The sequence below is a fragment of the Halopseudomonas sp. L-58 genome (genome assembly GCF_056859475.1).
Window position 1 is genome coordinate 1 of the sequence record NZ_JBSXON010000062.1, and the last position, 57,671, is coordinate 57,671.

A 57,671-nucleotide genomic window follows, 5' to 3' on the forward strand; every position below is an offset into this window, starting at 1 on the left:
TCAGGAACAACTCCTTGCGGGTTTGCTTGCGCTTGCCAGCGTACTCGGCGTCGGCGAAGGTCATCTGCTTCATCGGGAAACTCGGTGGGTGGGGTCGCGGTATTTTGCCAAATCAGAAAGTCTTTTTCAGAGTTTCCCTAAGCAAAATACAGGCACCTGCGCCGACGTTGGCAAACATCATCGCGGGCGTGACCCGAATTACCGAGGTGAGGTGGGCGCCGCGCAGCAAAGCCATTTCGCGCTCGTTACTGCTGTACATTTGCGCGATGTCGTCGCGCAGTGATTTAAAGGTCTGTGAATATGGTTTCAAACGACACCCACCGATGGCGTGACTGCACCCTGTCTCAACACTAGCAGAATGCAATCACGCCTGACGATAGGCTTTAGGTCGCAGCCGCGTTATTCCCAATCAACCGGACAGGCTTGGCAACCATGCATTGTCACGTCCAGAAAGGTGCCGTAGTGCAGGCGTGCGCCTTCCAGGTTGGCGTCGGTCAAATTGGCGTGATTGAGTTTGGCTTCCTGCAGGTTGGCGTCGCGCAGATCGGCGCCGGCCATGTCGGCCTTTGGCAGCCAGGCCATCTCCAGATTGGCGGCGCGCAGCACGGTACCGTGCATGGTTGCACCGCTGAAACGCGCGAAGTCCAGGCTGGCGCCAGTAAAGTCTGCGCCCTTGAAGCTGGCTCCCTGCGCAGTGAGGTTCCAGCCACTGATGGCCACAAACTGTGCTTCGTCGGCCTGGGCGCCGCGCATGGCGGTTTGCTGCAAGCTGGCACGGGTAAAGTTGGCTCCTTCGAGCCGGGCGTTGTCGAGTCTGGCTTGGTCAAGTACTGCATGGCGCAGGTCTGCATCGCGCAGGTCGGCGCCGGTCAGGTCCGCCTTGCGCAGATCCAGGTGGCGGAGATCAGCGCCGCGCAGATCAACGCCCTGGCACTGGGTGCCGGGGATCAGGGCGCAGCCGTTTAGGGTTCGGATATCCTCTTCGGCAATGTCAGCGCTCTGCGCCAGCAACGCGGGGCTGCTCAGTGCCAGCAGGCTGGCAGTCAGACGAACAAGCAGTTTCATGCTCTTCTCCATAGCCCTGCCCACCCGGGTGGGCAGGGCGTTTCAGGTGATTACTCGTTGGCCCAGCTGGGCAGCTTGAATACCCAGAACGAACCGCCCTGAGCCACCGGCTTGGTCAGCTCGGCCATGTCGCCACCCCACAGCGGCACCGCGCCGCCGTAACCGGTGGTCACGCCGATGTACTGCTCGCCGTCCTGTTCCCAGGTAATCGGCGGGGAGATGATCCCGGTGCCGGTCTGGAACTGCCACAGCTGCTCGCCGGTCTCGGCGTTGAAGGCCTTGAAGTAGCCATCGCCGGTGCCGGTGAACACCAGATTGCCACCGGTGGCCAGTACGCCAGCCCACAGTGGCAGTGGCTCCTTGTGCTCCCAGGCCACGCGACCGGTCTGCGGGTCCATCGCCCGCAGGATGCCGACGTGATCGTCATACATGCGCTTGATGCGGAAGCCCATGCCCAGATAAGCGGAGCCCTTGGTGTAGCTGACTTCCTCGGTCCAGTAGTCTTCCTTCCAGTGATTGGCCGGAACGTAGAACAGACCGGTGTCGCGGCTGTAGGCCATCGGGTTCCAGTTCTTGCCGCCCAGGAACGGGGGCGAGACTTCGATGGCTTCGCTGCGCTCCTGACCTTCTTCCAGGCGCGGCGGACGCTGACCTTCGTTCTCGATCGGGCGACCGGTTTCCAGGTCAATGCCGCTTGCCCAGGTGATGTTGTCGACAAACGGGAAGGCGTTCATCAGCTTGCCGTCTTCGCGGTTAACCACATAGAAGAAGCCGTTGCGGTCGGCGTGGGCCGTCGCGGGTACTTTCTCGCCGTCCTGCTCGTAGTCGAACAGCACCAGCTCGTTGTTGCCGGAGAAGTCCCAGGTGTCGTTCGGGGTGTGCTGGTAGAACCATTTGACCTCGCCCGTGGTGGCGTCGACGCCGACCTGCCCGGAGGTGTAGAGGCTGTCGTAGTCGTTCGGGTTGCCATCTTCCGGAGTGCGTGCCCAGCCGTTCCAGGGGGCCGGGTTGCCTGCACCGATAATGATGGTATTGGTTGCCGCATCGAAGCTGGCGCTCTGCCATGGCGCGCCGCCGCCGTGGCTCCAGGCCTCGACCTTGCCGGTCGGCGAGTTCGGATCATCCGGCCAGGAGGGCGCTTTTACGTCGCCGGTGGGGGTGCTGTCTTCGCCGTTCAAACGGCCCATGTGACCTTCGACGAACGGGCGCATCCATACCTCTTCGCCGGTTTCCGGGTCGCGGGCAAACAGCTGGCCGACCACACCGAACTCATCGCCGGAGGAGCCGTGGATCAGCAGCGCGCGGCCGGTGGCCTGGTCCTGCACGATGGTTGGTGCGCCGGTCATGGTGTAGCCCGCCTTGTGGTCGGCGAACTTCTTGCGCCAGACCACCTTGCCGGTGTCCTTGTTGAGCGCAACGATGCCGGCATCCAGGGTGCCGAAGAACACCTTGTCGCCGTAGATGGCGGCGCCGCGGTTGACCACGTCACAGCATGGGCGAATGTCGTCGGGCAGGCGGTGCGAGTAGCTCCACAGGCGCTGACCGGTCTTGGCATCCAGGGCGAACATGCGCGAGTAGGAACCGGTGACGTAGATCACGCCCTCGTGGACGATGGCCTGGGATTCCTGACCGCGCTGCTTTTCATCACCGAAGGAGAAGGACCACGCCGGCGTCAGTTTGAACACGTTCTCGTCGTTGACCATGTTCAGCGGGCTGTAGCGCTGGGCGTTCGTGCCCAGGCCGTACATCAGCACGTTGTTGGTGGTCATGTGGTCGTTGGCGATGTCCTCCCAGGTAACCGGGGTGGCCGCTGCAGGGCCCGCGACGAGGCCGAGGCCAGCGGCGAATACCAGGCCCCTGATGGCCTGGCTGACGGGCTTCAGTGCGGGAAGTCTTGTTGTTTTCATGGCAGTTTTCCTGTTGATCGTTGGCGTGTTCAGCGAGGGCTGATCCACGGCTCATGGTGGGCGTGGTGTCAGGGCGCGGATACGGAAAACAGCCCGGGTACGGCGGGAAAATTGCCCGTACCGGTGGCGCTTGGTAGCGGGTGAAAGGGAGCAGGACTTAGGGCGGAATGAATTTGGCCCAATGAGTATGCGGTGTTCGGTCGCAGCCGTCCTGGCCGCTCTAGAACAAGGGTTTCTGGTTGGGTTCGATGCGGTTTCTACTACCAACGAACTAGATCGCGGCCACCAAAGCAGCATTGGGCCGATTGCGGCTGCTTCCTACCATGGCCATCGACAGCAATGCACTTGCGCAATCGATTCGGCCACGAGGTGAGCAGTATGAACCATTACAAGAACGCACTGAAGATGACCGCACTCGGCCTGGCACTGGCCGCCGGTCAGGCGCTGGCCCACGGCAATGTCACCCCTCAGGCAGTAGATACCAAGGGGCTGGAAGAGCTGGGCACGGAATGGCGCGAAACCAACCCCTACCGCGAAGGCCACCCGCAGCACGAGCTGGCCATCAAGGTGGGCGCTTCTGCCTACAACCAGAACTGCGCCGCCTGTCACGGTCTGGAAGGTATTTCCGGCGGCATCACGCCCGATCTGCGCTACCTGGAAGTGGGTGACTACGGCGATGAGTGGTTTAAAGAGCGCGTGATCAACGGCGCGGTACGTGACGGCCGCGTTTACATGCCGAAGATGGCTGACTTCCTGAGTCAGGAAGCCCTGTGGGCCATCCGCACCTGGCTGGAAAGCGTAGCAGTGGAGCAATAAGGTCATGGCCCGCGCCTGGCTGTTTTGTCTCTGCCTGCTGCTGGGACTGCCAGCACAGGCGTACAACATCACGCACATCCGCGACTACGACGAAATTGTCGCCTCCGGTGAGTTGCGTGTGGCGCTGTATCAGGACTTTCCGCCCTACAGCTTTATGCAGGGCGGCGAGCCTGCCGGGGTTGATGTGGCACTGGCCCAGGCGCTGGCCGACGGACTCGGCGTCCGCCTGAGTATCCAGTGGATGCAGGCGGACGAAACCATTGACGGTGACCTGCGTAACCACCTGTGGAAAGGGCATTACCTGCGTCCGGGCGAAGTCGCCGATGTGATGTTGCGGGTGCCCTACGATCAGGACTTCAGCAACCGCCGCGATGAGCTTGGTCTGCCGAAGAACGAGCTGGTGCACATGTTCGGGCCCTACCAGCGCGAACGCTGGCAGGCGGCGTTTGACCCAGGCAAGATCGACGCCGTACCGAGCATCGCGATCTTCCAGTATTACCCGGTCGGGGTAGAAGAAGACTCGGTGCCATCGTTCTATCTGGGCTCGGTGATGAACGGTCGGCTGGCGGGCATGACCCATCACTACCGCACCCTCAGCCTCGCCTTCGATGCGATGCTCAAGGGCGAGGTCAACGCGGTGATGGGCACCCAGGCGGAAATCGACTGGCTGCTGGCGCAGCATCCGCAGGCGGGGATGCAACTGACCGAGAACGCCTACCCGAACATCGGCAAGCAGGTGTGGGAGCTGGGTATGGCGGTCCACGACTCCAACCGTCAACTGGCCTACGCGCTGGGTGATGAGGTGGAAAGCATGATTCTAGATGGCCGGATGGCGGCCATCTATGCGGCGCAAGGGTTGCGGTATCTGGCGCCTGACCGCTACGCGCAGTAATAGACTGATCTCCTTTGCCGGCCTCTGGGCCGGCTTTTTTCTTCTATGAAAGCCGGAATGACAGTAGGGCGGGCTAAGCCAAAGGCGTGTCCGCGTTTTTACTAAATGTGGCCTGTTTCCACGTAGCCGGGTGTCGGAGTTCCTGTTTTGGGCATTGCGCCGTTGCCGAATCAGCGTTTCGCCTTCACGGCGAGCCAAGGGGGGGCGCTTGCTCGGCCCCCCTTGGCGATCCCCCCGGCACCCGGCTACGCGGCCCTGCGGGTTCGCTGAGTTGCTCGGTTTGGCAGGGGCCGGCAGAACTCGGCTCTACGAGCCTCAAACAGGCTGCCGTCCTTTTTCATGCCAACCCTGCGCTACTCGCCCACGTAAACGGGACGAACTCCGGTGCGCACTCCACCATCTATGTCTTTCTGATGGTGCCCACGCTCCGCGTGGGTACCGGACTGCTCGGCCGCTCTGCGGCCGGCTGTTCAAATCGGCCGCCGCTCTATGCGGATGCGCAGCGTCCATCCCAGTGCTCCTGCGCAGAGCGTACTTTCTCACCACGGACTTGCAATCTGATAATGGTTTTTGCTTTAAATGTTACGTTATAACAATTATAGTCTGCCCCGCGGTGTGCCAGCCACGCCGTTGCCAATACCAAATCGAAAGGGAGCAGCCATGTTTTCAAGCAAGACGCCATTGACTCTGGCGCTGGCGGCGGTGGCCGCTGGTGTCTCTTCCGTGCAGGCAGCGGATGCGCCGCTGATGCTGCCGACGCTGACGGTCAGCGCCAGTGCGTTGAATCAGACGCCGGAGCAAATGATTCAGCCGGCGGCGGTGCTGCAGGGTGAGGACTGGTTTGCGCTGCGTGAGACCGGGTTGGCCGACAGTCTGGAGTCGCTGCCGGGGGTGCGCGCCGCCGGGTTTGGGCCGGGCAGCAGCCGGCCGGTCATTCGCGGTCTGGATGGTGCGCGGGTGCGGGTGCTCAGCGACGGTGCTGATGTGCTGGATGCTTCGACCATCAGCCCGGACCACGCGATCAGCGCCGATACCGCATTGATCGAGCGGGTGGAGGTACTCAAGGGCCCGGCCACGCTGTTGTACGGTGGCGGCGCGATTGGCGGGGTGGTCAACCTGATCGACCGCCGGGTGCCGACCTACGTACCCGAGCGCGGTTATGAGGGTGAGATTGATCTGCGCGCCAATACGGTTGCCGATGAGCGCGCGGGTTCTGCGGGTCTGACGTTGGGTACCGGTGCCTTTGCCATGCGTATCGAGGGCGGCAGGAGTGAGGCTGATCCCTACCGCATTCCGGGCCATCCGTCCCGCCAGGAAGGCGCCTACAACGATACCGATACCGGTTCTCTGGGGCTGAGCTGGATCGGTGAGCAGGGCTATCTGGGCCTGGCCTACAGCCGTCAGGATCGCGAATACGGTTTGCTGGCGCACGAGCACGCCGACTGTCACACCCACGGCCCTGATTGGCACTGCGGTGGCCATGACGATCAAGACCACGACGATGATCACGACGACCATGATCATGACCACGAACACGCCGATGCCTGGATCGATATGGAGCAGCGCCGCTGGGATCTGCGTGGCGAGTACCAGAATTCCTTTGCCGGGGTAGAACGTGTACGTCTGCGCGTTGCCGATACCGACTACCGCCACGTCGAGATGGAAGGTGATGAAGTCGGAACCCGCTTCACCAACCGCGGTACCGATGGCCGGCTTGAGGTTACGCATGCCCCGGTTGCCGGCTGGCGCGGGGTGATCGGCACCCAGCTGACCCGCCGTGACTTTGCTGCTGAAGGGGAGGAGGCTTACGTTCCGGCGACGCTGACCCACAACCGCGCGCTGTTCCTGCTGGAAAGCTATGAGGCGGGCGACTGGCTGTATGAAGTCGGTCTGCGCCAGGAATGGCAGTCGGTCGATGTGAAGCAGGGCAGTGACGACGCTGACCATCGCGGCACCTCGCTGTCGTTCGGCGCGACCTGGCAGTTTCAGCCGGACCTGGCGCTGTACGGCTCGCTGTCGCGCTCACAGCGTCTGCCGACCGCCGAAGAGCTGTATGCCAACGGCCCGCACGCGGCCACGCGCACAGTGGAACTCGGCGATCCGGATCTGGATCGGGAAACTGCGATCAACGCTGAACTCGGTCTGCGTCGCACCCGTGGCGCGGTCACCTTTGATGTCAGTGTCTACCGCAACGAGGTGGATGACTTCATCTACGCCGCTGATACCGGGGCTGATCCCGGCGCGGGCTATCGCGTCGTTGAGTACCGCCAGGCCGATGCCGTGCTGCAGGGGCTGGAAGGCAGCGTGGGCTGGCAGGTAACCGCGGCAACCGGGCTGACCCTATTCGGCGATAGTGTGCGTGGCCGTCTGAAGGACGGCGGTGATCTGCCGCGTATCCCGGCTGATCGGGTTGGCGTGCGGCTGGATCAGCGTCTGACCGGGTCAGTGTCTGCGCAGATGGAAGCGAGTCAGGTGATGCGTCAGGACAACACCGCCGACTACGAGACCGAAACCGGCGACTACACGTTGCTGGGGGCGGGGCTGAACTGGCGTGGGCAGCTGGGTGAAAGCGACCTGCTGCTGTATCTGCGCGGCAACAACCTGCTCAACGAGAAGGCGCGTCAGCACAGCTCGTTCATCAAGGACGAGGTGCTGTTGCCGGGCCGCAACCTCACGGTTGGCGCGCGTTTGGTGTTCTGAGGCGGGCGGGTACTGCTACCAAGGGAGTAAGGAAATCACCCCTGCGAGCAATTGTTGGTATTGGGCTCTGAGCCAAGAATCGTGGCCAGAAGCAGGAAATTTTCCCGTTTCATCGTGTGGGACGTGCCGAGCGGCACCGAGTATCGCTCGGCACAACCCGACTGCGCCAATACAACAACATCTCAGAGGTAGCAGCAATGACCAAACATGCCCGCTCTTCCTTTCTGTTGACCACGCTGGTTGCCGCCATGAGCGTCGCCGGCGTGGCCGCAGCCAATGTCACCAACGACGATATCCGTGCCGATGCCACCAACAACAGCCAGGTGGTCACCAACGGCATGGGCCTGCAGGGTCAGCGTTACAGCACCCTGGACATGCTCAATACCGAAAACGTCAGCAGCCTGCAGCCGGTCTGGGCTTTCTCGCTGGGTGGCGAAAAGCAGCGCGGTCAGCAGTCCCAGCCGATGATCAAGGACGGCGTGATGTATGTCACCGGTTCCTACTCGCGGGTCTTCGCGGTTGACGCCCGCACCGGTGCCAAACTCTGGCAATACGACGCCCGCCTGCCCGACGGCATCATGCCGTGCTGCGACGTAATCAACCGCGGCGTTGCTCTGTGGGACAACCTGGTGATCTTCGGCACCCTGGACGCCAAGCTGGTCGCTCTGGACAAGGACACCGGCAAGGTTGTCTGGCGCAAGACTGTTGCTGACTACAAGGCCGGCTACTCGATCACCGCCGCGCCGCTGGTGGTTGACGGCAAGCTGATCACCGGCGTCTCCGGTGGTGAATTCGGCGTGGTTGGCAAGATCGAAGCCTACAACCCCTCCAACGGCGAACTGCTGTGGACCCGTCCGACCATCGAAGGTCACATGGGTTACACCTACGAAGACGGCAAGGCCGTCGAGGCCGGTATCTCCGGTGGCGAAGCCAATCAGAGCTGGCCGGGCGACCTGTGGAAGACCGGTGGCGGCGCGCCGTGGCTGGGCGGCTATTACGATCCGGAAACCAACCTGCTGTTCTTCGGCACCGGTAACCCGGCACCCTGGAACTCGCACCTGCGCCCCGGCGACAACCTGTACTCGTCTTCGCGTCTGGCTTTGAACCCCGACAACGGTCAGATCGTCTGGCACTTCCAGACCACCCCGCATGACGGCTGGGACTTTGACGGTGTGAACGAGTTGATCTCCTTCAATTACGAGGAAGACGGCAAGGAAGTGAAGGCGGCCGGTACCGCCGACCGCAACGGCTTCTTCTACGTGCTGGATCGCACCAACGGCGACTTTATCCGTGGCTTCCCGTTCGTCGACAAGATCACTTGGGCCACCGGTCTGGATGAGAATGGCCGTCCGATCTACGCCGATGACTACCGTCCGGGCGCACCGACCGAATCCGGCGACGCCGGCCGTCAGGTGTTCACCGCGCCGGCCTTCCTCGGCGGCAAGAACTGGATGCCGATGTCCTACGGTCAGAACACCGGTCTGTTCTACGTCCCGTCGAACGAGTGGGGCATGGACATCTGGAACGAATCCACCACCTACAAGAAGGGCGCCGCCTACCTGGGTGCCGGCTTCACCATCAAGCCGCTGAACGAGGAGTACATCGGCGTCCTGCGCGCGATGGACCCGAAAACCGGTGAGGAAATCTGGCGCTACCAGAACGAGGCTCCGCTGTGGGGCGGCGTGCTGAGCACCAAGGGCAACCTGGTGTTCACCGGTAACCCCGAGGGCTACCTGATGGCGTTTGACTCGCGTAACGGTGAGAAACTGTGGCAGTTCAATACCGGTTCCGGCGTGATCGGCTCACCGATTACCTGGGAGATGGACGGCGAGCAGTATGTCTCCGTCATGTCCGGCTGGGGTGGTGCGGTACCGCTGTGGGGTGGCCACGTTGCCGAGCGGGTGAAGAACTTCACCCAGGGCGGCACTCTCTGGACCTTCAAGCTGCCGAGCAGCGCGGCAGTCAGCCAGCGCTGAGCAGTCGGGAGTGCGCCTCGGCGCACTCCCTTCTCCTGCCACCGGGCGTATCCTGCGCCCGGTTCTTCGCCGCCGGTCGCGGCAATTTACTACTTTGGTGCCGGTTTCCCGGGCGGCCTGCCTGGCTGCGTTAACCTGAGCACTGGCTTCTACCCTGCGTGACCTGCCGTGCACCCGATACCGCTTGCCTCCCTGCCTGCCGACCAGCGCGACTACCAGCTGTACCGCACCAGTAACGGTCTGCTTTGTCTGCTGATTCACGACGCCCACGCCAGTCAGGCGACGGCGGTTTATCAGGTTGCCGCCGGCAGCCATGCCGAGCCCGACGACCTGCCGGGGCTCGCGCATCTGCTCGAACACATGCTGTTCATGGGCTCACGAGGCTGGCCTGAGCCGGGCTCGTTTCCTGCCCGGGTGGCGGAGTGGGGTGGGCGCTTCAACGCCAGCACCGCACCTTATGCCACCCGGTTTTTCTGCTCGGTCAGCCCGCAGGGGCTGCAGCCCTGTCTGGCCGAGCTGACCGACATGCTGGCGGCTCCGCTGTTTGCGCCCCAGCAGGTCGAGCAGGAACGGCGGGTGATTGACGCCGAGTTCAAGACTCGACTGGCCGACGACGACATCCACGCCCAGGCGGTGCTCGCCACGCAGGTGCAATCGCAGCATCCACTCAGCCGCTTTACCGCCGGCAATGCGCAAACACTGGCGGGGGACGCGGCTAGGGTATCCGAGCGGCTGAGCCAGTGGCACGCCATCCACTACCGTGCGGGCAGCATGGCGCTGGTACTGCACGGGCCGCAGGCGCCAGAGCAGCTGCTGGCGCTGGCGCGGGACAGCGCGGAGCAACTGCCTGCGGGGCGCGCGCCTGAACCTTTCGTCCTGCCGCTGTTTGCGCCAGGCCAGTTGCCGCGTCAGGTGGAATGGCAAGGTCGCAGCAGTCAGCCGCAGACGGTGTTGCTGTATCCCCTGCGCGAGTGCGATCTGCACGGCGCTGCAGCGCACTGGCTGGATGAATGGCTGAACAGTCCCTCGCCCGCAGGCGCACTGGGATATCTGCGCGATCGCGGTTTGCTCGATGAGTTGCGCGCCTCGCTGGAGCCGGACGTCGGCGGTCAGGCGCTGCTGCGCATCGAGTTGTACAGTGCTGACGCCGAGCCCGAACAGGTGCTGGCCGGGCTGGACGGCTGGCTGCAGGCCATGCGCAGCAAGGACCCGGCCGAGTGGCCGCAGGCGGCGCGTCGGGCTCTGGCGCAGACAGCCTTTGATCTTGGCCCGCAGGGTGACATGCTCGACAGCTGCCGTCGCTACGCCGATCGGTTGCTGACGCTGGCGGCGGAACAGGTACTGGATGTGGCTGGCGTTGCGCTGCCGACTCTCGGCCTGGCAGATTGGCAGCAACTGCTCAGCCAACTGAATCCGACCAACCGTTTACTGTTGCAGCGCTTGCCAAGGCTGCCAGGCGGTGAGCTGTGTGCGCACACCGACACCCGCTGGCAGGCACGCGCGTTGCCGCCGAGCCCTGCGCCGACCGCAAACCTGGCCGGTCGGCTCGGCCCCTGCCTTGGTCCGCTGGCCGAGGCACCCAAAGAGCTGCGCTGGTCATCGGCCGCGCCCGGTCTGCGTCTGCAACGCTTTAGTCCGCAAGGTGGGGCGTTGCGCACCCGACTGGCATGGTGCTGGGCAGACAGTTCGGCAACACTGGCCGAGCGGCGCTGGCTGCAGGCCTGCTGGACGCTGCAAAGCGAGGCGCTGGAGCGTTGGGGCGCGCGGGTTGGCGTGGGGCTGCAATGGTCGCTGGCGCCGGGCCAGCTGGTGCTGGATGTGCGTGGTCCGCAGGCCCTGCTGCCTGGCTTTGTGCGCGAGCTGCTGAGTCAGTTGCAGACGCCGCCTGCGGCCAGCCAGCTGCCTTTGATCGAGCGTCGCAGCCGCCGCTGGCTGCAGGACGAGCAGGACGCCCTGCCCGCCTGGCGGCTGCTGCAGACGCTGGAGCAGGAGCGGTCGACCAGTGCCTTGCGGCTGCGCGACCCGTTGGCGCTCTGGCAGCGGCTGTGCGGGCACGCGCAGATCATCTGGCTCAAACCCGACGGCTGGCCGGAGGCCGAGCGCTCGCAAGTGACCAAATTGCTGATCAATCTGTGCCCGAGTCTGATGCAGCCGTTTGCCTGGCGCTGTCCGTTGCCGCAGCTGCAGCCGGGGCAGCTGCAGGTCAGCGAGGTCAGCAGCAGGCACACCGACCGCGCCCAGTTGCTGTATCTGCCGGCTGAAGGCGACAGCCTGCTGGAAGCGGCCTGCTGGCGCCTGCTGCACCACTTGCTGGCTGATTCCTTCTTTGCCGAGCTGCGCACCCGCCAGCAGCTGGGCTACTGGGTAGTCGCGCGCCTGCATCGCCGTGCCGGCCGCCCCGGTCTGTTGCTGCTGGTGCAGTCGCCGGACCGTTCACACCGCTGCATCGAATCGGCGGTAGACCGCTTTCTGGAGCAGAGCCTCGAGCATCTGGGTGCCCTGTCTACCGTTCAGTTGCAGGACCATGCCGTGCACCTTTCGCAGTTGCTGGAGCAGTATCGGCAGCACCCGCAGCAGGGCTTTGAGGCGTACTGGGAAGACTGTCTCTGGCAGCGCGAAGATCAGTTGGCGGCAGAACGGCAGGCGTTGCTGCAGCTTGACGCCCTGCACTGGCGCGCATTCGTCAGTCGCCTGCCCCACAGTGCGCGTTGGCGCCTGCTGAGTCGGCAGGCCGGGGCGGACTGAAAAAGGCGCATGTGTACTACCTAGGTAGGTTGTAAATACAACCTGCCGCCGGCGATTTTCTTCGTCGCTTGGTCGCACACACCAAAGGGCAATACAACCGCCGCTCATGGCCAATGGGGGCGGGCAGGGGGCTTTCTGATAATCGGCGTGACGCTTCAGTCACTGATTACATCGGAGAGCACCATGTACAAGAACAAGATTGCCTGCACCCTGCTGACCCCCATCGCCCTCGCACTGCTGAGCGCCCCGGTATCCGCTGCCATCACCCTGTACGACGAAGACGGCACCACCTTCTCCGCTGACGGCTACGTCAATGCCTTCTACGTTCAGACCGACACCGACAACATCAATGACGACCTGGACCGCGATCAGGCCCGCGTCAAGATGGGCTTTCTGCCGAACTACATCGGTTTCAATATGGGCAAGGACATGGGCGACCTGACGCTGGGCGCGCGTTCCTCCTTCTGGGTCACCATCAACGACAGCGAAACCAACGGCACCGCCACCGCCATCGACGTACGTCAGTTCTACGGCACTATCGGCGGCGACTGGGGTGAAGTGCTGGTCGGTAAGGACTTCGGGCTGTTTGCCCGCTCCAACATCCTGCTCGACGAAATGCTCGCCGGTTATGGTCAGGTCAGCGACACACTGGGTCTGGTCGACGGCGGCGGTGTGTCCTTCGGCAACATCGGCAGCGGCTACCCGTACCCCTTCCCGACCGCCCAGATCACCTACCGCTCGCCGGTCATGGGTGGCCTGCGCGTTGCCGCCGGTATCATGGACCCGGTCGACACCAGTGACGACAGCGCGGTCGGCAAGAACTACCAGGACGCACCGCGTTTCGAAACCGAAGTCACCTACCAGTTCGATCTGGCTGGCGCCGACATCTACAGCTGGGTGAACGCCGGTTACCAGACCTCCAAGAACACCGACAGCACCGTCGACGACGTGACCTCGCAGGGTTTTGGCTACGGCGTTCAGGCGAAGATGGGCGCCCTGTCGCTGACCGCATCCGGTTTTGACGCCGAAGGCATCAACCCGTTCTTCACCAACAATGCGGGCGAAGCGGTACTGCGTGAAGTCGACAGCACCGGTCACCTGTTGCAGGGCTCCTACACCTTCGGCGGCAAGACCCGTCTGGCCCTGTCCTTCGGCAAGACCGAAGACGATGGCAATGGCCTGGGCGTTGCAGCCGACTACGAGACCCGCGCTATCGGCCTGTTCCACAGCATCAACGAGCACCTGACGCTGGTAGCCGAGTACAACCAGTTCGAGATCGAAGACCGCACCAACAGCGTCACCATCGAAGAGACCGACTCCGTCGCCCTGGGTGTTGCGCTGAGCTGGTAAGAGCCTTCAGCAATACCGGCCCCCGCCTGTGTTAGCAGGCGGGGGTTTTTGTTTCTGGGACGGCCGAGTTCCAACGCGGCCACAGGGTTGCACGATGATTCGCTGGTCGAGCGAGAGCTCGACCTTCCCGGGGTGCGGTGTTCATGGTGGAGAACGCTACGCGATTCTCCACCCTACGGCCGCCACCAGCTCCGCACCTAAACCATGTAGGATGGAGAACGCCGCAGGCTTCTCCGTCAGCCGCCTGCCCCGCTCCGCGTCGTCCCCAAGACCTACCAATCCAGTACTGAAGTAGCATAGGGCCGGGGCTTGCCTGCTCTCTAGAATCGTTGGCATGAATCCGATTTCCGGTATGCCCGACTTCAGCACCCAGCCGCTCGACGACTGCTTCCGCACCGCCATGACCGAGGCCACCGACCCGGACGCTGCGGCGCAGGATCTGGCGCGTCAGCTGCTGCACCCGCATCTGGGCTGCGTGCTGTTCTTCTGCTCGGCGGAATATCCGCTCGACCAGCTCGCAACCGCGCTGGATCAGCACTTTGGCGGCGTCATGCTGCTGGGCTGCACCACCGCCGGAGAAATCAGCGCCGCAGGATATGGCCGCGGCTGCATCAGCGCGGTCGGGCTGGATCTGCGCGCCTTCGCGGTCGACTGCACGCTTATCCGAGCGCTCGACAGCTTCAGTCTGGTCGAGGCGCAGCAGGCGGTAGAGCGGATGCTGGGTCACTGCCGGCAGGTCAACCTGGCGCCGGTCAAGGATCACACCTTTGCCCTGACCCTGCTCGACGGCCTGTCCAGTCGCGAGGAGCTGGTGCTCAACACCCTGAGCGCCGCGCTCGGCAGCATTCCCCATTTCGGCGGTTCGGCCGGTGACGACAACCATCTGAGCCACACCCACGTCTACTACCAGGGCCGCTTCGTTACCGGCGCCGCCGTGGTGGTGATGGTCAACACCTGGCTGGACTTTGAGGTGTTCACCACCCATCACCTCAAACCCACCGACAGCAAGCTGGTGGTGACCGACGCCGACAGCAGCACCCGTACCGTACTTGAACTGAACGCCGAACCCGCCGCCGAGGAATACGCCCGGCTGGTCGGCGTGCCGGTGGATGAACTGAGCGGCAAGCACTTTGCCCTAGACGCGCTGGCCGTGCGCATTCGCGACCAGTTCTACGTGCGCTCGATTCAGCGGGTCAATCCGGACCGCAGCCTGACCTTCTACTGCGCGGTGGATACCGGCATCGTGCTCACGGCGATGACACCCGGCGAGCTGCTGCCGAATCTGCGGCTGCGTTTTGAGCAACTGCGTCAGCGGCTTGGTGAACCGGTGCTGATCCTCGGCTGCGACTGCTTCCTGCGCCGTATGGAATCCGAGCTGCGTGGTGAAGGTCAGCGCATGTCGGAGTTTCTCGTCGCCAACCGGGTGATCGGCTTCAACACCTACGGCGAGCAGTTCAACGGCATGCACATCAACCAGACCTTCACCGGGGTGGCCTTTGCATTCCCGCGTTGAGTTGCCGCTGCATGACCCGGAGCTGCTGGCCGAGCTGGAAGCCCTGCGGGCGGAAAACCGCAAACTCAAACGCATTAACGCCGCGCTGATCGAGCGGGTCGAGTCCAGCTCCAGTCAGCGCACTGAAAGCTACGCCGCGTTTCAGCACTCGGTGGAATTGGCTGAACAGGTGCGCGAACGCACCCAGGCGCTGAACGACACCATGGCCGAGCTGCAGGCCAGCAACCGCCTGCTGAGCGATGCCCGCGCCCGCGCTGAAAAGGCGCATCACTATCTGATCGACGCCATCGAAAGCGTGCCCGATGCCTTCGTGCTGTTCGACGAGAACAAGCGGATCGTGCTCTACAACCGCCGCTTTGCCGCATTCTGGCTGGGCACTGGCGTGCGCATCACCGAAGGCACCTCGCTGGGTGAGGTCAAGCGCATGGCGCTGCGCGCCGGGCTGATCGTCGACACCGACGCCGCCGCCGACGGCCATCTGCTGCACCAACTGCGTGACCAGCGCTGGATGCAGGTCAGCGAACGGCCGACCCGCGAAGGCGGGCTGGTGATCATGTACACCGACATCACCGACCTCAAGCAGTCCGAGAAGGCGCGCCGCGAGAAGGCGCTGGAGCAGAAGACCCGGCTGTTGCAGCGTACCGTAGACAGTCTGTCCCAGGGCGTCGCCGTGGTGAATGACGAAGGCGCGCTGGAGGTCTGGAACGGCCGCTTTCTGGAACTGGCCGGGCTGGCACCGATTGAGGCCCACCGCCCGTTTGACGAGGTGATGGAAGACAGCGAACTGGAGCTGTTCACGCCCTACAGCCGCACGGAGCAGGGCGCGCCGGTGCTGACCTGCGAGCAGCACTTGGGCAATGGCCGGGTGCTGGAAGTACGCACCCATCCCATGCCCACCGGCGGCTTCGTCAACACCTTTACCGACATTACTGAGCGCGACCTCTACGCCCGCGCGCTGGAAGACAGCGAGCGCTGGGTCAGGCTGATTACCGACCATGTACCGGCGCTGATTGCCTACGTCGGTGCCGATCTGACTTATCAGTTCACCAACAAGGTCTACGAAGACTGGTACGGCTGGGCGCGCGGCGAGATTCTCGGTCACAGCCTGCACCGGGTGCACAGCGCCGAGCAGTACGCCCGCCTGGAGCCTTACATCGCCCGCGCCTTCAACGGCGAGAGCGTCAGCTTCGAGTTTGCCGAACCCAACCTGGACGGTCACCAGCGCTACCTGCTGCGCTCCTATGTGCCGAACCGTGACAGCGACGGCGAGGTGGTCGGCATCTTCGTGATGATCCGCGACATCACCGAGCGGCGGCGCACCTCCGAGGCGTTGCATCAGGCCTATCAGCATCTGGAGCAGCGCGTGCGCGAGCGCACTCAGGAGCTGACCGAAGTAAACAGCCAGATGCGCCAGGAGATCCGCGAGCGCGCCGAGGCCGAAGCGCGCCTGCGCGAAGCCAAGCGCGAAGCCGAGCAGGCCAACCTGTCGAAAACCAAGTTCCTTGCCGCGGTCAGCCACGACCTGCTGCAGCCGCTCAACGCCGCGCGGCTGTTCACTGGCGCGCTGCTGGAGCAGCAGGTGCCGGAGGGCAGTGCGTCCTTGGTACGGCAGGTCAGCCACTCGCTGGAAGACGTCGAAAACCTGCTCGGCACGTTGGTCGATATTTCCAAGCTGGACGCCGGGGTCATCAAGCCGGATATCAACGCCTTCTGCCTCGACAGCCTGCTCGACAACCTGGCCAACGAATATCGCCAGCTCGCCGCCAGCGAAGGTCTGCAGCTGAGCTTTGTGCCGTGTGGTGCGGTGGTGCGCAGCGACGCTCAACTGCTGCTGCGCATCCTGCGCAACTTCCTCACCAACGCCATCCGCTACACGCCGTCCGGGCGCATCCTGCTTGGCTGCCGTCGCCACACCCACGGCCTGCGCATCGAAGTCTGGGACACCGGCATGGGCATCCCGGAAGACAAACTGCAGGAGATTTTTCAGGAGTTCAAACGGGTCAACCCCAGCGCCAACACCCGCGACCGCGGGCTGGGGCTTGGCCTTGCCATCGTCGACAAGATCGCCCGCATGCTCGGCCACCGCATCCGCGTGCGCTCGGTCGAAGGCCGCGGCTCGGTGTTCAGCGTGGATGTGCCGTTTGGCCGCCTGCAACCGACCGTGGTGCAGGAAGAGCCCGTCACCGCCCGCATCGGCGAACGCCTGCCGGGCTCCACCATCTGGGTGCTGGATAACGACGCCGCCATCTGCGCCGGCATGCGCACGCTGCTGGAAGGCTGGGGCTGCACCGTCATCACCGCGCTGTCGGAAGAGGACCTCGCCGCCCAGGTCGACAACTTCCACGCCCAGGCCGACCTGCTGATCGCCGACTACCACCTCGACAACGACGTCAACGGCGTCGACGTCGTCCAACGCATCAACGCCCGCCGCAGCGCACCGCTGCCCGTGCTGCTGATCACCGCCAACTACAGCAATGCGCTGAAACTGCAGGTACGCGAGCTGGGGCATGTGATTCTGCACAAGCCGGTGAAGCCGATGAAGTTGAAGACGGCGATGAGTCATTTGTTGGCGGTGAGTGGGTGATCCTTGGGTTGCCCTGATACATACAGCAGATCGTGCCCTTTGCTGGTTTTGTGGTCTCTTCGATATGCGCGTTCGCCTTTGGTATTTCAGGCTCACTTCCTCGTATTCATCGCGATTCCTTTCGCCTTCCTGGCGAGTCACTTTTCTTTGTGTGGCCATCGAGCCGTAACCAAAAGAAAGGTCGCGACCAGCTTGGGCCCCGCCAAGCTGGCCTTCGGCTTCTCTGCGTTACTCGGTGCCAAGCAGCGTGGCGGAAACTCGTCGCTTCGCTCCTCAGACAGTCCGCCCCGCTGATCGCTCGTCCCCTGCGTTACTCGACAGCTTGAAGGGGAGTTTTTGGCCGTGCGCACTTCATCCTCGTTGGTAGGTCTTCCGTTCCAAGAAAGCCGAGTTCCAACTCGGTCATGACGTTGCACGGCGGTTCGCTGGTTGAGCGGGAGCTCGACCGTCCCGTGTGTGTGGTTTTGATTACGGAGGAGAGGGTCGAGTGCGCACGGCCCCAGATCCCGTTTATGCGGGCGAGTAGCGCAGGGCTGGCGGGAAGAAGGGCGGCAGCATGTCTGAGGCTCGCAGAGCCGAGTTCTGCCGGCCCCCGTCAGGCCGAGCAACGCAGCGAACCCGAAGGGCCGCGTAGTCGGGTGCCCCGGGGGATTGCTAAGGGGGGCTGGGCAAGCAGCCCCCCTTGGCTCGCCGGGAAGGCGAAATCAGGACGACAAGCCGACGCAGATAATTATCAACGCTGCGGAGGTACCGCAGCACGGTTTGACGGGAAGGCCGAGTTCCAACTCGGCCACGGCGTTGCACGGAGGTTCGTCGGTCGAGCGGGAGCTCGACCTTCCCGGTTGGGGCGATAGGATTCAGCCCAGCTCAGCGCCGCAAATACGCACTGAAATCCACATCACTCGCCGACAAAATCGCCTGCACCCGGTTATGCACATTCAACTTGCGCAGAATCGCCGACACGTGGGCTTTCACCGTGGTTTCGGCGATGTCTAGGTGGTAGGCGATTTGTTTGTTGGACTCGCCCTTGGCCATACGCTCAAGCACCAGCAGTTGCTTGCGGGTGAGGGCGTACAGCAGTTCCGGGGAGATGGGGTATTCCTCGGGGTTGCGGCGGGTGATGGTGTGGTTGGCGCGGATGATGTCGGAGGGCAGGTAGACGTTGCCGTCGAGTATCTGTTCGATCGCTTCGGTCATCTGAGCGCGCGGCGAGGATTTGGTGATAAAGCCGACTGCGCCGTAGGTGATGGCCTGCAGCACTACTTGCTTGTCTTCCTCGGCGGAGACGATCACCACCGGAATCGACGGCGACTCATTGCGCAGCGTGATCAGGCCGTTAAGGCCGTGCATGCCGGGCATGTTCAGGTCCAGCAGAATCAGATCCAGGTCGTCCTGTTCCCGGGCTATGGCCAGAGCACTATCCAGGTCGCAGGTTTCCAGCAACTCGCTGCCGGGAAATCCGCTACTGATGACGTTGCAGATGGCCTCGCGAAACAACGGATGATCATCAGCTATCAGTATCTTGTACATGGCTTGGGCAACCTGTTTTTGTTGTATTTGGTCATGCCGGGCAACGCTAGCCCGGTGGTATCAGTTGGTATTACACCCCCGGTGGGGCGTCTTGCAAATGATACATTCGCACAACGAACCGGTACTAAAGTAGTAATCCCGGCCCGGAGGGCCGGGAGCCGCAAGTTTTAAGCTGCAAGCCATAAGCTTCAAGCGAAAAGCGAAAAGCGAAAAGCGAAAAGCGAAAAGCGACGCGGGCGGGGGCTTCGTGTTTAGCTCAGCCGCGGATTGCCGCGCGCTGCGGGTTGAAGGTCAGCACCGCCGCCAGACTGAACAGCAGCCACAACCCCAGACACACCAGCAGCGCGGTCAGGTTGAATTGCTGATACAGCGCAAAGCGCACCAGCTCCACTGCGTGAGTGAACGGGTTGAGCGCACACAGCCAATACAGCCACTCGCTGGACTCGCGCATCTTCCACAGCGGATACAGCGCCGACGACAGGAAAAACAGCGGGAAGATGACGAAGTTCATCACCCCGGCGAAGTTCTCCAGCTGGCGAATGCCGTTGGACAGCAGCAAGCCCAGCGAACTGAGCAGCAGCGCCGCCAGCAGCAGGGCAGGCGCGGCGGCCAGCAGGCCCCAGAGCGGTGGGCGAATGTCGAAGCACCAGGCAATCGCGAGGAAGGCGTAAACCTGAATCAGCGACACCAGCGCGGTCGCCAGCAGCTTGCACAGCAGCAGAAACGGCCGCGGCAGCGGGCTCATCAACAGCACACGCATGCTGCCCATCTCCCGGTCGTAGACCATCGACAGCGAGCCCTGCATGCCGTTGAACAGCAAAATCATGCAGCACAGCCCGGGGAGGATGTAGGTCTCGTAGGTGATGTAGGTGCTGTATGGCGGGATGATCGACACCCCCAGCGCGGCGCGAAACCCGGCGGCGAACACCAGCAGCCACAGCAGCGGCCGCACCAGCGCACTGAGAAAGCGTGAACGCTGCTGGAAGAAGCGCAGCCATTCGCGCTGCATTACGCCCTGCAGGCAGTTGAGGTACTGGGCGGCGGTCATAGGGCGGGTTCCTCGCTGGCGCGGCTGAGCCGCTCGAAGGCGTCACTCAGGCTCTCCTGAGTCGCGCCGTTGCTCAGCGCGTCGGCTTGCCCCTGGGCGACCACGCGGCCGCGGTTGAGCATCACCACCGGGTCGCTGGGCAGAATCTCTTCGAGCAGGTGAGTGGTCCAGATCACCGTCAGTTGCTGCTCATCGCACAGCGCACGCACGTGCTGATTGAGCGCCCTGCGGCTGGCCTGATCCAGCCCCACGCTGGCCTCATCGAGCAGCAGGATGCGCGGTTGATGGAGCAGGGCGCGGGCGATCTCGACTCGCCGGCGGTGGCCGCCGTTCAGCGCGCGTACCCGTTCGTGCTGACGCTCGCCGAGCTGCTGGCGGGCCAGTTCGGCGTCGATGCGCTGCGCCGCCTCACGGCGCGAGAGGCCGTGCAGGGCGGCGTGGTAGGCCAGGTTCTGGCGCACGCTGAGGTCCAGATCCAGCGTGCTCTGTTGAAATACCACACCGAGCTGGCGCAGCGCCGCACGCGGGTGCTGGCGGATCGACAAACCGTCGAGCAGGATGTCGCCCTGCTGCAGGTCGTACAGACGGCTGAGCAGCGCCACCAGCGTCGATTTGCCCGCGCCGTTGGGGCCGAGCAAGGCGTTCAGGCAGCCCGGCTGGCAGCTGAAATCCACCTGCCTAAGCGCCTGACGTTCGCCATAGGCAAAACTGACTCCCTGCACACAGATGCTCATCAGGGGGTAATCACCACACCCCAGGGGAAGCGGCCGACCTTGATCGACTTCACTACCTCCAGGTCGTGGACGTTGACCACGGATACGTCACCGCTGATGCCGTTGGTGGTCAGCAGCAGGCTTTCATCGGCGTTGAACGCCATGTGCCAGACGCGGCGGCCCACCAGCAGGTAATCCAGCACCTCGAAGGTGTTGGCGTCGACCACCGCCACGTGGTTGGCCGGGCCAAGGGCGACGAAGGCGTACTTGCCGTCGCGGGTCAGGCGCACGCCAACCGGCTGGATACGATCCGGGTGAATGCCCTTGATCTCGAAGGTCAGCACCTTTTTCACTTCCCGCGAGTCCACGTCCAGCACGGTGACGGTGCCGCCGATCTCGGCCGAGGCCCACAGCGTCTTGCTGTCGTGGCTGAACTCGACGTGGCGCGGGCGCTGGTCAACCAGCGTGTTGTCGACCAGCTCGTTGGTGGTGGTGTCGATCCAGTGCAGCATGTTGGTGGTTTCGCTGGTGTTGACCGCCCACTTGCCATCCGGGCTGACCGCCATGCCTTCGGGCTCCACGCCCACGTCGATCTGTGCCAGCACCTCGGCGGTGGGCACGTCGACCACGGTTACCAGCGCATCGTCTTCGTTGGAGATGTACAGGGTGCGGTCGTTCGGGTGCAGGGCGAACTGCTCCGGGTCGGCGCCGGATGGCAGTTCCTGAATGATGCGGCGGGTCGCCAGATCCATGATCTGCACCGTGTCGGAGTCGCTGGCGCAGATGAACAGCTTGCTGTTGTCGCTCGACAGCAGAATGCCGCGCGGGCGCATGCCGACCTCCAGCGTGTCGGTGACCTCCAGCGTGTTCATGTCGATCACCGAGATGGTGTTGTCCTTCTCGTTCGAGACGTAGGCAGTCTCGGCCAGAGCAGGGGCGCTCGCAGCGGTAATCAGCGCAGCCAGCAGGGCATTGCGAAAGGGCAGGGTAGTCATGGGCAGCTCCATCAGCTCTTGTTCAGGTGTTCGGCGATGCGGCACTGGCTTTCGGGCTCGTCGTAGCCGAGGGTGTCCAGGTCGGTGCCGGGGTGCAGGAAGCCGTCCTGCGGTGAGGTAGTAACCAGTGCGCGCGGCTGCACCAGCGCAATCGGCTGGCGCAGCTGGCCGCTCCAGGTCCGGTAGCTCAGCTTGCGGCCCTTGAAGCCGTCCATCGGCAGCCGGTCGCTGACGCTGAGCGCGGCAATCGCCTCGGCGTCGGTGGTCTTGAGGGTGGTGACCGCCGCGCCAATGGAGCGCACGGCCAGCCAGGCGGCGAAGTCGAGACTGTTCATCCAGCGCCCGGCGTGCTCCTCAAAGCGCTTCTGCAACTGCGCCGCGCCGTAAGTTTCGATGGTCTTGTGCCAGCCGACCGGGGTCAGGCCCTGGGTGCCGGCCACTGGGCGCGGATACCAGGTGTTGTAGGGGATGTATTCGCCAAAGTCGCCGCGCTCGTCGGCCACCAGCACCACGTCGTACTCGTCGGTCTGGGTGAACAACGGCACCTCGGCCTGGGCGGCGCGGCGCAGGTCGGTATCAAAGCTCCACTCTTTCTCCGCGACGATGCGCATGCCGTAACGCTGGGCGGCGCGTCTGAGGGCATTGGTGTAGGCCTGATCCTCTTCGGTCGGGCCGCTGATCAGCAGCCAACGCTTGAGTTTGCGGCTGAGCAGAAACTGGCCCAGCGCATCGGCCAGCATGGCGCGGCTGGGCAAGGTGTGCAGCACGTTGGGCAGGCACTGGGTGGTGCGCAGGACGTCGTCGTAGCTGCCGGCGTTGAACAGCAGGCTGTCGCCAAACTCGGCAGACAGGGTGCTCAGCGCGCTGGCCGGCAGGTTGCCGATGAACAGCCGCACGCCGTCGGCATGCAGGGCGCGGGCGGCGTCGAGGGTGGCGTCCAGCTCGGGCTCGCTGGCGGTCAGCAGCTGGTAGTCGTGCTTGAGGAAGCGGCCGGTGGTGTTGTTGTCGACGATGGCGAGTTCCGCCCCGCGCAGGCCGGCGTCGGTCGGCTCGGGAATTACGTTCGACAGCACCGGGCCGGGGTCGGGTGTCCAGGCCACGTAGCCAATGCGTACCGCCAGCGGCTCGGCATGGCTGCGTTCAGCGACCAGTGTGGCCGCGCACAGGGCGAGCATGAAGAATGCGGTTTGGGTGAGCAGCGGGCGCATCGGGGCCTCCTTTTTGTTGTGGCCCCAGCATATGAACCGCCCGCCGACGGGGAAATATGAAGAAAGTACCAATCGCCCGGTACCAAGGTAGTATTTCGGCTCGCGGCAGGGTCTTTAGCATGGCGGCAAGACAATAAGAAAAGGACTGCCCCCATGTCGCACACCCGCACCATGCTGCACGTCAGCCTCATGCTGATCTGTCTGATTGGCACCGACCGCCTGTTCGCCGCCGGTGACCTGACCCGCCGTACCACGCCCTTGCCCGACCTGATTCTTGGCAACGAAGAAAGCGACTTCGCCTTGAGCCAGAGCGAATACGAGCTGGAAACCGGCAAGGCCTATCAGTTGATGATCGTTTCCTCCGGCCAGAAGGAATACGCCTTCCAGGCGCCCGACTTCTTCAAGACCGTGCACCTGCGCAAGGTCGAGGCCGGGGATGTGGAAATCAAACCCGCCGTGCTGCACGAGCTGGAATTCGAGGAAGCCGGTGAGGCCGAAATCTTCTTTACCCCGCTGATCCCCGGTCGCTACGCCTTCTATCTCAAGGGCTACGAGAGCAAGGGTATGCAGGGCACCTTCGTCGTCCGCTGAGGCCCCGATGAAAACCCTGCCGCTGGCGGCACGCCTGTACGCGGGAGTGCTGCTGGCCTTCGCCGCGATGTTGCTCAGCCTGTTGCTGGTGTTGCTGCAGCAGGCCGAGAAGGATCTGGTGCGCGAACTGCACGCCAGCCGCGCGCTGGCCTTGCAACTGTTCGACGGCCTGTCGCGCAGCGCCAGTTCACCCGACCCGCAGCAATTCGACGGCCTGCGTCACCTGCGCATCAGCCGTGTGGGCGAGGCTCTGGCCGCGACCACGGCCGAAGACGTGCCGCGCTGGCTGGTCAACTGGCTGCAACCGACGGTGGATGAGCGCTTCCCGCCGCTGACGCTGTCGTTCAACGACGGCTCCCAGTGGCACATCACCCCCGACCCGCACGACGAACTGGGCGAAATCTGGGAATCGGTGCAGCTCCTGCTGCTGGTGTTTGCCGCCGCGCTGGCGGTGTCGCTGCTGGCGATTCACTGGGCGCTTGGCCGTGGCCAGCGTGCCTATCAGCAACTGCTCGGCGGCCTGCATGAGGTCGCGGCTGGGCGCTTCAATACGCGGCTGGCCGCCAGCCAGCAACCGGAACTGAACCAGCTGGCCGAGCGCTTCAACAGCATGGCCGGTGCCCTGCAGCAAGCCGAGCAGCGCAACCAGAGCCTGACCGAGCGGCTGCTCAGCGTGCAGGAAGACGAGCGCACGCAGCTGGCTCACGCGCTGCACGACGATCTGGGCCAGTACCTCACCGGCATTCGCGCCCAGACCTTTATGTTGCAGCACAGCCGCAGCGCCTCGCCCGAACAGATTGAACAGCTCAGCCAGCAATTGATCGGCAGCTGCGACGGCCTGCAGCAGGGCTTTCGTGCCTTGGTGCGCGACCTGCACCCGGTGGTGCTGCAGCGCCTTGGACTGGAGCAGGCGCTGGCCCAACTGAGCGAACAATGGCAGGTGCAGCACGGCATCGACTGCCGCCTGCTGCTGACCACCGACCTGCCCGAACTCACGCCCGACGCCCGTGCGCATCTGTACCGGCTGGTACAGGAAGCACTCAACAACGTCGCCCGCCACGCCCGCGCCACGCAGGTGCAGATCTGGCTCGGCTGCGTGGGTGATCAACTGGTGGTGCGTATCGAAGATGACGGCTGCGGGCTGGAGCAGGGCAGCGTCTGGGGTATCGGCATGCACTCGATGCACGAACGGGCCCGCTGCCTTGGCGCCGTGCTGCAACTGCGCAGCGCCGAGCAGGGCGGGCTGATACTGGAACTGAGCATTCCCTGGAGGCAGGCAGCATGAACATCTTGCTGGTGGACGATCACGCGGTAGTGCGCCAGGGCTATACCAGCCTGCTGGCGATGATGCTGGGGCAAGCCGAGGTGCGCGGCGTCGAGAGCGGGGAGGAGGCCATCGCCGCCGCCCAGCAGCGGGTGCCCGATCTGGTGATAATGGACATTGGCCTGCCCGGCATCAGCGGCATCGAAACCGCCCGCCGCCTGCTGCAGCGCTGGCCGCTGCTGCGTGTGCTGTTCTTCAGCATGCACGATGAACTGCCGCTGGTGCGTCAGGCGCTGGCGACCGGCGCGCTTGGCTACATCACCAAAAATGCCTCGCCCGAGGTGCTGCTCGAAGCGGTCGGTCGCTGCCTCAAGGGCCAGCGCTACATCGAACAGGAGCTGGCCACCCAGCTGGCCTGCGCCGGCAGCGATGAACGCCTAGACCCACGCCTGCGCGACGTCACCCAGCGCGAGTTCGAGATTTTCGTCATGCTCGCCCGCGGCGTGCCGCCCCGGCAGATCGCCGAGAACCTGTGCATCAGCAGCAAGACCGTCTCTAACAATCTCACTGTGCTTAAACAAAAGCTCAACGTCAGCTCGCTGACCGAGCTGGTGCATCTGGCGATTGATACCGGCGTGCTGCGGGTGCAGAGCGCCTGACCGCCGGTCAGATGACGCGCCGCAGCGTCGCCTGGCGGCTAGCCTGAGAGAACGCTGCTGGTCGGGCAATCTACTACTAAATAACGACGTCAACCCTGCCAACGGCGCATACCAGACACCCCGGACCCATTACTAAGATCGAACCATGACTTGACCCGTGCGGGGTCAGGCTTCGCTCAGAGGAAAACAACAATGATCTATGCACAACCCGGAGCCGAAGGCTCAGTCGTTTCCTTCAAGTCTCGCTATGGCAACTACATCAACGGCGAGTTTGTCGCGCCGGTCAAAGGCCAGTACTTCACCAACCTGACGCCCGTCACCGGCAACGCCGTGTGTGAAATCCCGCGCTCCACCGCAGAAGACATCGACAAGGCGCTGGACGCCGCTCACGCTGCCAAAGATGCCTGGGGCAAGACCTCCGTGCAGGCGCGCAGCAACATCCTGCTGAAAATCGCCGACCGCATCGAGCAGAACCTCGAACTGCTCGCCGTCACCGAAACCTGGGACAACGGCAAGGCCGTGCGTGAAACCCTGAACGCCGACATCCCGCTGGCCGTCGACCACTTCCGCTACTTTGCCGGCAGTATCCGCGCGCAGGAAGGCAGTGCCGCCGAGCTGGACGAGCACACCGCCGCCTACCACTTCCACGAGCCGCTGGGCGTGGTTGGTCAGATCATTCCGTGGAACTTCCCGCTGCTGATGGCCGCGTGGAAACTGGCGCCGGCCCTGGCTGCCGGTAACTGCATCGTGCTCAAGCCTGCCGAGCAAACCCCGCTGAGCATTCTGGTGCTGATGGAAGTCATCGGCGACCTGCTGCCGCCGGGCGTGCTGAACGTGGTGAACGGCTACGGCCGCGAAGCCGGTGAAGCACTGGCCACCAGCACCCGCATCGCCAAACTGGCGTTCACCGGTTCCACCCCGGTTGGCCGTCACATCCTCAAATGCGCTGCGGAAAACATCATCCCGTCTACCGTGGAGCTGGGCGGCAAGTCGCCGAACATCTACTTCTCCGACATCATGCAGGCGGAAGAATCCTTCGTCAGCAAAGCCGTAGAAGGCATGGTGCTGGCGTTCTTCAACCAGGGTGAAGTGTGCACCTGCCCGTCCCGCGCGCTGATCCAGGAAGACATGTACGACGACTTCATCGGCATGGTGCTGGAGCGTACCCGTACCATCAAGCGCGGCAACCCGCTGGATACCGACACCCAGGTCGGCGCGCAGGCCTCCGAGCAGCAGTTCGACAAGATCCTGTCCTACATGGAAATCGCCCGCGAAGAGGGTGCCGAGTTCCTGATCGGTGGCGGCGCAGAGCGTCTGGGTGCCGAGTTTGGCAATGGCTACTACATCCAGCCGACCCTGCTCAAAGGCCACAACAAGATGCGCATCTTCCAGGAAGAAATCTTCGGCCCGGTGGTCAGCGTTACCACCTTCAAGACTGAAGAAGAAGCCCTGGCGATTGCCAACGACACCGAGTTCGGCCTGGGCGCCGGTCTCTGGACCCGCGACATCAACCGCGCCTACCGCGTAGGCCGCGGCATCCAGGCCGGTCGCGTCTGGACCAACTGCTACCACATGTACCCGGCCCACGCCGCGTTCGGTGGTTACAAGAAGTCCGGCGTCGGTCGCGAGAACCACAAAATGATGCTCGACCACTACCAGCAGACCAAGAACCTGCTGGTCAGCTACGACGTCAACCCGCTGGGCTTCTTCTAAGCCCACCCAGGCAAACCCCGCGCAGGTTGCTCCACCTGCCGGGGCGCTAGGGGCTGGTGGTGAGTTGTCGGCCCTGAGTACTACCCCTGAGGGAACATGCCCCTCATTCTGCAAGTCTGTTCGTGAAACTTTGGCGTGACTTCGGTCACGCCCTTTTTTTGTCTGGGATTTGGTGGGGGATGGCTCTATAGCACCGCTGCTGAGCCGATCTCCCGGGCCACGGCATGCCGTGCCCGTGCTGACACCTGCACCAACGTGACCGGTTTTGACTGTTCCCAGCCTCTGCGCTTCTGACGACCGCTCGCCAGACCCAGGCGTAGGGGCGCAGCGTGCTGCGCCCGAGCGGCCTTTGCCCCGTCGCGTGGCAGAAATGAACACCGCCTGCGCTACTCGCCCGCGTAAACGGGGACCCCGCGGTCCGTGCGGTTGTCACCATCACTGCGCACTACCTCACACTTACCCAACAACCTGCACGTCAATTACGTGCGTATTGACGTACGCTTTCACGAGCGTACACTGCTCAAAAAATGTACATGCAATGAGGGTGTCATGACCGGAATTACCGCCACAGAGGCGCGCAGCAACCTTTACCGGTTGATTGACGAGACTGCAGAGTCCCATCAGCCCATCACCATCCTGGGTAAACGGAACAGTGCGGTGCTGGTTTCCCAAGAGGATTGGTCGGCAATCCAGGAAACGCTGTACCTGCTTTCCGTACCGGGCATGCGTGAATCTATTCGCGAGGGTATGGAAACCCCCGTGACAGAATGCGATGGAGAGCTGGATTGGTGACATGGAAACTGGTTTACACCAAGCACGCCCAGAAAGACGCAAAGAAACTGTCCTCCGCCGGCCTCAAGCCTAAAGCGCAAGAACTGCTGGCGCTGATCGCCGAAGACCCATACCGCAAACCGCCGCCGTTTGAAAAATTGGTGGGTGATCTGGCAGGCGCGTATTCACGCCGTATCAATATTCAGCACCGACTGGTGTATCAGGTGTTGGAGGCGGAGAGGGTGGTGAAGGTGATTCGGTTGTGGAGTCATTACGAGTAATGGACGTGTTACTCGTCGTTGATCGCTCCCGCGCTCCGCCGGTAGCGCCTGCCCGAGCGGCCTTTGCCCCGTTGCGTTGTTTGCTCAGACCTCGCGTGCGCTGCTCACGTCTGCCTTTTGCCTTCGCAGCATCTAGACCAATCGTCATTACGGCAAACCGACCGCACGTCATATCCGCATATCACCACGTCATCCCCGCACCGCGCGATGATTCATCACGTCACCGTTTCGCCCTGACGGCGAGCCACTTTTCTTTGCGTGGCCAAAGAAAAGTAACCAAAAGAAAGGTCGCGGCCAGCTTGGACCCCGACTACACGGCCCTTCGGGTTCGCTGCGTTGCTCGTTCTGACGGGGGCCGGCAGAACTCGGCTCTGCGAGCCTCAGACATGCTGCCGTCCTATTTCCCGCCAGCCCTGCGCTACTCGCCCGCGTAAACGGGGACCCGGGGTCCGTGCGGACTCGTCGGTCTGTGCTCTGATCGAAATTCAGCTTGCCGTATGTTCTTCTTTCGCTAAAGTAGGGAGCGCTTCACGTAATTTCGCCACAGCGCGTAGACGCCATAAAAACCAAGGAGGGTGGCAATTTGAAGCCGAGCGAATAAGGGTAACTATGCTTTGTGCTGCCGCTCACGGTGTGTAGCCTTGGTCGTGTTGTAGGCCTCAAGCGACGTCGCGATCTGTCGCATCAGGTCCATGCTTTGCAGCACATGGAACGTCTCTTGGTGTTGCGACCATTCAGCGGCGCTGACGACCACAAAGTCGTTTCCATCGGGACTGGTCACCTTGATGGGAAGGTGCTTGGCTAACGCTTGAGGTGCATGCTTGTTGAGGTTGTCTTCAAACGTACGGCGGCTAACGGTTTTCATTGGGTTTACCTGTGGGTTATTGGGTACCAGGGTGCCAAGATAGCCGTGGTGCAATGCAAAGCAACCACCCCCACACCAACCAAATCACGACCAAATCTACTCCCAAAGTATCATTCGTACCCCCCGATCCCGGTGTTTAACTGAGTCCGTCGGTTCCTGCCGACGCTGTAAACCCACGCAATAACAAGAGGATCGACCCATGTGGACTAAACCCAGCTACACCGACCTGCGCATTGGCTTTGAAGTCACCATGTACTTTGCCAACCGCTGAGTACCGGGCGCCCCGGTTTCCGGGGCGTTTAGGCACGCTGGCCGAGGACAGATCCCATGCATGTACAGATACTTGGTTCAGCTGCTGGCGGTGGTTTTCCGCAGTGGAACTGTAACTGCCGCAACTGCGACGGCTTGCGCCGTGGCACGCTGAACGCGAAAGCGCGTACCCAATCTTCCATTGCCTTGTCGGATGACGGGGTGAACTGGATTCTCTGCAACGCTTCCCCCGATATTCGTACCCAGTTGGAGCAAACGCCTGTGCTGCAACCGGCGCGGGCGGTGCGTGATACGGCGATCCGGGCGATTGTGCTGATGGACAGCCAGATCGATCACGTGACCGGGCTGCTGACCCTGCGTGAGGGTTGCCCGCACGAGGTCTGGTGTACCGATATGGTCCATGAGGACCTGCAGACCGGCTTTCCGCTGTTCCCGATGCTGAGCCATTGGAACGGTGGTTTGCAGCGCCGTCGGATCGGGCTGGGTGAGCCGTTCCGTATTCCGGCTTGCCCGGTGCTGGAGTTTTTGCCGATTCCGCTGCGCAGCGCGGCGCCGCCGTATTCGCCGCACCGCAACGACCCGCACCCCGGCGACAACATCGGCCTGCTGGTGCGCGACACCAACACCGGCGGTGTGCTGTTTTACGCACCGGGCCTGGGCCAGCCGGATGACGGGCTGCTGGCGACCATGCGTGATGCCGATTGCCTGCTGGTGGATGGCACCCTGTGGCGCGATGACGAGATGGCCTTTGCTGGCGTGGGCGACAAGCTCGGCAGCGAGATGGGCCACCTGCAGCAGAGTGGGCCGGGCGGGATGATCGAGCTGCTGGATGCGCAGCCGGCCAGCCGCAAGGTGCTCATTCATATCAACAACACCAATCCGATCCTGGACGAGGACTCTGCCGAGCGCGCCGAACTGGTGGCGCATGGCATCGAGGTCGCCCATGACGGTATGCAGATCGTTCTGTAAGGAGGCCGCCATGCAGCGCGAGCCGATGAGTATTTCCGAATTCGAGCAGGCCCTGCGCGACAAGGGCCGCTACTACCACATTCATCACCCGTTCCACGTTGCCATGTACGACGGCAGCGCAACCCGCGAGCAGATTCAGGGTTGGGTGGCGAACCGTTTCTACTATCAGGTCTGCATTCCGGTGAAGGACGCGGCGATTCTGGCTAACTGCCCGGACCGCGACACCCGCCGCGAGTGGATTCAGCGCATCATCGACCACGACGGAGAGCCGGGCAGCGAGGGCGGTATCGAGGCCTGGCTGCGTCTGGGCGAGGCCGTGGGGCTGGACCGCGAGGTGCTGCTGTCGCAGGAGTTGGTGCTGCCGGGCGTGCGCTTTGCGGTGGATGCCTACGTCAACTTCGCCCGCCGGGCCAGCTGGCAGGAGGCGGCCAGTTCGTCGCTGACCGAGCTGTTTGCCCCGCACATTCATCAGTCGCGGCTGGACAGCTGGCCGCAGCATTACCCGTGGATTGATCCGACCGGGTACGACTATTTCCGCAAGCGCCTGAAAGAGGCCCGCCGCGACGTCGAGCACGGCCTGCGCATTACCCTGCATCACTACACCACCTGGGAGGCGCAGCAGCGCATGCTGGAGATTCTGCAGTTCAAACTGGACGTGCTCTGGAGCATGCTCGACGCCATGACCATGGCCTATGAGCTGGAGCGCCCGCCGTATCACACGGTCACGGCCGACAAGGCCTGGCACCGGGGGATCGCGCTATGAACCCGGTAGTGCGTGATAACACGCCGGTGCTGCGCCCCGGCTTTCGTCTGCAGTGGGAACCGGTGCAGAACAGCCACGTGCTGCTCTACCCGGAGGGCATGGTCAAGCTGAACGAGAGCGCCGCCGAGGTGCTGTTGCTGGTCGACGGCAAGCGTCCGGTCGCCGACATCATCGACACGCTGACAGACAAGTTTCCCAATGTGCCGGGACTGGACGAAGACGTTCTGGCCTTCATCGAGGTGGCCCATGCTCAACACTGGCTCCATATCCGCTGAACAGGGGCCACCGCTGTGGCTGCTGGCCGAGCTGACCTACCGCTGCCCGCTGCAGTGCCCGTATTGCTCGAACCCGCTGGAGTTTGCCAACCACAAGGGTGAGTTGAGCACCGCCCAGTGGATCGACGTGTTCACCCAGGCGCGGGCGCTGGGCGCGGCGCAGCTGGGCTTTTCCGGTGGCGAGCCGCTGGTGCGAGAAGACCTCGCCGAGCTGATCGGCGCGGCGCGTGAGCTGGGCTTTTACACCAACCTGATCACCTCCGGCATGGGGCTGACCGAGGCCAAGATCGAGGCGTTCCGCGAGGCGGGGCTGGATCATATCCAGATCAGCTTTCAGGCCTCCGATGCCGAGATCAACAACATGTTGGCCGGCTCGCGCAAGGCGTTCGAGCAGAAGCTGGCGATGGCGCGGGCGGTCAAGGCGGCGGGTTACCCGATGGTGCTCAACTTCGTGACCCATCGGCATAACATCGACCAGATTGACCGCATCATCGAGCTGTGCGTGGCGCTGGAGGCGGATTTTGTCGAACTGGCGACCTGTCAGTATTACGGCTGGGCGCACCTGAACCGCGCCGGGCTGTTGCCGACCAAGGCGCAGCTGGATCACGCCGAGCAGGTCACCAATGAGTGGCGCGAGAAGTTGGCCGAGCAGGGCAACCCGTGCAAGCTGATTCTGGTCACCCCCGATTACTACGAGGAGCGCCCCAAGGGCTGCATGAACGGTTGGGGCAATATCTTCCTGACCATCACCCCGGACGGTACCGCGCTGCCGTGCCACAGCGCGCGGCAGCTGCCGGTCAGCTTCCCCAGCGTGACCGAGCACAGCCTGTCGCACATCTGGTATGACTCTTTCGGTTTCAACCGCTTTCGCGGCTATGATTGGATGAGCGAGCCGTGCCGGTCCTGCGACGAAAAGGAGAAGGACTTTGGCGGCTGCCGCTGTCAGGCGTACCTGCTGACCGGTGATGCCACCCAGGCGGACCCGGTGTGCAGCAAGTCGCCACACCATCACAAGATTCTGCAGGCCAGAGCCGAAGCAGAGCAGCCCCAGCCGGGGATAGAGGAGTTGACCTTCCGTAATGAACGTACCTCGAGGATCATCTGCAAGGTCTGATGTAACCCTGCCCGGCCGTTGGCCGAGCGACTTCAGTGCAGCGCAGGCGGTTGCCGCCAGCGCTGACTACAGCGATCTGTGCTGCGCCGACGGCGCACTCTGGTGGCTGACCTTTCGCCCGCAGCAGGGTGACAGCGTGCTGCAGCGTTGGCAGGACGGCGTCACCCGCACGGTCACCCCCCAAGGCCATTCCGTGCGCAGCCGTGTGTATGAATACGGCGGCGGCAGCTTCTGCGTGCTGCCCGGTGAGTACGAGCCAGACTGCCTGCTGGTGTTCGTCAACGAAGCCGACCAGCAGCTGTATCTGCAATGCCCGGAAGGGCAGCGCCTTGAACCCCTGACCAATTATCCCGAATGCCGCTACGGCGGACTCTGCGCCGACCTTGCGCGCCGCCGCGTGCTGGCGGTGGAAGAGGCGCATCTGCCGGGGCGGGTGGAGCACCGGCTGGTCGCCATTGGGCTGGACGGTTCGCGTCAGGTGCTTGCCAGCGGCGCTGACTTTTACCACAGTCCGCAGGTCAGTGATGACGGCACGCAGCTGGCGTGGATCGAATGGGATCGCCCCGATCTGAGCTGGACGCGCACCCGGCTGATGCGGGCAACGCTGGCTGCCGACGGCAGCGTGGCGCAGGTGCAGTCGGTCGGTGGCGCGGATGACGCATGGCAGCAGCCGCGCTTTGATCGTGCCGGCCAGTTGTGTTGCCTGTCTGATCGCAGTGGCTATTGGGTGCCCTGGCAGGTTGCGGCTGACGGTCCGCGCAAGTTGCTGGCGATTGCCGCCGATCACGCGCCTGCGCCCTGGCAGCAGGGCAGCAACACCTGGCTGCCGCTGGAGGACGGATGGATGGCGCTGAGCTGGAGCGAGGCCGGATACGGCCATCTGGCGCTGCGCCATTCGGTCAGCGCCGAAGAGCGGCGGCTGGCGCACGCCTACAGTCGTTTTCGTCACCTGTGCAGCGACGGCAAGGCGCTGTATTGCATCGGCGCGTCGCCCAGCTGCACCGCCGCGATTCTGCGCATCGAACTGGCCACCGGTGAACTGACCCGGCTGCTGGGCGAAGACAGTGCGCTGGACGCCGCTGATCTGTCCCGCCCCGAGCGGCTGCTGTATCTGAGCGCGGGTGGCGAGAGTGCCCACGGCTTCTTCTACCCGCCGCGCAATCACGCCCAGCAGCTGGATCAGCCGCCACCGCTGCTGATCTTCACCCACGGCGGGCCGACGTCGGCCTGCTATCCGGTGCTGGATAACCGCATCCAATTCTGGACCCAGCGCGGTTTTGCCGTTGCCGATCTGAACTACCGTGGCAGCACCGGGTACGGCCGGCCGTATCGCCAGCGGCTGCAGGGCAACTGGGGCGTCACCGACGTGGAGGACGTGCTGGCGGCGGTCGACTATCTCGGCCAGCAGGGCAGGATCAACCCGGCGCAGGTATTTATTCGCGGCTCCAGCGCCGGCGGCTACACCACCCTGTGCTCGCTGGTGGCCGGGGCAGGGCGCTTCCGCGCTGCCGCCAGTCTGTATGGTGTGAGTGATCCGCTACAGCTGCGCGCGGTGACCCACAAGTTTGAAGCCGATTACATCGACTGGTTGATTGGCGACCCCGACACCCAGCCCGAACGCTACGTCGAACGCTCCCCATTGGCCCAGGCCGACCGCATCCGCACCCCGGTGATCTTCTTCCAGGGCCTGCGCGACGCGGTGGTGCTGCCGAGCCAGACCGAACAGATGGTCGCCGCTCTGGACGACAACGGCGTACCGGTGCACTGCGTCACCTTCGCCGACGAGCGCCACGGCTTTCGCAAGGCCGCGCATCTGGCGCAGGTGCTGGAAGAGGAACTGGCGTTTTATCAGGCGTGGTTGTAGCGCAGTCTCGGGGAGGTCGAGCTCCCGCTCGACCAGCGGCCTGCAGGCAGTGTGCAGGCTCGGCTGTTTCGGACGGCCCTGTGCTAGTCTCGCTGGGTAGCCAACAAAGCGAACAAGAGGATAGGTCTGTGAGCGCGTTTTCCCCTGTGCAGTGGTGCCTGAAGGCGTCGGTCGATGTACCTGTGATGGAGACGGCAGATGACTGGCTGGCCAATTGGCGGCAGCTGCCGCTGGATGAGCTGTCGCCATTCGCACTGGCAGTGATGGGCGGCTTCCAGGCAGATCGTGCTGCCTGGGCCTTCAGCGCCGGGTACGAGGCTGCGTTGCGGGCGATGTTCCCGCAGATCAGCGGTGGCGGGCTGCACGGCTTCAGTCTGAGCGAGGAGGGCATTCGCAGCCCGCGTGATTTGCAGACCCTTTGGCAAGCCGACGACGCAGGTGGTATTCGCCTGAGTGGCAACAAGGGCTGGGTGCCGCTGCCTGAGCATTGCGAGGCGTACTTTGTGGTGTGCCGCGCCAGCGGGCAGGATGGCGCTCTAAGCGTGATGCGCATGCCTGCCACGGCGGATGGTGTGTCGATGAGCCCGCGCAATCCGGCGGCCTTTATGCCCGAGCTGCCGGCCGCGCGCATGCAGTTGCAGGACGTGGTGCTGGATGCCTCGGCGATGCTACCCGGTGATGGCTGGACCGATTATGCCCGCCCCTTTGGTGCCCTGGAGGAGCTGTATGTCAGTGTGGCGCTGATGGGTTATCTGCTGCGCGAAGGGCGCGCCCGCGACTGGCCGCAGGCAATGCTACGGCAGATGCTGGCAGCGATTACCCTGCTCGAGCGGATTGCCGCTGAGGTTGAGTCCGATCAAGGCCTGGTATTGCTGGCCGGCGCGACCGAATGGGTGCGCACATTGATGACGCGAGCAACTGCGCAGTGGGCCGAGCAGCCGGAGGACGCCGGCGGGCAACGCTGGGCTCGTGACCAGACAGTGCAGCGCATGTGGGCTGCCGGCGGTGCCAGACGGGGTGATCGGGCCTGGCAGGCGCTGAGCCCGAGCGCGTGATCAGGCTCCGGCGTCGCTGACCAGTGGCGCCGGAGTGCCGGCTGCCTGGTGTTTGAACAGTGGGAAGAGCACCGCCAGCGGACAGGTCAGAGCGGCGATCAGCCCGGTCCAAAGGGTCTTGAAAATCAGGTACTGACTGACGCTCAGCTGCTCAATGCCGAACAGACCGAGCAGCGCGATGGTGGGTGCAGCGTAGATCAGTGTTGCCATCAGACCGATGCACAGGGCAGCGCCGAAAGGGCGGTCCGGCAGGTAGCGAATGATCTGTCGCAGCACGCTGAATCGGTCCGCGGCGACTGCGGGAAACTGGCCGCTGCTGACCTTGCGGCGCTGCAGGGCTATGGTGATCCAGCTCAGCAACATGCAAAGGACAAGGGCGGTGATCACCAGGTCGGCGGCGATTCCGCCCTCGCCACGCAGACTGAGCGTCGCCTGCTCACGGAGCAGTACCCAGGCAACTGCGCCGTTGAGCAGCGCATTGACGACAAAGGTGGCAATCACTTCGGTTCTCAGGTGCGAGTGTATCGAGTTGCTCATGGGGGGCTCGTTGTTATCATTGTCGGCCATTCAGCTGCCAGCCAGCGTAGTGTGCGATTGCCGGCTCCACAAGCTGCAGCGCCGTTTTGCTGATTTTTGCTGATTATCGGAGATAGCCATTCTCATGCCAGCTCGTTCTGCTACTGCTACTGTCTCTGCCCGTGAGGTGTATCAACTGTTCCGCGATGTTGCCCTGCAGCAGAGCGCGCTGATGCGCGATGACGGGCCGCGCTGGGCCGAGATCGACACTGGCGTGGTGCATGTCTGCATCGATGGCCGGCGTATCGCTCTGTTCAAGGACGCCGGCGAGCTGCACCACTGCCTGGGCTGCGAACTGGAAGACGGTCGTGTTGCGGGGCAGGATAGCTGGCGCGGTGCTGGTACCGATCCGCTCGAGTTGCTCAGTGTGTGGGAGCGAGCACAGTTGCTGAAGGCTCTGGAACGGCTCTAGTGGCAGGATGACAGCAGCGCGCGAGCGTGAAACAATCGCCGGCCAGTCGTTTTGAGGTGTCTGTTAATGCCGCGTTTGTCCGTCGAGCAGCTGTCCGAGGAATGGGGGCTGTTAAACCAGAAGTTCAGTCAGCAGAGTCGTCGCTTTGTACTGGAGTTCTGCATTCGTCATGCTGTTGATCTGACCGAAACGTTCTACTCGGAGATGATGGCCGATCCGGCTGCGTCGCTTTTTCTCTCGCATGATCAGGTTCAGGGCCGCCTGAGTCTGTCCATGCGTCGCTGGCTGGAAGGGTTGTTTGACAGCGAGGATGAGGTCGCGCTGGCACGAATCATTGCCGAGCAGAAGAAAGTAGGTGAGGTTCATGCCCGCATTGATATCCCGGTGCACCTGGTGCTGCGCGGTGCACGTTGTCTCAAGGACCGTTTTATCGCGTTGCTGCAGGAGGATTGCGAGCTGTCCGATCGCGAGCACCTGGATGCGGCGCGGCTGATGTCGGACACCGTGGATCTGGCGATGGAGGTCATGAGTCACGCCTATTCCACCTCGCACGATCGTAACTCGCGCAATGAGGAAGCCTATCGCCTGTTTTCGGTCACCCAGAACATTGCTACTGAAAAGGAACGTCAACGGGCCGCGCTGTTCGACTGGGAGAATCAGTTGATGTTCGATCAGGCGGTTGGCCAGAGCGGTGAACACCTGCCGCGTATTCTCGCCTCCGAGTTTGGCCTGTGGTTCCGGCACAAGGGCGCCCATGCGTTTGAGGGTGCGCCCGAGGCCCAGCAGATTCTTGATGGTATGGAGCGGATAGACGATGTGCTGCTGCCGCTGTTCGACCAGGACCCGGCCGAGCGCATCGCGCGCCTGCGCGAATTGCGGGAAACGGTGAAGGCAATCCGGTTCAGCCTTGATCACTTGTTTGAGCAGAACAATGAATTGGAAGCCGGCCGCGACGTGCTGACCCGCCTGCTCAATCGCAAGTTTTTGCCGGTAGTGCTGACCCGTCAGGTCAGTCATGCCCGCAGCCACGGTACGCCATTTTCCGTGCTGGCGCTGGATATCGATTACTTCAAGCAGATCAACGACAGTTACGGCCACGAGGCCGGGGATCGGGTGCTGCAGCAGTTGGCCTCGCTGTTGATCAACAGCAGTCGTGCCGGGGATTACCTGTTCCGTCTGGGTGGCGAGGAGTTTCTCATGCTGCTGGTCGATACCGGACTGGATGGCGCGCGTCGCGTGGCCGAGAAGTTGCGCCGCGGTGTCGAGCAGGAAGTCTTCCGTCTGCCGCAGGATCGGACGCTCAACATCACGCTGAGTATCGGCGTTGCCTGTTTCAATGGTCACCCGGACTATCAGCAGTTGATGCGCCGTGCCGACGATGGTCTGTATCAGGCCAAGCACAGCGGCCGCAATCGGGTAGTGGTGGTCGAATAAACCCGTTCGCTCAGCAGCGCTCCTGCCCGGGGGCTGCGAGTCTGGTGTAGAGATCATCCCAAGCAGGATTGCTCTGCTCGATCAGGTTGATTTTCCATTGTCGTTTCCAGCGCTTCAGCTGCTTCTCGCGGCTGATGGCGCTGAGCATGTCGGCGGCTTGCTCGAAGTACACCAAGTGGTGGATTCGGTAACGCTGGGTGAAACCACTGACCACGCCGTTCCTGTGTTCCCAGATACGCTTGAGCAGATTGCTGGTGACGCCGACGTACAGGGTCCCATTGCGTTGGCTGGCGAGGATGTAGACGCAGGGGTGTTTGGTCATTGGGGCGCGCCTCGTGGTATGGCAGTGGGTCTATGTTGGCTGATGCATTTGCGCAACTGGATCCCTGCCTGCGCAGGGATGACGTGGAGGTTTGGATTGCCGTGGGAGGCTCCACTCTGAATGCCGCTTACGTCTGGCCAACTCCGGAGCGTGGCTTTGGAAATGCCGATACATAAACCTCGTCATCCCTGCGCAGGCAGGGATCCAGTTGCGGGTTCGCGTTAGCGCAGTATCCATTCCCCAATCACCAAAGGCTCTGGCACTTTTCCGTCAATGCGATAGGGTTGGCACGCAGCTTCTGCTTTACTGAACACAGCTCGTCGAGCTCGGTTCTGCCAATAACAAGAGAGCACGCCAATGCCCGCGTTACCCCGCCTGATCGATGCATCCGGTCAGCCCTGCTATGGCCTTTTCCCCGACGGGGTAGAGGAAATCAATTACCTGGACTTTGACCTGCGTACGGTGATGGACAAGCCGCGCTCGCAGCTGGCGCGGCGGTTTGGCGCGAACCAGTTTCAGTTCATCAGCCTGCTTAGCTCGGAACTGATCGTTGGCGTGGCGATTGTCGATCTGAAGCTGGTCAGCAGTGCCTTCGTCTACCTGTTTGATCCACACACCCGGCGCTTCGACGAGTTCAGCTTTCTCCAGCCGCTGGCCCGCGGCACGACGTTCGACTCACGGCCTGGCAGTGGTCGGGCGGTATTCGAGAAAGGGCGTAACCGAATCACTGTGGATGCTGCTGGCGAAGCCGGCGTGCGTCAGTTGCTGGTCGAGCTGGCCGACGGCACCCGCATCGATGCGCGGATTGACGAGGGGGCGAGTCAGCAGCCTTTGTCGATTTGCACCCGGGCCGGATATACGGGCTGGGTATTCACCCGCAAGACCGCCGCGCGGGTCTGCACCGGCAGCGTCAGCTGGCGCGAGCAGCAGTTTGATCTGCGCCAGCTCGGCGCGCTGGCGGCAGTCGACTGGACCACGGGCTTTATGCGCCGGGAAACATTCTGGAACTGGGGCAGTCTGTCCTGCCGCTTGCCTGACGGTAGGCGCCTCGGCTTTAACCTGGCGGCCGGGGTCAACGAAACCGGCTTTACCGAGAACGGCATCTGGCTTGACGATCAACTGATCAAGGTCGACATGGTCGACTTTCAATTTGACCGCGCCAAGCCGCTGGCGCCCTGGCAGCTGCGCTCGGCGGACGGGCTGGTTGACCTGCAGTTCGAGCCGGCTGGCACCCGCCAGGAAAAGCTCAATGCACTGTTGCTGGCGTCCAATTTTAAGCAGCACTTCGGCCAATTCAGCGGCGAGTTGCGGATTACCGGGGAGACGCTGACGCTGGATGGTGCCTGGGGGCTGGTAGAGGATCATTACGCGCGCTGGTGAGCTGCTTCGCTTGTATTGATACCCCTTCAATCAGCGCATCCATGACGGCGGTCGGTGGTTGGAATTGGGCGTCAGCCTGCCTATTCTGTCTGCTATTTGAGACACAAGACCCTCAAAGGGCTGCCCATGAAACCTGCACTTCCCGATGGCCTGATCGTCGTCGCCAAGGCTGACTGCCCGACCTGTCGACTGGTCGAGCCGCTGCTGGCCGAGATTGCCCAGGCCGGGCCGCTGACTGTCTACGCGCAGGATTCGGCCGAGTATGCCGCCGACCTGCCGTCCTCGCTGTACGACAAAACGCTCGAACACTCCTTCCACCTTGGCATCGAGTTTGTGCCGACGCTGATTCGGGTCGAGAACGGCGTGGAATTCGAGCGCACCTACGGCTGGCACAAGGAAGACTGGCGACAGCTGACCGGCCTGGCTGAGCTGGGCGAGGCGCTGCCGGTGATGCGCCCGGGTTGCGGCTCGAAGACGCTGGAGCCGGGGATTGCCGAGGAACTGGAACTGGCCTTTGGTGATATTCGCCTGCAGTCGCGCGAGATCGACATGGGCAGCGCCGAAGACCCGATGGAAGCCTGCTTCGAGCGTGGTTGGAGCGATGGCCTGCCGGTGGTGCCGCCGACACCGGCGCGGGTGCTGCGCATGCTCAAGGGCACCAGCCGCCAGCCCGACGACGTGGTCGGGTTGATGCCGCCGGACCTGGTGCCGGTGACGGTCGAAAAAGTCGCCATCAACGCGGTGCTGGCCGGCTGCAAGCCGGAATACATGCCGGTACTGCTGGCTGCGCTGGAAGCAGCGCTGACCGATGAATTCGGCCTGCACGGGCTGATCTGCACCACCATGTTCGGCAGCCCGATGATTGTGGTCAACGGCCCTGCCGCCCGCGCCATCGGCATGAATTCCGGCGTCAATGCGCTGGGGCAGGGCAACCGCGCCAACGCCACCATTGGCCGGGCGCTGCAGTTGCTTATTCGCAACGTCGGCGGTGGCCGACCGGGCGAGATTGACCGCGCAACCCTGGGCAACCCGGGCAAGTACAGTTTCTGCTTCGCCGAGGCCGAAGACGCCGACTGGCTGCCGCTGGCGCAGGAGCGCGGCGTTGAGGCCGGGCGCTCGGCGGTGACGCTGTTCCCCGGCGAAGGGGTGCAGGGGATTGTCGATCAGAAGTCGCGCGATCCGGAATCCCTGGCGCGCTCCTTTGCGCTGTCGCTGCGCACCGTGGACCACGCCAAGCTGGCGATGGCCGGTGACGCGGTGCTGGTAGTCTCGCCCGAACATGCGCGGGTCTTTATCGAGGCTGGCTGGTCGAAGCAGCGGTTGCGTGAAGAACTCGAAAAGCTGCTGCTGGCTCCCGGTGCCGAACTGGTAGCCGGTGCCGGCGGCATCGCCGAAGGTATCCCCGAACGTTTCAAGGATCAGCAGGTGCCCAAGTTCCGTCCGGGCGGGCTGCTGATCGTCCGGGCTGGCGGCACCGCCGGCCTGTTCTCCGCCATTATTGCCGGCTGGGCCGCTTCAGGCCCGGTCGGTTCGTCTCCGGTAACACGTGAGGTAACGTCATGAACCACAGCATTGTGCTCGATCCGACTGCGGAACGGGCGCCGGCGCAGCGTGCGCGTCTGGCCCGTCCCGCCAGCCTTGAAGGCAAGGTGGTCGGTCTGCTCGACATTTCCAAGCCACGCGGCAATGTCTTCCTCGACCGTATAGAGGAGCAGCTGGCAGCCATGGGTATTGCGGTGAAGCGCTATAACAAGCCGACCTTCACCCGCATTGCTCCGACCGAACTCAAGCAGCAGATGGCCGCCGAGGTGGATCTGCTGGTGGAAGGTCTGGCCGACTGAGGGTCTTGCACGTCGTGCTGTATGCATGACATCGCAGACCTGGAGTCACGTCAGATCCCGGGAGTAGGGGTTGCCTCCAGTGAATTTGTTCAGGCCGCGGCGTTGCAGTCGAAGGCCCTTGGCTTTGATCCGGCCATGGTCTTTGTTCCGCATCCGATTCAGGACCGCACCGACGATGAAATGCGCGCGCTTGCCGATGGCGCGCTGGCAGAGATTCTGCGCCTGCTGCAAAGCGGCGACGCAGACTGAGCCAAGGGTGGTCGCATGACGGCCACCTTTAACCGACCACCCGCGGTCGACCGGGTACTGACCTGGCCGCTGGTGCAGCAACTGATTGCCGATCACGGCCGCGCACTGGTGGTTGATGGTGTGCGTGCCGCGCTGCAGCTGTGGCGCGGCGGCGAGATCAGCGACGACGAGGCACTGTTGCACTGGCTGCGTCAGCACCTGCTGGCGACGCTGGCGCCGTCCATGCGACCGGTGCTGAACCTGACCGGGACGGTGCTGCATACCAATCTGGGCCGCGCGCCCTTGCCGCCGGAAGCGGTGGCGGCGATGAATGCGGTCGCCCTCGGCGCGAGCAATCTGGAGTTCGATCTGGCCAGCGGTCAGCGTGGCGACCGTGATGATCATGTCGAGCAGTGGATCTGCCGCCTGACCGGCGCGGAAGCCGCGACCGTGGTCAACAACAATGCCGCTGCCGTGCTGCTGGTGCTCAATGCACTGGCGAACCGCCGCGAGGTGGTGGTGTCGCGCGGTGAGCTGATCGAAATCGGCGGCTCCTTCCGCCTGCCGGACATCATGGCCCGCGCCGGCTGCAAGCTGCGCGAGGTTGGCGCCACCAACCGTACCCACCCGCGCGACTACAGCGAAGCCGTTGGCCCGCGCACCGCGCTGTTGCTCAAGGCACACACCAGCAACTACCGCATCGAAGGCTTCAGTACCGCGCTCAGCGAGGCGCAGCTGGCGGCGATTGCCCGTGAGCATAAGGTGCCGCTGGCGGTGGATCTGGGCAGCGGCTCGCTGATCGACCTGCAGGCGCTGGGGCTGCCAGCGGAACCGGTGGTGGCTCAGGTGCTGGCCGAAGGCGTCGACGTGGTCACCTTCAGTGGCGACAAACTGCTCGGCGGGCCACAGGCCGGCATCATCGCCGGGCGCGCGGATCTGATCGCGCGTATCCGCAAGAGCCCGCTCAAGCGCGCACTGCGTTGCGACAAGCTGACCCTCGCAGCACTGGAAGCGGTGCTGCGCTTGTATGCCGACCCGGACACTCTGGTGCAGCGGGTGCCGACCCTGCGGCTGCTGACCCGCAGCGCCGAGTCGATACACCAGACCTGCGACGCCCTGTTGCCTGACCTGCAGCGCTGGGCGGGGGAGGCCTTTGCGGTGGATGTGTGCGCGGTCAGCAGCCAGATCGGCTCCGGTTCGCTGCCGCTCGACGTGCTGCCCAGTGCGGCGCTGCGTCTGTGCAGCACCAGCGCCAATCGGCGTGAGCGCAGTCGTGCGCTGCGTCAGCTGGCCGAGCGCCTGCGTCAGCTGCCGCAGCCGGTAATCGGCCGCATTGCCGATGACAGCCTGCTGCTCGACTGCCGCTGCCTGGAAGATCCGGCAGTGCTGCGTACCGCCCTGGGAGTGGCCGGGTGATCATCGCCACTGCCGGGCATGTCGACCACGGCAAGACGGCGCTGATTCGTGCCCTGACTGGCGTGGACACCGACCGGCTGGCCGAAGAAAAGCGCCGCGGGCTGACTATCGAACTGGGGTTTGCCTGGCTGCCGAGCGACACCGGCGAGCCGCTGGGCTTTATCGACGTGCCCGGCCACGAGCGCTTTATCGGCACCATGCTGGCGGGCGTCGCCGGGGTGGATATGGCGCTGCTGGTGGTGGCCGCTGATGACGGCGTGATGCCGCAGACCCGCGAGCATCTGGCGATTCTGCAGCTGCTGGGGGGACGCGAGCTGGCGCTGGTGATCAGCCGCTGCGATCTGGTCGATGACGCTCAGCGCGAAAGCGTCGCCGAACAGGTTCAGGCGCTGGCCGCCGAGGCGGGCTGGCCCAATGCGGAGGTATGGCGGGTATCCAGCACCAGCGGGCAGGGTATCGACGCCTTGCGTCAGGCCTTGCTGGCACGGGCCGAACGGCGGCAGGCGCGGCCCAGCGACAGTCCGGCACGCCTTATGATCGACCGGCGCTTCAGCATCGCCGGGGCAGGCTGTGTGGTGACCGGCACGCTGGTCAGCGGTCGCCTGCAGGTAGGCCAGACGCTCTGGCTGCATGGGCAGGAGGTGCGGGTGCGCAGCCTGCAGCGGGCGTCCAGTGAGGTCGCTGAGGTAAAAGCCGGGCAACGCTGCGCGCTCAATCTGGGTGGTGCGGTGTCGGCGGAACAGCCCCAGCGTGGCGATTGGCTGAGCGCGCAGGTCCTGCCGCTGAGTGATCGGCTGGACGTTTCTCTCACGCAATTGCCGGACAGCCATTGGCACCGGGGCGTGCTGCAACTGCATCTGGGTACGGCGATCCAGTCGGTGCGGGTGGTGCTGCTCGATGAAGCGGCCGGTCTGGCGCAACTGATGCTGGAGCAGCCGGCGGCCGCGGTCTGGGGAGATCGTTTTATCATCCGCGATCCGGCGGCCAACACCACGTTGGGTGGCGGCCGGGTGCTGGACCCGCAGGGTATGCGCCGCGGCCGCAGTCATCCGCAGCGGCTGGCATGGCTGTCAGCCTGGGCGGCCGCCAGCACGCCACGTGAGGTACTGGCCGCAGCGCTGCGACAGGGTGCGGTGGCGCTGCCGGAACTGGCGCTGAAACTGAATCTGTCCGCCGACCAGCTTGAGCAATTGCTGCCGGCTGAGGGCCTGATTGTTCTGGCGGCGGCCGGTCATCGGGTCGCGCTGACCGTCGAGGCCAGCGAAGCGCGCTGGCAGCGACTGGCCGAGCGTCTGGCCGACTGGCATCAGCAGCATCCCGAATTACTCGGGCCGGGGGAGGGGCAGCTCGGGCTGGTCGGCTGCCTGCAACTGCCGTTGCCGGTGGCGCGCCAGTTGCTGCAGCGCTGGCAGGCCGAGGGGCGGCTGCAACGCACCGCCTGGGCGCTGCATTTGCCAGATCACCGGCCGCAGCTGCAGGCGGGTGATGCCGAGCTGCTGGCGCGGGTGGCTGCCGAGCTGGTACCGGGCGGGCTGCGGCCGCCGATTGTCGGCGAGCTGGCCACGGCATTGGGCATGGAACTGGGGGAACTCAAGGCGTTCTTGCAGCGCATGCAGCGGGCCGGTGAACTGGTTGCGGTGGCATCCAACCGTTATTACCTGCCATCACAGGTGGAAGGCTTGGTAGCGGTCGCACGGCAGTTGGTGGCAGACTCGCCGTCCGGCAGTTTTAACGCCGCCGAGTACCGTGACGCCTCGGGCATCGGCCGCAACCTGACCATTCAGGTGCTGGAGTATCTGGATCGCGCTGGCGTGACCCGCTTCGTGCGTGAGCAACGTTTTCTGGTGGCAGGCTGAGCCTGCCGCCGCAATGGATGGACATCGTCCCCGGTGGGGCGCCCGGACTTCAACTCCGGTGAGATGCGCAACGCGTGTCTGGTGGGTTCGACTCCCATGTCCTTCCGCCATTATTCAGCACAACCCGGCGCTGATGCGCCAGCGCGATGGCGTTAAAACATCGCTTGGGGTGTTTTTATAGTCAAAGCCTATTGAATGCTTTGATTTAAGTTAATGGCGCTATTCCGGCTCCGTGCTTAACTTACTGGCAGGTTGCAGGTTCCCAGGCGCTCAGCAGACTGACTCCCTCCGATCCTGCGATATGACACCCCAAACAAGAGCGGAGACTGACATGACTGACAAGAAGACTGGCGGATGCCCGGTAATGCATGGGTCTAATACCCGGCTCAAGATGACCAAGGACTGGTGGCCGAACCAGCTCAATCTGGCGATCCTGCACCAGCACAATCCCAAATCCGATCCCATGGGTGGCGATTTTGACTACGCCGCCGAGTTCAGCAAACTCGATCTTGCCGAGGTCAAGAAGGACCTTACCGCGCTGATGACCGATTCCCAGGAGTGGTGGCCTGCGGATTACGGTCACTACGGCCCGCTGATGATCCGCATGGCCTGGCATTCGGCCGGCACCTACCGTACGGCCGACGGCCGTGGCGGCGCCTCTACCGGAAACCAGCGGTTCGCGCCGATTGGCAGCTGGCCCGATAACGCCAACCTGGACAAGGCCCGCCGCCTGTTGTGGCCGGTGAAGAAGAAGTACGGCAGCAAGCTGTCGTGGGCGGATCTGTATATCCTTGCCGGTAACGTTGCCCTGGAATCCATGGGCTTCAAGACCTTCGGTTTTGGTGGCGGTCGCGCCGACATCTGGGCTCCCGAGGAAGACATTTACTGGGGGGCAGAGGACGAGTGGCTGGCGACCAGCGACAAGCCGAACAGCCGCTATTCCGGTGAGCGTGATCTGGAAAACCCGCTGGCGGCAGTTCAGATGGGTCTGATTTACGTCAACCCGGAAGGCCCGGATGGCAAGCCCGATCCGCTCGCCTCGGCCCGCGATATTCGCGAAACCTTCGCTCGCATGGCGATGAATGATTATGAAACCGTGGCGCTGACCGCCGGCGGCCATACCTTTGGCAAGGTGCACGGTGCCGGCGATGCGGCGCATGTGGGCCCGGAGCCCGAGGCGGCGCCGATTGAGGAGCAGGGGCTTGGATGGAAGAGCAGCTTCGGCAGCGGCAAGGGCCGCGATACCATCACCAGCGGTCTGGAAGGCTCCTGGACGCCTAACCCGATCAGGTGGGATATGGGCTACCTGGATGTGCTGTTGGGTTATGACTGGGAGCTGACCAAGAGCCCGGCCGGCGCCTGGCAGTGGGTGCCAAAGAATCTTGCACCGGAAGACCACGCGCCGGATGTCGAGGATCCCAGCAAGAAGGTCGGTATCATGATGACTACCGCCGACATGGCGATGCGCGAGGATCCCGAGTACCGCAAGATCTCCGAGCACTTCCACAAAAACCCGGAAGAGTTCGCCGATGCCTTTGCTCGCGCCTGGTTCAAGCTGACCCACCGGGACATGGGGCCGAAGGTGCGTTACCTGGGCTCTGAAGTTCCGGCGGAAGATCTGATCTGGCAGGATCCGGTGCCGGCAGTCGATCACCCGCTGATCGATGCGCAGGACATCACCACGTTGAAAGCCAAGTTGCTGGGCTCCGGTCTGAGCGTTGCCGAGCTGGTTTCGACTGCCTGGGCGTCAGCCTCGACCTACCGCGATTCTGACAAGCGCGGCGGAGCGAACGGCGCACGGATTCGCCTGGCACCGCAGAAGGATTGGGAAGCCAACCAGCCGCAGCAATTGGCCAAGGTGCTCAAGGTACTCGAAGGCATCCAGGCAGATTTCAACGCTGCCGGTGCCAAGAAGGTCTCGCTGGCTGACCTGATCGTGCTGGGCGGCGCGGCGGCTATCGAGAAGGCTGCGCAGGATGCCGGGCACAGTGTGACCGTACCCTTTGCGCCGGGTCGTACCGACGCCACTGACGAGCAGACCGATGCCGAGTCGTTCGAGCCGCTCAAGCCCGAGGCTGATGGTTTCCGTAATTACCGCCGGACCAAATTCACTGTCTCGGACGAGGAGATGCTGGTCGACAAGGCGCAGTTGCTCGGCTTGAGTGCGCCGGAGATGACTGTACTGGTCGGTGGCCTGCGGGTTCTTGGCGCCAACCACGGTGGCAGCAAGCACGGCGTGTTTACCAGCACCCCGGGTGCGTTGAGCAATGACTTCTTCGTCAATCTGGTCGACATGAGCACTGCCTGGTTCCCGACCTCGGACGATGCCGATGTGTTTGAAGGCCGTTGCCGCAAGACCGGCGCGGTGAAGTGGACCGGTACTCGGGTGGATCTGGTGTTTGGTTCCAACTCGCAGCTGCGGGCGCTGGCGGAGGCCTATGCCCAAGATGACGCCAAGGCGAAGTTCGTGACCGACTTTGTTTCAGCGTGGAACAAGGTGATGAACGCTGATCGTTTCGACCTGACCTGATTCACCGGTTTTACCCCTCCAACCCACGGGCGCCGCAAGGCGCCCGTGGCGTTTCTGCGCTCGCGTTTGCTGCCATCAGCGCGGTGAATATTGCTCAACAGGGTTGCTGTGCAGTTGTTTGGTCATGGTGTTCTGTCTCGCTAAAGGCCTCTTCCGGGAATCGCCGGTGGTGATGGGGACGTGGGGTCGAGCGTTCATAGATGACGGTTTTTCATTAAGAATGAATGTTCGCTCCATTTAATAGGCTTATCTGCCGTGACATGAGAGGGGAAGCACTGGCCGAGACGGAGAGGATTGATGTCTCGAAAATGAGTCGCCGTATCGCTGCGAATGATCATTCATTTTTCCGTTGTTGTGCCTTGCAAGTCTGCCTATGCTCAGCCGGAGCGGAGGGTGACCAGCAAGTCATTTCTCTTGCTTGGCTTCTTACAACAATAAAACGGAGAGCAGCATGAACCCCGGTATTGCAACACCTCCCAAGCGTCTCAGCTATCTGAGCATATCCCTGATGGCAATTACCTTGCCGCTGGCCGGCTGTCTTGGTGGCGGCGGCGGGAGTGACGATGAACGTCGCACCGGCACCTTTGTGGACAGCCACGTGGCAGGTCTTGACTACAGTGCAGGCAGCAACACTGGTACAACCAGTGACACCGGAACCTTCCGCTATCGCCCGGGCGAAACGGTTACCTTCTCCATTGGTGATCTGGTGCTGGGGGCAGCTGTCGGTGCAGAAGTGATGACACCGCTGAGTATTATTCAGGGGGCAACCGACGCATCTGACCCTCGGGTCAACAATATGCTGATTTTGCTGCAAACGCTGGATGCCGACGGCAATCTGAATAACGGTATCCAGATTACCGAGCAGATTCGCACCGAAGTCTCGCTCGCTGCTGCGGACATTAATTTCGATCAGCCGGTGGCGGATTTCCGCACGGCGATTACCGGCCTAGTTGCGGATCTGGAAAGTGCCGGCGCGTTTTCCGATACCGATCCCCGTGCCCGCAAGGTGGTAGCAGCAGACGATGCCCGCGAGCATTTCAGCCGCTCGACCGGTGAGCGTATTGTCGTGGCCACCACCGGCGGCGAGCTGCGCGGTTTCGAATCCAGCAACACGACCTGGCAATTCCTTGGCGTACCCTACGCCAAGCCGCCGCTGGGCGAGCTGCGCTGGCGTGCGCCCGAGCCGGCAGAGCCCTGGGAAGGCGTGCGCGATGCCGTCGCCTGGAGTGACCAGGCCGCCCAGAACGCGGCGCTGGAGCGTTTTGGTGAAGGCGGCATGAGTGAAGACTCGCTGTACCTCAACGTCACCATGCCCAAGGACGCCGACAACCTGCCCGTTATGGTCTGGTTCCACGGTGGCGGTTTTACTGCCCTGACCAGCAACACCATTCCGTTCAACAACCCCGAAGCGGTGGTCAGCAAGGGGGTGGTGCAGGTTTCGGTCAACCACCGGCTGGGCGCTTTTGGCTATCTGGCGCACCCGGAGCTGACCGCCGAGAGCAACTATGGCGGTTCCGGCAACTATGGCCAGATGGACCTGATCATGGCCCTGCAGTGGGTGCAGGACAACATCGAGGCCTTTGGCGGCGACCCGGATAACGTCACCATCTTTGGTGAGTCCGGCGGCGGCCGCAAGGTGCTGTCGCTGATGGCGTCGCCGCAGGCCGCAGGGCTGTTCCACCGTGCGATCAGTCAGAGCGGCACCCTGCGTCCGGATACCCGCTCGCTGGCCGATGGCGAGGCCCTTGGCCTGACAATTCAGGGTCGCATGGGAGCCGCATCGCTGGCCGAGATGCGTGAGGCCACCGACGAGGAGGTTGTCGACCGGATGATGACTATCTGGACCAACTTCGCCAAAACCGGCAGCCCGAGCATCGACGGTGAAATCAGCTATCCGATTTACAACGCCACCAGCGAATCCTATGTCGAGCTTACCGATATCGCCGAGGCGAAGTCCCATCTGGGCGAGCGCTTCAGCGACGACTGAGTCGCCGCTGCCGGCAACTCAATTCAGGGTTGGTACATGACCCACCGGCTGCTGCTGCAGCCCGGTGCTGTCGCTCTGCAAGCAACAGGGAGTAGTGCAAAATGGGTATTTCAAACGTGCGTAAACCAGCGCGCTCAGCCGCGCTGGGGTTGACTTTGACCCCGCTGTTTCTGGCATTGACGGGGTGCTTGGGTGGCGGGGGCGGCGGCTCCGACGCAAACCCTGCGCGGACCGGGGTGTTCATTGACAGCCCGGTGGCCGGGCTGGATTACCAGGGCAGCACGACGCCCGTCGGCCAGACCGACGCCGAGGGTGGCTTCCGCTATCGGGAGGATGAAACCATCCGCTTCTTCATTGGCGATCTGGATCTGGGATCAGCAGTGGGCGCTGAGCAGCTTACACCTCTGAGCATTGTTGCCGGTGCAGAGTCGGCCAGTGATCAGCGTGTCACCAATATGCTGATTCTGCTGCAGACTCTGGACGCCGACGGCAATCTGAACAATGGCATCCAGATCACCCACGAGATCCGCCAGGAAGTCTCGTTCAACGCCGGCAATATCAACTTTGATCAGCCCAGCGCCGACTTTCGCAACAGCCTGACGGCCATGCTGGAGCGACTGGATGACGTCGGTGCCTTTACCGATACCGATCCGCGGGCCCGCAAGGTTGTCGATACCGCCGATGCGTTGGCGCATTTCCAGCGTTCGACGGGCCCTCGGGTTGAAATCGAGACAACCGGCGGCATGCTGCGCGGCTTTGAGGCCAATGCCTCGACCTGGCAGTTCCTCGGCGTGCCCTACGCCAAACCGCCGCTGGGCGAGTTGCGCTGGCGCCCGCCACAGCCGGCCGAGCCCTGGGAAGGTGTGCGTGAAGCGACGTCCTGGGCGGATCAGTCGGCGCAGGACTTCACCCTGGAGCGGGTCAATGAAGGTGGCATGAGCGAAGACTCGCTCTACCTCAATATCACCGCACCCAAGGATGCCGAGGGGCTGCCGGTCATGGTCTGGTTCCATGGTGGCTCGTTCGCCATCCTGTCGGCCAACTCGCCGCAGTACAACAACCCTAACGGGCTGGTCACCAAGGGCGTGGTGCAGGTCAGCGTCAACCACCGCCTCGGGCCATTCGGCTACATCGCCCATCCGCTGCTGAGCGCAGAGAGTGGGTACGGTGGGTCCGGCAATTATGGCCAGATGGATCTGGTCATGGCGCTGGAATGGATTCGCGACAATATCGCTGCCTTTGGCGGAGACCCGGGCAATGTCACCATCTTCGGCCAGTCCGGTGGTGGCGGTAAGGTCTACTCGCTGATGAACTCGCCGCAGGCGGTCGGGCTGTTCCACAAGGCAATCGTGCAGAGTGGCGTCGCACCGCTGGAGACCGACAGTACGCCGGCCGATTCGCTGGGAGTGTCCGAGGCCATTGGTGAGGCACTGTTCGAGCGGGCCGGGGTCACCACTCTGGAGCAGGCGCGGGCGCTGCCCTGGACGGCCTTTGCCCAGGCAGACCTGGACAACAACATCCGTCGGGAGACCTATCGGCCCAACTCGGACAATTACTACCTGCCCAACACCTATTACGGGAATGTGCAGCAGGGCATGCCCAGCGATGTGCCGCTGATGGCCGGGGTGACCAACGGCGACTACACCACGATTCGCGCCGCCTTGCCGATCTGGTTGCAGCAGCGCAGCGCCGAGTATCAGTCCAATCAGTACATCTATCGCTTCAGTCGGGTGCCGCCGGGTTGGGATGATCTGGGGCTGAGCAGTTGCCATGGCTGCGAGCTGCCGTACCTGTTCAATTATCCGGCCGGTATGGTGCAGAACTATCTGCTCGGGCTGGTACTGACCGACGCCTATGCCCTGCCGCAGATTGGTGACCTGAACAACAACGGTGTGACAGGGACCCAGGGCGACGCAGCGGATATCTATGCCTCCATGCGCTGGGGTATGCAGGACTCGGCAATGGCCGACTTGCTGATGACCCAGTGGAGCAACTTCGCCCGCACAGGCGATCCCAGCACCGAGTCGCTCGCGTGGACGCCCTACAGTCTGGAAAACGATGCCCTGATGGAGCATGGCAACAACGGTGTCGCGGCGATGACAACGGGGGTAGCCGAGGCACCCTGATCGACAGCTTTTTGGATCGTGCGTGGGCTGCGAGAGCAGCCCTTCTGGCCAGATGGCCTGAACCGGTACCCGCGTTGGTGGGTACCGGTTTTTTTGTTCTGCCCATAAAATCGGGCAACGCTACAGAATATTCCGCCAATGCGGTCGGCCGAATGCTCCAGTGATTGAGTGTGCACTCGGGTTCGTCCCGTTTACGCGGGCGAGTAGCACAGGATTGGCAGGAAACAGAACGGCAGCCTGTTTGAGGCTCACAGAGCCGAGTTCTGCCGGCCCCTGCCAAGCCGAGCAACGCAGCGAACCCGCAGGGCCGCGTAGCCGGGTGCCCTTGGGGGGCCGGGCAATCGGCCCCTTTGGCTCGCCGTGAAGGCGAAATACTGACTCAACATCAGCGCAGGAAATGGTTCTGCCACCTGCGCCTGGCCAAGTCGGCGTTTTAACGCTGCCAGCCTTGGGGCAGCTACCATGCTCACCCGAGATGAACCGTTTACCCAGCTGCCTTCAGTCGGTGCTCCCACAGCCTGCGTGCCAGACGACGCATGTTGGGAATCTCGTCGGTTTCATCAAGGATCGGACGACCGATCAGCGTCTCGATGATGTCTTCCATGGTCACCAGACCGCACCAGCTGCCGAACTCGTCATAGACCATACACAGGTGCTGTTGCTCCTTGAGCATCTGGGTCATCAGCGCCTCGATATTCTGGCTGTCCTGAACGACCTTGACCGGCTTCATCAGGCTGGATACCAGAGCCTCGCGGTCATCGGTTGCCAGCAGGTCTACGCGAAACAGCACACCCAGCGGGGTTTCGTTCTCGTCGAGCACCGGATAACGCGAGAACTGGCCGTGCTGGACGCGCTGGCGCGCCTGCGCAACCGTCAGCTCCGGACTCAGGGTTTCGCTGACCGTACGCGGGGTCATGACGTCGCGGGCGCGGATGGTATGCAGATCCAGCACGTTATGGATCATTCGCTGTTCTTCCTCGTCCAGCGACTCAAGCTCCTGGCCAAGGCTAGCCAGGGCCTTGATCTCGGCACGCAGGTCATGTTCCGGCGTCTTGCCACCGAGACTGCGGGTGACCAGATCGGATAGCAGAATGAACGGTTTCAGCAACAGGATCATGCTGTTCAGCACGCCGGGCATCAGCGGTGCCAGTGCCGGCCAGTAGCGAGCGCCCAGCGTCTTGGGCAGGATTTCCGAGCCCAGCAGAATCAGCAGGGTCATGATCGCGGACGCGACGCCAAGGTAGCCATCACCGAACACGATTGTCACCTGTGCGCCAACGCCGGTGGCGCCAACGGTGTGAGCGACTGTGTTGAGGGTCAGAATGGCCGCCAGCGGCTGGTCGACGTTTTCTTTCAGCTGTTTCAGTCTGGGATAAAGTCTGGGGCGTTCGACCTTTTGCCGGGCAATGAAGCTGGGTGTCATGGACAGCAGTGCAGCTTCAAGGATGGAACAGATGAAGGAAACCAGAATGGAGAGGACAGCAAACGCTATCAGCAGGGACATGGGGATCTTGAGTGGCCAATGATGTGCCTAGTATACGATCGGTTGCTTGCGGCTCAATTGTCTGCCTGATTCAGGATGTTTCCAGTCTCTGGGTGCCGGTGCCATCATCTGTGCCCGGTTCGGGAGATCAGGCCGGATGCTCATGGCCATCCGGCACCGGCGTTATGCTGCGTCGTTGTTGGCTGCGAACAAGGCTTCAAAGGTGTCCATGTCGAGCGCGGCGATGATGTTCTGTTGGTCATCGAGAATTTCGTACATCACACCTTCGGTACCGCGGATGCTGAACAGCACCAGGGTGCCGCCATCGCCGCCGCACTCGCGGTGGGGCGTGGTGTCTGGCTGGCTGATGGTGTAGCTGCCGGTTGGGCGGCTTTCTTTCAGTTTGCCGTTGGCGTGGAACAGCTGATGCTCGCCGCGAATAACGAAGGTGTGGTTCACCGCGCAGTGGCGGTGCAGCACGATGGGATCGTGGGCGTGAAAGTGAAACAGTACGTCGACCAGTTGGTTGGGGCGGTCGACACTGAGAATGCAGTAGTCGAAGTTCTCGAAGCCCGGCAGCTGATTCCAGCGGATGTGGTTCAGATCAAGAGCGTGCATGGTTACGTCCTTTTGTTGTTGTGGTAGAGCAATAGCTCAGCGTTGGGGTGCCCAGTCGCTGACGATGATGTTGTTGTCGGCGCGCTGCGCACGTGCCGCCTGCTTGCGCGCGCTGATCTGCGCGACGCATTGATCTTCGTTGTTGAGTATCACGATGCATTCCAGACACTGAATGCACTCATCGTAATCAATCGCGCCGCTGCGTTTGATCGCGCCGATCTCGCACTTGTTGTGGCAGTGCTGGCAGGGTTTGCCGCAGGCGTCGATGCGCGTCAGCCAGGAGAACAGGCGCAACCGGCCGAGGATCGCCAGGCCAGCGCCGAGAGGGCAGACATAGCGGCAATAGAACTTGTGCACGAACAGGCCGAGGCCGAGCAGCAGTGCCGCGTAGAGCACAAATGGCCAGCTGCGCACGAAGAACAGGGTAATCGAGGTCTTGAACGGCTCGACTTCGGCCAGGCGCTCGGCCAGCGTCAGCGAGTAGAAAGCGGTCGGGATCAGCGCAACCAGAATGAGGTATTTCAGCCACTGCAGACGCAGGTGCCAGCGTTCGCTGATCTTCCACTGGCGAATGTGCAGTTTCTTCGCCAGCCAGCTGACCATCTCCTGCAGTGCACCAAAGGGGCAGAGCCAGCCGCAGAACAGGCCGCGCCCCCAAAGGAACAGGCTGATGAAGGTAAAGGTCCAGAGGATGAAAATCACCGGGTCCATCAGAAACACCGTGATCTCGAAGCCATGCCAGAGCGCGAGCAGCAGGGTGAAAATATTGACCACCGAGAGCTGGCCCTGGGCGTAGAACCCGATGAACAGCAGGGTGAACAGCAGGAAACCGGCGCGCAGCAAATGAAAGCCGCGGGCGTGCCGGCTGACCCGCTGCTGATAGATGAATAGCGCGGTGACCAGCGCCAGCGACAGCATCAGAGCGCCGATTTGCCAGGCACGTTGCTGCCACATCTGCAGCCAGATCGGCGTGGGCGCTGCGGTTGCGCTGGCCTCTTGCAGCTCGAACAGTCCAGGCTCCAGCGTCAACGCCCTTTCGAAGTGACTTTGCTGCTCGCTCAGCGGGTTACGGCGCAGGGTAACGTTGAGTTGCAGCGCGGCAGGCTCTACCGGATTGAATGCCGCGTGGGTTTTGATGCGGAAGATATTGGCCTGCCAGTCGCCTGGCGGTGCTGCCAGCAACGGAAGCAGGATGCCGTTGTTGAAGTTCATGTCGTGCAGCTCGATCGCCTTGCCATGCTGCAGCAGGTTGATACGACTGGGCGCGGTGGCGGGAATAAAGTCTTCCGGCACGTGCGGGTACTGGCCGCGTGAGAGCACCAGCAACGCCTGCTCGCCCGGCAGCAGTTCGTCTTGCAAACGACTGAAGGCTGCCTCGCCGAGCAGATTGCGGCCGGTCATCGGGGTGTTCAGGTAGGCAAAGTACAGCTCGCTGAACGGCAGGCCGCTATCGTCTGAAAAGCCCGGGTACAGATTGAGGCTGTTGCCCAGCGCTGCTTCCACTGCGGGCGTATCCAGCTGCCACTGCTGCAACAACCCTCGAGTCAGCAACTGCTGCCAGTCCATTGGCTCGAACCGCTCGGGACGGGCGACGGCCTGTGGTCCCTGGGCAAACTCCGGCAGCAGTGCGCGAGCAACCGTCATCGCCGATTGCAGTACCGTTTCGTTGAGGATGACGACTGACACGGTGGCCTTGCTGACGCCGTCGATGTAACCCACCGCATCGCCATCGACACTGCCGCCGTGGGTACTGCCGACGACGATGGGCGTGGCGATGTTGCGGCCCGTGTACTGGCCCGCGAAGTCGAACAGAGCCTGTTCTCCCAGACCATGCAGGAACACCGGCTCATGGTGCTCCAACACGGTCACCCCGGTCAGCTTGCCTTCTGGAGTCATGCCGATCAGCAGCCGAATCGGCTTACCGGAAAAGCCCTGCAGGCTGGAGTAGTCGGTTGACTCAAAGGCGTAGCCGAGCAGCTGATCCAGCTGGAATGCCTGATATACGGGCGGGCTGCCCTGCTTTTCGATCAACCGGGTGGCACTGGGAAACAGGTGCTGCACGGCCTGCTGCCAGCCGGGCGCCGGCGGGCTCTCGGCTCGCAGATTTGAGCTCAACAGGCAAAGCAGACAGACCAGCAGAAGCTGACGGAGCGTTGGGTGACGCGCAGACATGGAGGCTCATCCTTGTTGTTGTGCTCCCATGCTGGCGAGCACAAGGGCAGGCGAGCCATCCAACTTAGGGGGCGAGCCGTTGCTACTTCAGTCTTAGTTCGCCGCCTTGGCGCTTATAAAAAACGCCTCGTTGGGGTAGTCTGCCGGGACCGCCTGCGGGGCCCCCTGGAGCACGCAGCATTACAACAACAACGCGGATGCCAGAGCATGTCCTACGATGTCAGCCAATTGCGCAAGTTTGTCACGCCCGAGATTATTTTTGGCGCAGGATCGCGCAAGACCGTCGCCAATTACGCCTCTACTTTCGGTGCCCGCAAGGTGCTGCTGGTATCTGACCCGGGAGTGCAGGCCGCCGGTTGGGTAGTCGATGTTGAGCAAAGCCTGATGGAGCAGGGTCTCGACTATGTCCTGTTCACCCAGGTCTCTGCCAATCCGCGCACCGAAGAGGTCATGCATGGTGCCGAGGTGTACCGGGCTGCAGGCTGCAACGTCATTGTCGCCATTGGTGGCGGCAGCCCGATCGACTGCGCCAAGGCCATCGGCATTGCCGTGGCGCATGATCGACATATTCTCGAATTTGAAGGCGTCGATACCATTCGTGCGCCGATTCCGCCGCTGATCTGCATTCCGACCACCGCCGGTACCTCGGCCGATGTGTCGCAGTTCGTGATCATTTCCGATCAGCAGGAGAAGGTGAAGTTCTCCATCATCAGCAAGGCGGTGGTGCCGGATGTGTCGCTGATCGACCCGGAAACCACGTCAACCATGGACACCTTCCTGTCTGCCTGTACCGGAATCGATGCCATGGTGCACGCCATTGAGGCCTTCGTCTCGACCGGCAGCGGGCCGATGACCGACGCTCATGCCCTGGAGGCGATGCGCCTGCTTAACGGTAATCTGGTACAGATGATCCAGAACCCGCAGGACATTGCCCTGCGCGAGCAGATCATGCTCGGCAGCCTGCAGGCGGGGCTGGCGTTTTCCAACGCCATTCTTGGCGCTGTACACGCCATGTCACACAGCCTCGGCGGCTTCCTTGATCTGCCGCACGGGCTATGCAACGCGATCCTGGTCGAACATGTGGTGGCGTTCAATTTTGACGCCGCGCCGGAGCGCTTCAAGGTGATCGCCAATACTCTGGGCATTGATACCCGCGGAATGACTACTCCGCAGGTGCGCCAGCGGCTGGTTCAACATCTGATCGAGCTGAAACAGGCAATGGGCTTTCACCAGAGTCTGCGCATGCATGGCGTTGATACCAGCGACCTGCGCACCCTGTCGCTGCACGCGATGGATGACCCCTGCATCCTGACCAATCCGCGTGAATCCAGTCTGCAGGATGTCGAGGTGGTCTATGCCGAAGCCCTCTGATCCGCGCCGTGAGGTGCTGACGGGGCTGCTGGGGCTGGGGTCGCAGTCCTCGCGCAAGAGCTACTACCCGGAATTGCTGGCGCGGCTTGAGGAGCTGGAGGACGAGCGCAACCGCTACAAGTGGCTGTTCGAGAATGCGGTGCACGGGATTTTTCAGGCCAGCCTGACGGATGGCCTGCGGGCAGCCAACCAGTCGCTGGCGCGGATGCTTGGTTATGACTCGGTCAGTGCGCTGGTGCACGCCCGGCGCTCGCTGGCCGAGCAGTTTTTCATCGAGGGGGCAGAGGAATTCCAGCGCATTCGCAATCACCTGCTGCGCAAGGGCGAACTGACCGGCTATGAAACCCGGCTGCGTCGTGCCGACGGCAGCCTGATGGACGTACGCATGAACATTCTGCTGCGCCCTGACGCTTCCGACCATGT

General features: G+C 63.0%; 47 protein-coding genes and 1 tRNA gene (1 of these 48 running past the window's edge). 35 read left to right on the forward strand and 13 right to left on the reverse strand.

Annotated elements, in window-relative coordinates; genetic code table 11:
• Positions 1-283, forward strand: a 283-nt coding sequence (locus AC13EY_RS09825) for a hypothetical protein (protein WP_482876659.1), incomplete at its 5' end; no start/stop codon positions are given.
• Between the two features lie 116 nt (positions 284-399).
• Here the strand turns inward: AC13EY_RS09825 and AC13EY_RS09830 are convergent.
• Complete coding sequence (locus tag AC13EY_RS09830; protein WP_335598994.1) at positions 400-1,065, reverse strand: pentapeptide repeat-containing protein; 666 nt, start codon at positions 1,063-1,065, stop codon at positions 400-402.
• Positions 1,066-1,115: 50 nt separating this feature from the next.
• Positions 1,116-2,972 carry a quinoprotein ethanol dehydrogenase gene (exaA, locus tag AC13EY_RS09835; RefSeq protein ID WP_335598993.1) on the reverse strand — a complete coding sequence of 619 codons (1,857 nt, stop codon included), beginning with the start codon at positions 2,970-2,972 and terminating at the stop codon, positions 1,116-1,118.
• Between the two features lie 378 nt (positions 2,973-3,350).
• Here exaA and pedF point away from each other — a divergent pair, with 378 nt between their 5' ends.
• The 8 genes from pedF to AC13EY_RS09875 all read left to right on the forward strand — a co-directional run bounded on the left by pedF (position 3,351) and on the right by AC13EY_RS09875 (position 17,548).
• Entirely contained in the window at positions 3,351-3,788 is a 438-nt protein-coding gene (gene pedF / locus AC13EY_RS09840) for a cytochrome c-550 PedF (protein ID WP_335598992.1), read from the forward strand.
• A 4-nt stretch (positions 3,789-3,792) separates the two neighbouring features.
• Positions 3,793-4,680, forward strand: a complete 888-nt coding sequence (locus tag AC13EY_RS09845) for a substrate-binding periplasmic protein (RefSeq protein ID WP_335598991.1) — start codon at positions 3,793-3,795, stop codon at positions 4,678-4,680.
• Between the two features lie 660 nt (positions 4,681-5,340).
• Complete coding sequence (locus AC13EY_RS09850) at positions 5,341-7,380, forward strand: TonB-dependent receptor (protein WP_335598990.1); 2,040 nt, start codon at positions 5,341-5,343, stop codon at positions 7,378-7,380.
• A gap of 197 nt (positions 7,381-7,577) precedes the next feature.
• Positions 7,578-9,356 carry a PQQ-dependent methanol/ethanol family dehydrogenase gene (locus AC13EY_RS09855; RefSeq protein ID WP_088275461.1) on the forward strand — a complete coding sequence of 593 codons (1,779 nt, stop codon included), beginning with the start codon at positions 7,578-7,580 and terminating at the stop codon, positions 9,354-9,356.
• A 168-nt stretch (positions 9,357-9,524) separates the two neighbouring features.
• Positions 9,525-12,101 (forward strand): insulinase family protein, encoded by a 2,577-nt coding sequence (locus AC13EY_RS09860; protein ID WP_335598989.1) that lies wholly within the window; start codon positions 9,525-9,527, stop codon positions 12,099-12,101.
• A gap of 183 nt (positions 12,102-12,284) precedes the next feature.
• On the forward strand, positions 12,285-13,451 hold the full coding sequence (locus tag AC13EY_RS09865) for a porin (protein WP_482876663.1): 1,167 nt from the start codon (positions 12,285-12,287) through the stop codon (positions 13,449-13,451).
• A 352-nt stretch (positions 13,452-13,803) separates the two neighbouring features.
• Positions 13,804-14,964, forward strand: coding sequence for a nitric oxide-sensing protein NosP (gene nosP / locus AC13EY_RS09870; protein ID WP_335599007.1), 1,161 nt, complete (start codon positions 13,804-13,806; stop codon positions 14,962-14,964).
• The gene (locus AC13EY_RS09875) at positions 14,948-17,548 is read left to right on the forward strand and encodes a NahK/ErcS family hybrid sensor histidine kinase/response regulator (RefSeq protein ID WP_442908869.1); all 2,601 of its coding nucleotides are present in this window, start codon (positions 14,948-14,950) and stop codon (positions 17,546-17,548) included. The genes nosP and AC13EY_RS09875 overlap by 17 nt, the downstream gene beginning before the upstream one ends.
• 867 nt (positions 17,549-18,415) lie before the next feature.
• Here AC13EY_RS09875 and AC13EY_RS09880 read toward each other — a convergent pair.
• From AC13EY_RS09880 to AC13EY_RS09900, 5 genes are all read right to left on the reverse strand, one after another.
• The gene (locus tag AC13EY_RS09880) at positions 18,416-19,078 is read right to left on the reverse strand and encodes a response regulator transcription factor (protein ID WP_083724638.1); all 663 of its coding nucleotides are present in this window, start codon (positions 19,076-19,078) and stop codon (positions 18,416-18,418) included.
• A 256-nt stretch (positions 19,079-19,334) separates the two neighbouring features.
• On the reverse strand, positions 19,335-20,126 hold the full coding sequence (locus AC13EY_RS09885) for an ABC transporter permease (protein WP_269687764.1): 792 nt from the start codon (positions 20,124-20,126) through the stop codon (positions 19,335-19,337).
• Positions 20,123-20,860, reverse strand: a complete 738-nt coding sequence (locus AC13EY_RS09890) for an ABC transporter ATP-binding protein (protein ID WP_442908868.1) — start codon at positions 20,858-20,860, stop codon at positions 20,123-20,125. The genes AC13EY_RS09885 and AC13EY_RS09890 overlap by 4 nt, the downstream gene beginning before the upstream one ends.
• The gene (locus AC13EY_RS09895; protein WP_335598987.1) at positions 20,860-21,834 is read right to left on the reverse strand and encodes a YVTN family beta-propeller repeat protein; all 975 of its coding nucleotides are present in this window, start codon (positions 21,832-21,834) and stop codon (positions 20,860-20,862) included. Before AC13EY_RS09895 ends, AC13EY_RS09890 begins: the two co-directional genes overlap by 1 nt.
• A gap of 11 nt (positions 21,835-21,845) precedes the next feature.
• Positions 21,846-23,042 (reverse strand): ABC transporter substrate-binding protein, encoded by a 1,197-nt coding sequence (locus AC13EY_RS09900; protein ID WP_335598986.1) that lies wholly within the window; start codon positions 23,040-23,042, stop codon positions 21,846-21,848.
• Between the two features lie 153 nt (positions 23,043-23,195).
• Between AC13EY_RS09900 and AC13EY_RS09905 the strand changes: the two genes are divergently transcribed.
• The 6 genes from AC13EY_RS09905 (at position 23,196) to AC13EY_RS09930 (ending at position 28,321) form a co-directional block, all read left to right on the forward strand.
• Positions 23,196-23,633, forward strand: coding sequence for a cupredoxin domain-containing protein (locus AC13EY_RS09905; RefSeq protein ID WP_335598985.1), 438 nt, complete (start codon positions 23,196-23,198; stop codon positions 23,631-23,633).
• Between the two features lie 7 nt (positions 23,634-23,640).
• On the forward strand, positions 23,641-24,918 hold the full coding sequence (locus tag AC13EY_RS09910; RefSeq protein ID WP_335598984.1) for a HAMP domain-containing sensor histidine kinase: 1,278 nt from the start codon (positions 23,641-23,643) through the stop codon (positions 24,916-24,918).
• Complete coding sequence (locus tag AC13EY_RS09915) at positions 24,915-25,556, forward strand: response regulator (RefSeq protein ID WP_335598983.1); 642 nt, start codon at positions 24,915-24,917, stop codon at positions 25,554-25,556. Before AC13EY_RS09910 ends, AC13EY_RS09915 begins: the two co-directional genes overlap by 4 nt.
• 192 nt (positions 25,557-25,748) lie before the next feature.
• Positions 25,749-27,269 carry an acetaldehyde dehydrogenase ExaC gene (gene exaC / locus AC13EY_RS09920; RefSeq protein ID WP_096006377.1) on the forward strand — a complete coding sequence of 507 codons (1,521 nt, stop codon included), beginning with the start codon at positions 25,749-25,751 and terminating at the stop codon, positions 27,267-27,269.
• Positions 27,270-27,818: 549 nt separating this feature from the next.
• Positions 27,819-28,061, forward strand: a complete 243-nt coding sequence (locus tag AC13EY_RS09925) for a type II toxin-antitoxin system Phd/YefM family antitoxin (RefSeq protein ID WP_335598982.1) — start codon at positions 27,819-27,821, stop codon at positions 28,059-28,061.
• Positions 28,058-28,321, forward strand: a complete 264-nt coding sequence (locus AC13EY_RS09930) for a Txe/YoeB family addiction module toxin (RefSeq protein WP_335598981.1) — start codon at positions 28,058-28,060, stop codon at positions 28,319-28,321. The genes AC13EY_RS09925 and AC13EY_RS09930 overlap by 4 nt, the downstream gene beginning before the upstream one ends.
• Positions 28,322-28,928: 607 nt before the next feature.
• On the opposite strand, the gene AC13EY_RS09935 is transcribed toward AC13EY_RS09930, so the two are convergent.
• Positions 28,929-29,186 (reverse strand): type II toxin-antitoxin system Phd/YefM family antitoxin, encoded by a 258-nt coding sequence (locus AC13EY_RS09935; protein ID WP_335598980.1) that lies wholly within the window; start codon positions 29,184-29,186, stop codon positions 28,929-28,931.
• A 199-nt stretch (positions 29,187-29,385) separates the two neighbouring features.
• Between AC13EY_RS09935 and pqqA the strand changes: the two genes are divergently transcribed.
• The 7 genes from pqqA (at position 29,386) to AC13EY_RS09970 (ending at position 35,496) form a co-directional block, all read left to right on the forward strand.
• On the forward strand, positions 29,386-29,457 hold the full coding sequence (gene pqqA, locus AC13EY_RS09940) for a pyrroloquinoline quinone precursor peptide PqqA (RefSeq protein WP_063607997.1): 72 nt from the start codon (positions 29,386-29,388) through the stop codon (positions 29,455-29,457).
• A gap of 56 nt (positions 29,458-29,513) precedes the next feature.
• A complete protein-coding gene (gene pqqB / locus AC13EY_RS09945; protein ID WP_335598979.1) occupies positions 29,514-30,425 on the forward strand; it encodes a pyrroloquinoline quinone biosynthesis protein PqqB in 912 nt (303 codons plus the stop codon).
• 10 nt (positions 30,426-30,435) lie between these two features.
• Positions 30,436-31,188, forward strand: a complete 753-nt coding sequence (pqqC, locus tag AC13EY_RS09950; protein ID WP_238872346.1) for a pyrroloquinoline-quinone synthase PqqC — start codon at positions 30,436-30,438, stop codon at positions 31,186-31,188.
• Complete coding sequence (pqqD, locus tag AC13EY_RS09955) at positions 31,185-31,463, forward strand: pyrroloquinoline quinone biosynthesis peptide chaperone PqqD (protein WP_096006507.1); 279 nt, start codon at positions 31,185-31,187, stop codon at positions 31,461-31,463. Before pqqC ends, pqqD begins: the two co-directional genes overlap by 4 nt.
• Positions 31,435-32,577, forward strand: a complete 1,143-nt coding sequence (gene pqqE / locus AC13EY_RS09960) for a pyrroloquinoline quinone biosynthesis protein PqqE (RefSeq protein ID WP_335598978.1) — start codon at positions 31,435-31,437, stop codon at positions 32,575-32,577. Before pqqD ends, pqqE begins: the two co-directional genes overlap by 29 nt.
• Entirely contained in the window at positions 32,543-34,441 is a 1,899-nt protein-coding gene (locus tag AC13EY_RS09965; protein ID WP_335598977.1) for an alpha/beta hydrolase family protein, read from the forward strand. The genes pqqE and AC13EY_RS09965 overlap by 35 nt, the downstream gene beginning before the upstream one ends.
• A gap of 128 nt (positions 34,442-34,569) precedes the next feature.
• Positions 34,570-35,496, forward strand: a complete 927-nt coding sequence (locus AC13EY_RS09970) for an acyl-CoA dehydrogenase middle domain-containing protein (RefSeq protein WP_482876670.1) — start codon at positions 34,570-34,572, stop codon at positions 35,494-35,496.
• Here AC13EY_RS09970 and AC13EY_RS09975 read toward each other — a convergent pair whose 3' ends face one another.
• Complete coding sequence (locus AC13EY_RS09975) at positions 35,497-36,033, reverse strand: hypothetical protein (RefSeq protein ID WP_228246311.1); 537 nt, start codon at positions 36,031-36,033, stop codon at positions 35,497-35,499.
• A 124-nt stretch (positions 36,034-36,157) separates the two neighbouring features.
• Between AC13EY_RS09975 and AC13EY_RS09980 the strand changes: the two genes are divergently transcribed.
• Together AC13EY_RS09980 and AC13EY_RS09985 are read left to right on the forward strand one after the other, a co-directional pair.
• Positions 36,158-36,484 carry a DUF7693 family protein gene (locus AC13EY_RS09980; protein WP_228246310.1) on the forward strand — a complete coding sequence of 109 codons (327 nt, stop codon included), beginning with the start codon at positions 36,158-36,160 and terminating at the stop codon, positions 36,482-36,484.
• A 66-nt stretch (positions 36,485-36,550) separates the two neighbouring features.
• Entirely contained in the window at positions 36,551-37,918 is a 1,368-nt protein-coding gene (locus tag AC13EY_RS09985) for a diguanylate cyclase (protein ID WP_335598975.1), read from the forward strand.
• Between the two features lie 10 nt (positions 37,919-37,928).
• On the opposite strand, the gene AC13EY_RS09990 is transcribed toward AC13EY_RS09985, so the two are convergent.
• Positions 37,929-38,240 (reverse strand): GIY-YIG nuclease family protein, encoded by a 312-nt coding sequence (locus tag AC13EY_RS09990; RefSeq protein ID WP_335598974.1) that lies wholly within the window; start codon positions 38,238-38,240, stop codon positions 37,929-37,931.
• A 357-nt stretch (positions 38,241-38,597) separates the two neighbouring features.
• On the opposite strand from AC13EY_RS09990, the gene AC13EY_RS09995 reads away from it, so the two are divergent.
• The 9 genes from AC13EY_RS09995 to AC13EY_RS10035 all read left to right on the forward strand — a co-directional run bounded on the left by AC13EY_RS09995 (position 38,598) and on the right by AC13EY_RS10035 (position 51,604).
• Positions 38,598-39,620, forward strand: coding sequence for a DUF2804 domain-containing protein (locus tag AC13EY_RS09995; RefSeq protein WP_335598973.1), 1,023 nt, complete (start codon positions 38,598-38,600; stop codon positions 39,618-39,620).
• Positions 39,621-39,746: 126 nt separating this feature from the next.
• On the forward strand, positions 39,747-41,183 hold the full coding sequence (locus tag AC13EY_RS10000; RefSeq protein WP_335598972.1) for a thioredoxin domain-containing protein: 1,437 nt from the start codon (positions 39,747-39,749) through the stop codon (positions 41,181-41,183).
• On the forward strand, positions 41,180-41,710 hold the full coding sequence (locus tag AC13EY_RS10005; RefSeq protein ID WP_276527218.1) for a UGSC family (seleno)protein: 531 nt from the start codon (positions 41,180-41,182) through the stop codon (positions 41,708-41,710). Before AC13EY_RS10000 ends, AC13EY_RS10005 begins: the two co-directional genes overlap by 4 nt.
• Positions 41,711-41,725: 15 nt before the next feature.
• Entirely contained in the window at positions 41,726-43,105 is a 1,380-nt protein-coding gene (selA, locus tag AC13EY_RS10010) for an L-seryl-tRNA(Sec) selenium transferase (protein WP_335598971.1), read from the forward strand.
• Entirely contained in the window at positions 43,102-44,961 is a 1,860-nt protein-coding gene (selB, locus tag AC13EY_RS10015) for a selenocysteine-specific translation elongation factor (RefSeq protein WP_482876674.1), read from the forward strand. Before selA ends, selB begins: the two co-directional genes overlap by 4 nt.
• 15 nt (positions 44,962-44,976) lie before the next feature.
• Positions 44,977-45,071 (forward strand) — tRNA-Sec (locus AC13EY_RS10020).
• Between the two features lie 221 nt (positions 45,072-45,292).
• Positions 45,293-47,491: a catalase/peroxidase HPI gene (katG, locus tag AC13EY_RS10025; RefSeq protein WP_335598969.1), complete on the forward strand. Its 2,199-nt coding sequence runs from the start codon at positions 45,293-45,295 to the stop codon at positions 47,489-47,491.
• A 451-nt stretch (positions 47,492-47,942) separates the two neighbouring features.
• Positions 47,943-49,478, forward strand: a complete 1,536-nt coding sequence (locus AC13EY_RS10030; RefSeq protein WP_233049276.1) for a carboxylesterase/lipase family protein — start codon at positions 47,943-47,945, stop codon at positions 49,476-49,478.
• A 101-nt stretch (positions 49,479-49,579) separates the two neighbouring features.
• Positions 49,580-51,604 carry a carboxylesterase/lipase family protein gene (locus tag AC13EY_RS10035; RefSeq protein WP_482876676.1) on the forward strand — a complete coding sequence of 675 codons (2,025 nt, stop codon included), beginning with the start codon at positions 49,580-49,582 and terminating at the stop codon, positions 51,602-51,604.
• A gap of 484 nt (positions 51,605-52,088) precedes the next feature.
• On the opposite strand, the gene AC13EY_RS10040 is transcribed toward AC13EY_RS10035, so the two are convergent.
• The 3 genes from AC13EY_RS10040 to AC13EY_RS10050 all read right to left on the reverse strand — a co-directional run bounded on the left by AC13EY_RS10040 (position 52,089) and on the right by AC13EY_RS10050 (position 55,877).
• Complete coding sequence (locus tag AC13EY_RS10040; RefSeq protein WP_228246299.1) at positions 52,089-53,108, reverse strand: CNNM domain-containing protein; 1,020 nt, start codon at positions 53,106-53,108, stop codon at positions 52,089-52,091.
• Between the two features lie 162 nt (positions 53,109-53,270).
• Positions 53,271-53,705: a hypothetical protein gene (locus AC13EY_RS10045; RefSeq protein WP_228246298.1), complete on the reverse strand. Its 435-nt coding sequence runs from the start codon at positions 53,703-53,705 to the stop codon at positions 53,271-53,273.
• A gap of 36 nt (positions 53,706-53,741) precedes the next feature.
• Complete coding sequence (locus tag AC13EY_RS10050; protein ID WP_233049278.1) at positions 53,742-55,877, reverse strand: 4Fe-4S binding protein; 2,136 nt, start codon at positions 55,875-55,877, stop codon at positions 53,742-53,744.
• Positions 55,878-56,084: 207 nt separating this feature from the next.
• Between AC13EY_RS10050 and ercA the strand changes: the two genes are divergently transcribed.
• Complete coding sequence (gene ercA / locus AC13EY_RS10055) at positions 56,085-57,248, forward strand: alcohol dehydrogenase-like regulatory protein ErcA (protein ID WP_088276808.1); 1,164 nt, start codon at positions 56,085-56,087, stop codon at positions 57,246-57,248.
• Positions 57,232-57,671, forward strand: the 5' portion of a protein-coding gene (locus AC13EY_RS10060) for a PAS domain-containing hybrid sensor histidine kinase/response regulator (RefSeq protein ID WP_233049279.1). Its footprint extends 1,306 nt past the window's final position; 440 of the gene's 1,746 nt are visible here — the first part of the coding sequence; its start codon is at positions 57,232-57,234; its stop codon lies off the right edge, out of view. The genes ercA and AC13EY_RS10060 overlap by 17 nt, the downstream gene beginning before the upstream one ends.

Bases quoted from the DNA above. Each gene is read 5' to 3' on its own strand.
- AC13EY_RS09865 (WP_482876663.1), top strand. From the start codon at position 12,285: ATGTACAAGAACAAGATTGCCTGCACCCTGCTGACCCCCATCGCCCTC.
- AC13EY_RS09985 (WP_335598975.1), top strand. From the start codon at position 36,551: ATGCCGCGTTTGTCCGTCGAGCAGCTGTCCGAGGAATGGGGGCTGTTA.
- ercA (WP_088276808.1), top strand. From the start codon at position 56,085: ATGTCCTACGATGTCAGCCAATTGCGCAAGTTTGTCACGCCCGAGATT.
- AC13EY_RS09850 (WP_335598990.1), top strand. From the start codon at position 5,341: ATGTTTTCAAGCAAGACGCCATTGACTCTGGCGCTGGCGGCGGTGGCC.
- AC13EY_RS09890 (WP_442908868.1), bottom strand. From the start codon at position 20,860: ATGAGCATCTGTGTGCAGGGAGTCAGTTTTGCCTATGGCGAACGTCAG.
- AC13EY_RS09925 (WP_335598982.1), top strand. From the start codon at position 27,819: ATGACCGGAATTACCGCCACAGAGGCGCGCAGCAACCTTTACCGGTTG.
- AC13EY_RS09995 (WP_335598973.1), top strand. From the start codon at position 38,598: ATGCCCGCGTTACCCCGCCTGATCGATGCATCCGGTCAGCCCTGCTAT.
- pqqC (WP_238872346.1), top strand. From the start codon at position 30,436: ATGCAGCGCGAGCCGATGAGTATTTCCGAATTCGAGCAGGCCCTGCGC.
- AC13EY_RS09935 (WP_335598980.1), bottom strand. From the start codon at position 29,186: ATGAAAACCGTTAGCCGCCGTACGTTTGAAGACAACCTCAACAAGCAT.
- AC13EY_RS09855 (WP_088275461.1), top strand. From the start codon at position 7,578: ATGACCAAACATGCCCGCTCTTCCTTTCTGTTGACCACGCTGGTTGCC.
- AC13EY_RS09830 (WP_335598994.1), bottom strand. From the start codon at position 1,065: ATGAAACTGCTTGTTCGTCTGACTGCCAGCCTGCTGGCACTGAGCAGC.
- AC13EY_RS09905 (WP_335598985.1), top strand. From the start codon at position 23,196: ATGTCGCACACCCGCACCATGCTGCACGTCAGCCTCATGCTGATCTGT.
- AC13EY_RS10045 (WP_228246298.1), bottom strand. From the start codon at position 53,705: ATGCACGCTCTTGATCTGAACCACATCCGCTGGAATCAGCTGCCGGGC.
- pqqB (WP_335598979.1), top strand. From the start codon at position 29,514: ATGCATGTACAGATACTTGGTTCAGCTGCTGGCGGTGGTTTTCCGCAG.
- AC13EY_RS09910 (WP_335598984.1), top strand. From the start codon at position 23,641: ATGAAAACCCTGCCGCTGGCGGCACGCCTGTACGCGGGAGTGCTGCTG.
- exaA (WP_335598993.1), bottom strand. From the start codon at position 2,972: ATGAAAACAACAAGACTTCCCGCACTGAAGCCCGTCAGCCAGGCCATC.
- pqqE (WP_335598978.1), top strand. From the start codon at position 31,435: ATGCTCAACACTGGCTCCATATCCGCTGAACAGGGGCCACCGCTGTGG.
- AC13EY_RS09885 (WP_269687764.1), bottom strand. From the start codon at position 20,126: ATGACCGCCGCCCAGTACCTCAACTGCCTGCAGGGCGTAATGCAGCGC.
- katG (WP_335598969.1), top strand. From the start codon at position 45,293: ATGACTGACAAGAAGACTGGCGGATGCCCGGTAATGCATGGGTCTAAT.
- AC13EY_RS09900 (WP_335598986.1), bottom strand. From the start codon at position 23,042: ATGCGCCCGCTGCTCACCCAAACCGCATTCTTCATGCTCGCCCTGTGC.
- AC13EY_RS09965 (WP_335598977.1), top strand. From the start codon at position 32,543: ATGAACGTACCTCGAGGATCATCTGCAAGGTCTGATGTAACCCTGCCC.
- AC13EY_RS09980 (WP_228246310.1), top strand. From the start codon at position 36,158: ATGCCAGCTCGTTCTGCTACTGCTACTGTCTCTGCCCGTGAGGTGTAT.
- AC13EY_RS09990 (WP_335598974.1), bottom strand. From the start codon at position 38,240: ATGACCAAACACCCCTGCGTCTACATCCTCGCCAGCCAACGCAATGGG.
- nosP (WP_335599007.1), top strand. From the start codon at position 13,804: ATGCCCGACTTCAGCACCCAGCCGCTCGACGACTGCTTCCGCACCGCC.
- AC13EY_RS09915 (WP_335598983.1), top strand. From the start codon at position 24,915: ATGAACATCTTGCTGGTGGACGATCACGCGGTAGTGCGCCAGGGCTAT.
- selA (WP_335598971.1), top strand. From the start codon at position 41,726: ATGACGGCCACCTTTAACCGACCACCCGCGGTCGACCGGGTACTGACC.
- AC13EY_RS09895 (WP_335598987.1), bottom strand. From the start codon at position 21,834: ATGACTACCCTGCCCTTTCGCAATGCCCTGCTGGCTGCGCTGATTACC.
- AC13EY_RS10030 (WP_233049276.1), top strand. From the start codon at position 47,943: ATGAACCCCGGTATTGCAACACCTCCCAAGCGTCTCAGCTATCTGAGC.
- AC13EY_RS09975 (WP_228246311.1), bottom strand. From the start codon at position 36,033: ATGAGCAACTCGATACACTCGCACCTGAGAACCGAAGTGATTGCCACC.
- AC13EY_RS10035 (WP_482876676.1), top strand. From the start codon at position 49,580: ATGGGTATTTCAAACGTGCGTAAACCAGCGCGCTCAGCCGCGCTGGGG.
- pqqD (WP_096006507.1), top strand. From the start codon at position 31,185: ATGAACCCGGTAGTGCGTGATAACACGCCGGTGCTGCGCCCCGGCTTT.
- AC13EY_RS10040 (WP_228246299.1), bottom strand. From the start codon at position 53,108: ATGTCCCTGCTGATAGCGTTTGCTGTCCTCTCCATTCTGGTTTCCTTC.
- AC13EY_RS10050 (WP_233049278.1), bottom strand. From the start codon at position 55,877: ATGTCTGCGCGTCACCCAACGCTCCGTCAGCTTCTGCTGGTCTGTCTG.
- AC13EY_RS09880 (WP_083724638.1), bottom strand. From the start codon at position 19,078: ATGTACAAGATACTGATAGCTGATGATCATCCGTTGTTTCGCGAGGCC.
- pedF (WP_335598992.1), top strand. From the start codon at position 3,351: ATGAACCATTACAAGAACGCACTGAAGATGACCGCACTCGGCCTGGCA.
- AC13EY_RS10000 (WP_335598972.1), top strand. From the start codon at position 39,747: ATGAAACCTGCACTTCCCGATGGCCTGATCGTCGTCGCCAAGGCTGAC.
- AC13EY_RS09845 (WP_335598991.1), top strand. From the start codon at position 3,793: ATGGCCCGCGCCTGGCTGTTTTGTCTCTGCCTGCTGCTGGGACTGCCA.
- exaC (WP_096006377.1), top strand. From the start codon at position 25,749: ATGATCTATGCACAACCCGGAGCCGAAGGCTCAGTCGTTTCCTTCAAG.